We start from the raw sequence: 54,832 nt of genomic DNA on the forward strand, positions 1-54,832 counted from the left end.
AGGAACCGGAATGCCGATCGATCAAGTCATCAAACCGAAATAAAGACGGTTGACACGCCCTGTCCCGCAGAAATGCGTCGAATTTCTTTTTGCGCGTTTCTTATCAATATCTTAGGTAGCAAGAACGCCGACACATTGCGGGAATCCGCGGATTTCCGCCATTTCCCAACGGGTTGATTCGACGGCGTTCACGGGAACCAAATTCGTCGCGTTCCGTACCGGACCGATACCACCCCGACCGGCATGGGGCAGACGCAACAAACCCCGCCGGCACGGTGGCCGACGGGGTATCCTGCATCCCGTCAGAGACGTCAGGCGATCAGGCGATCGCGCCGACGGCCTTGGTCAGACGTGCGAACTTGCGGCTCGCGGTATTCTTGTGCAGCACGCCCTTGGCAACGCCACGGGCCAGTTCCGGCTGCACGTTCGACAGCGCGGTGGTGGCCGCTTCGCGGTCGCCGGCGACGATCGCTGCTTCGACCTTCTTCACGAAGGTACGGATGCGGCCGACGCGCGCACCATTGATTTCCGCACGACGCGCATTGCGCCGGATACGCTTCTTCGCCTGTGGCGTATTCGCCATGCCGTCCTCGACTCTCGCAAATGATTGGTGCCGATCGAGCAGATCCCGACCGGAGAAGGTGCGCCCCTTAAACGCTCATCGCGCTCTGGTCAACTATCGCTGGCACGTCCGGCACCAGAAGGTGGAGCGGCCGCCATCGATCCGGCGCTCGACGACGCCGCCACAAGGGCACGCCTCGCCTTCCCGCCCATATACCCGGAATTGCTTGGAGAAATAGCCAAGCTCGCCATCGGGCCGGGCATAGTCGCGCAGCGTCGATCCGCCCGCCTCGATCGCCGACAGCAGCACCGCGCGAGTCGCGTCGACCAGCGCTGCGAGTCGTTCCGGCGCGATCTGTCCGGCGGGGCGGGTCGGCGCGATTCGCGCGACGTTCAGCGCCTCGCAGACATAGATGTTGCCGAGTCCCGCGACGATCCGCTGGTCGAGCAGCAACAGCTTTACCGGCGCGATCCGACCGGCGAAGCGACGCTCCAGATGCTCCGCCGTAAAGTCGGGGCCGAGCGGCTCCGGCCCCAGCGCCACGAACGGCGGCCAGGCGGCGACCTCCGCGGTCGGCAGCAGGTCGACCGACCCGAAGCGGCGCGGATCGTTCAGCACCACCTGCCGCCCCGCCGCCGTTTCCAGCACAAGGTGATCGTGCGTCCACGGCTCCAGCGGATCGACCCGCCAGCGGCCCGACATGCCGAGGTGGAAGACGAAGCTGTCGCCGCGGTCAGTATCGATCAGGCCGTATTTGGCGCGGCGCGACAGGCCGGTGACCGTTGCCCCGGTCAGCCGCTGCCCCAGATCGACCGGCATCGGCCGGCGCAGGTCGGCGCGGTTGGCGACGACGCGGGTCAGCCGCTGCCCATGCAGGACGGGAGTCAGGCCGCGGACGGTGGTTTCGACTTCGGGCAGTTCGGGCATGGGGTCCTACCGATGGGGACCGGTACGTCCCTTGTCGTAAAGAAAGCTAGGTTCGGTTTGCCCCCGCCACAAGGCGCGGCTAGGGCAGACACATGAACGACACGGTATCCTTCGGTTACGAAGATGTAGCCCCCGATGAGAAGACGCGGCGCGTCGGCGATGTGTTTGCGAGCGTCGCGGCCCGCTACGACCTGATGAACGACGCCATGTCGGGGGGGATGCACCGGTTGTGGAAGGATCGGTTCGTCGCGCGGGTGAAGCCGCAGAAAGGCGACTCGATCCTCGACATGGCCGGCGGCACCGGTGACATCGCGTTCCGTATGGCCAAGCACGGCGCGCAGATTACCGTGGCCGATATCAACCCCGCGATGCTGGGTGTCGGCATGGAACGCGCCGAGAAGCGCGGGATCGACGGCCTGATCTGGTCCGAACAGAATGCCGAGACGCTGGATTTCGCCGATCGAAGCTTTGATGGCTATACGATCGCGTTCGGCATCCGCAACGTGACCGACATCCCCAAGGCCCTGCGCGAGGCGCACCGCGTGCTGAAGCGTGGCGGGCGCTTCTTCTGCCTCGAATTCTCGACCGTCACCTGGCCGGGTTTTGCGGACGTGTACGACCAATATTCGCACAAGCTGGTGCCCAAGCTCGGCAAGCTGTTGGCGAATGACGAGGACAGCTATCGCTATCTGATCGAATCGATCCGGCGCTTTCCCGACATGCCGACGTTCGAGCGGATGATTGCCGACGCCGGCTTCATCCGCACCCGCGTCGAACCGATCATGGGCGGGCTGGTCGCGATCCATAGCGGGTGGAAGATTTGATGCCGAAGGCGTCAAACCCCCGCGCAGGCGGGGGTCCAGGGCAAAAGGCCGCATGACCTCGACGTTCACCCATGGCTGGCGCATCCTGAAATGGGGGCGCACGCTGGCGCGGCACGGCGCGCTGATCGACATCGAGCGCAACCCGCGCACGCCGCCGCGCCTGCGCCGCGTGGTGCGCATCGCCCGGATCGGCGCGCGCGTGCCGAAGACGCCGCGCTATGCCGAAGCGTTCGCGGCGCTGGGTCCGGCGGCGATCAAGCTCGGCCAGACGCTCGCTACCCGCCCCGACCTGGTCGGCGAGGCGGTCGCGCAGGACCTGCTCAGCCTGCAGGACGCGCTGCCGCCGCTGCCGTGGGACGTGGTGCGCCCGGCAATCGAATCGGGCCTCGGTCAGCCGATCGAAGCGCTGTTTTCGTCGATCGAAGAAACCCCCGTGGGCGCCGCATCGATCGCGCAGGTTCACCGCGCGATCACCACCGATGGCCGGCAGGTCGCGGTGAAGGTGCTGCGGCCGGGTGTCGAGGCGCAGTTCTTCGACGCGATCGACACCTATGAATGGGCCGCCGCCCGGCTGGAGACGATGGGCGGCGAGCTGAAGCGGCTGCGCCCGCGCCTCGTCATCGAAACGATGAAGCGCTGGACCGCGCGCGAGCTGGACCTGCGCCGCGAAGCTGCCTCCGCCTCCGAACTGGCCGACGGCATGGAGGCCGAGCCGGACTTCACCGTTCCCGACATCGACTGGCAGCGCACCACGTCGAAGGTGCTGACGACGCAGTGGATCGACGGCATCAAGCTGTCGAACCGCCCCGCGCTGATCGCCGCCGGGCACGACCTGAACGCGATGGCGACGCGGCTCGTCCGCGCGTTCCTGCGCCAGGCGATCGCCGACGGCTTCTTCCATGCCGACATGCATCAGGGCAATTTGTTCGCCCTGCCCGACGGGCGCATTGCCGCGATCGACTTCGGCATCATGGGCCGGATCGACCGCCGCGCGCGGGTGTGGCTGGCGGAAATCCTCTACGGCCTCATCACCGGCGACTATAAGCGCGTCGCGGAAATCCATTTCGAGGCGGGCTATGTCCCCGCGCACCACAATGTCGCCGAATTCGCGACGGCGCTCCGTGCGGTGGGCGAGCCAATGCGCGGCCTGGCGGTCAAGGACATGTCGGTCGGCATGATGCTCGATTCGCTGTTCAACATCACCCGCGACTTCGACATGCAGACCCAGCCGCACCTGCTGCTGCTGCAAAAGACCATGGTGATGGTGGAGGGCGTGGCGACCGCGCTCGATCCCGACATCAACCTGTGGGAAACGGCGGCGCCGTTCGTGCGCGGCTGGATCCGCGACGAATTGGGGCCGGAAGCGATGGTCGCCGACCGGATCATCACCGACCTGCGCACCTTTGCCCGCCTGCCCGACCTGCTACGCAATATCGAGGCGCGCTATCCCGCGCCCGGCGGCGCTCCGCCCTCCCCGCCCCTGCCCGATATCGCGGTGGTCAGGGTCGGTGGCGGCTGGCGCTATGGCCTGGTCGCGCTGGCAAGCGGTGCGGCGGGCGCCGCGCTGGTGCAGCTGCTGGGATGATCCGGCCACGGCCGCCGCTGTGGCTGTCGTCGCCCAGCCGGTTCGCGGGACTGCGGCCGGTATCGGCGCTCGTCCTGCTGCTCCTTGCGCTGGCATTGCTGCTGAGCGCATGGATACGCCCGGTCGACGATGCCGGTGCGCGGGGACAGGGCGATCTGGGCCTGTACGGCGCGGTGGTCGACGGCGTGCGACGCGGCGACGATTATTATGGCGTGGTCGCGACCGAATTTCGCGCGGCAGGCTATCCGCTGCGCCCCTTCACCGCCGTCCGCCTGCCGACGCTGAGCGTGGTGCAGGCGGCGCTGCCCGACAGCGTTTCGGTCGTTCTGCTGGTGCTGATCGCCGCCGCCGCCGGCCTCGTCTGGACCCGGCGGATCGGCGAGTGGTTCGATCGCGGACCGCCGCGCATCGCCGCACTGTTCCTGCTGGCGGGCGGGATGGTCGCGTTCGTTCAGCCGTCGCTGGTGCAGTTTCACGAGCTATGGGCCGGGCTGCTGGTCGCATGGTCGCTGGGCGTCCGCCGCACCGATCGCTGGGTGGAGGCGGTAGCACTCGCGCTATGCGCGATGCTGATCCGCGAGACCGCCGCGCTCTATGCGATCGTCATGCTGGTCGCGGCGCTGGTCGAGCGGCAACGGCGCGAGGCGCTGGCGTGGGGCGCGATCCTGTTGCTGTTCGTCGCCATCCTGTCGCTCCACGCCCGCGCGATCGCGATGGTCGCCGGGCCGCTCGATACGACCGCCGCCGCGTGGGGCGGCTGGCACGGCCCGGCGCTGTTCGCGTCCGGCATGGCGCGATCGACTGCCCTCACGCTGCTGCCATGGTGGCTGGGCGCGCCGCTGGCGATGGTCGCGCTGATCGGATGGGCGGCGGCGCCAGGGGCGCTGGGCGCACGCACCGCTGCCGTCTTCGGCGCCTTCGCGCTGATGATCGCGATCTTCGCCCGGACCGACGGCTTCCACTGGGTACTGGTCGTCGCCCCTGCCTATCTGGTCGGCATGGCCTTTTTACCCGATGCTTCGCGCGATCTGGTGCGCACCTTGCTCGACAGGCGGCGCGTTCGGGTGCAGAGGATCACGCGATGACACGCATATTGCTGATCGTCGGTGGGGGCATCGCCGCGTACAAGGCGTGCGAGCTGATCCGCCTGCTGCGCGGTGCCGGGCACAGCGTGCGCTGTGTCCTGACCGACGGTGGCGCGCAGTTCGTGACGCCGATGACGCTGGCCGCCCTGTCCGAACAACCGGTCCATACCAGCCTTTGGGACCTGAAGGACGAGGCGGAGATGGGCCATATCCAGCTCAGCCGCCAGGCCGACCTGATCGTCGTCGCGCCGGCCACCGCCGACCTGATGGCGCGGATGGCCGCCGGGGTCGCCGACGACCTCGCCACCACCCTGCTGCTTGCCACCGACAAGCCGGTGCTGGCGGTCCCCGCGATGAACGTGCGGATGTGGCAGCATCCGGCGACCGTCCGCAATATCGCCACGCTGCGTAGCGACGGCATCACCGTGCTGGACCCCGACGAAGGCGCGATGGCGTGCGGCGAGTTCGGCCCCGGCCGCCTGCCCGAACCCGCCGCCATCGTCGCGGCGATAACCGGCATGACCGCGCCGCCCGCGCCGCAGACCATGACCGGGCGGCATGTGCTGGTCACCGCCGGCCCGACGCATGAGGCGATCGATCCGGTGCGCTACCTCGCCAACCGGTCGTCGGGCAAACAGGGATTCGCCATTGCCGCTGCCTGTGCCGCGCGTGGGAGCCGGGTCACGCTGATCGCCGGTCCGGTGACGCTACCGACCCCGGCGGGCGTCGATCGGGTCGATGTCGAATCGGCCCGTGACATGGCCAATGCGGTGGCGCAGGCGCTGCCGGCCGACGCCGCGGTCATGGTCGCCGCCGTCGCCGACTGGCAGGTGGAGGCCGCGCCGTCGAAGCTAAAGAAGGGCGACGGCGCGCCTACGCTGACGCTGCTGCCCAATCCCGACATCCTCGCGTTGCTGGGCAACAGCCCGCGCCGCCCGCGCCTGCTGGTCGGATTCGCGGCGGAAACCGACGACGTGCTGGCCCATGCCACCGCCAAGCGGACCGCGAAGAATGCCGACTGGATCGTCGCCAACGACGTGTCGGGCGATGTGATGGGCGGCGACCGCAACACCATCCACCTCGTCACCGCCGATGGGGTCGAACATTGGGCCGATGCGCCTAAGCACGACGTGGCCGGTCGACTAGCCGATCGGATTGCCGATGCGCTGGCTTAGCCCCCTGCTCCTGCTCGCCGTCGCCGGTTGCGCGACGCATGGCGCGCGACCGTCCGCCGCAACGCTGGCCGGGCAGGATTTTGGCCCCGGCGCCCCGCGCGACGTCCGCACGCTCGTCCTGCTGCTGCACGGTGACGGCGACAGCGCGGTGCCGGCATCGTTTGGCGGCGCGGCGCGGCATCTGGCCGATGCCATTCCCCATACCCGCGCGGTCGCCTTGCTCCGGCCGGGCTATCACGACGATGCCGGCAACCATTCGCCCGGTTCGCGCGGCGGGGTCAGCGGCGATGCCTATACCGCCGACCGGATCGCGGCAGTGGCCGATACGATCCGAAGCTGGCGCGCGCGCTACCCCCAGGCCCGGACCATCCTGGTCGGGCAATCGGGCGGCGCGGCGATGGCGGCGGCGCTTGCCGGCCTGCATCCCGGACTGGTCGATGGCGTCGTCCTGGCCGGGTGCCCGTGCATGTTGCCCGAATGGCGCAGCTTTCGTGCGAAGCAGGGGCATGTCGGCTTCGGCATCCCGGTCACCAGTTTCGACCCGCTGATGACGGTCGGCGGGGTCGCACCGGTCACGCGCGTCGCGCTGCTGGTGGGCGCGGACGATAGCGAGACGCCGCAGCGTTTCTCGCGCGCCTATGCCGAGGCGCTGGCGCTGCGCGGCATCGCCACCGACTATCGCGTGCTGCCGGGGCGCGGCCATGACCTGCTGGACGATGCCGACCTGATCGATGCCGTGCGCCGCATGTCGGCCGATCCGGCGCCCGTACCGACGACGAACGCCATGGTGGCCCCATGATCGCACTCCGCCTGCTCCGCCTGTCGCATGGCGCCGGCCTGCCGCTGCCCGCCTATGCCACGGCCGGTGCGGCGGGGATGGATGTCGTCGCGGCCGAGGATGTCGAACTGGCCCCCGGCGCACGCCATGCCGTCGCCACCGGCTTCGCCATGGCGATCCCGGAGGGGTATGAGGTACAGGTGCGCCCACGCTCCGGCCTGGCGCTCAAGCACGGCATCACCTGCCTCAACACGCCCGGCACGATCGACAGCGACTATCGGGGCGAGGTGAAGGTGATCCTCGCCAATCTGGGCCGCGAACCGTTCCGCGTGGTACGCGGCGAACGCATCGCGCAGCTGGTGCCGGCGGTCGTCACCCGCGCCACGCCGTGCGAGGTCGATACGCTCGACGATACCGCGCGCGGGTCGGGCGGGTTCGGATCGACCGGCCGATGATGCCGCTCGCCCTGCTCGGCCTGACCGCGCAGCTGGTGCAGGCACTCCCCTTGGCACCGCCCGCACCGGCGGTACCCGTGCCGGCGGCACGCTCGCCGATCGACTGGCAGGCGCTGCCGCCGCTGCCCTATCGCCGCACGCCGCGCCCGACCGCGCAGATGACCGCGTTCGTCCTGTCGGAATTGCGTCGCACCGGGTGCCCCCGCCCCGTTCCGGTCGCCGGGCGTGCGCAGTTGCAGGTCGATGTCGCGGTGCTGATCGGCGAGGATCACGTCGTCCGCGCGACCATCCCGCGTGCGATCGACTGCCCGACGGTCGAACAATATGCCGCCGGACTGGTGGTGAGTTACGCGCGCGGCAACCTTGCCCCACGCTTCGTCAATGCCGGCAACTGGTATCGCGCGGTGCTGCTGTTCGACTGGGCCGAATGAACTTTTCCGACGCCGAACTCGATCGCTATGCTCGCCACCTCGTCCTGCGCGAAGTCGGCGGCGCGGGACAGGCCGCGCTGAAGGCCGCGCGCGTCGTCGTGGTCGGCGCCGGCGGCATCGGCTCGCCCGCGCTGCAATATTTAGCGGCAGCCGGGGTGGGTACGCTGGCCGTGATCGACGACGACCGGGTCGATGCCAGCAACCTGCAACGCCAGACGCTGTTCAGCGATGCCGATATCGGGCGTGGCAAGGTCGATGCGGCGGCGGCGGCGATCACGCGGATCAATCCGTTCGTTACCGTCGAATGCCATGCGGTGCGGATCGACGACGCCAACGCCGCCGCGCTGCTTGCCGGGGCGCAGGTCGTGCTGGATGGCTGCGACAATTTCGCCACCCGCCTGACCGTCGCCGACACCGCACTCGCGGCGCGCGTGCCACTGGTATCGGCGGCGGTCGGGCAGTTCGAAGGGCAGCTGGGCGTGTTCCGCGGCTGGGAACCACATCTCCCCTGTTATCGCTGCTTCGTCGGCGACGACCCCGCCCGTGCCGATGCCAGCTGCGCCGATCAGGGCGTGCTGGGCGCGCTCACCGGGATCATGGGCAGCATGGCCGCGCTGGAGGTGATGCGCGCCATCGTGGGCTTTGGCGACGATCCGGCGGGCAAGCTGCTGGTCGCCGACCTGCTCGCCTTCCGCTTCCGCACGCTGACCCTGCCCAAGGACCCCGGCTGTCGATGCGCGGGCTGACGATCATCGTCACGGGGCCCGACCCGGACCGGTACCGCGCCGTCCTTACCATGGCCTGCGCCGCCGCCGCACTGGGCGGGCGTACGCGCGTCTATCTGCACGAAGCGGCCGTGACGCTGTTGACTGCGCCCGATCTTGCACCCGAAGGCCTGCCGGACCTGCCCGCGTTGCGCGCGATTGCCGACGACAGCGGCGTCGCGTTGATTGCGTGCCAGACCGGCCTTGCGCTCGCCGGGCTATCGGCGGACATGCAAAGGGTCGCGGCAGGCGGTCTGATCGACCTGCTCGCGACCCTGGAGGACGACCGGCTGGTCACCCTGTAGCGGCGGAGGCCGAAGCCCCCGCCCCCTCGTTACTGCGCAAGCGCTTCCTCGGCGAACGCGCGCACTGCCGGACCGATGTCCGCGCGCGCCAATGCCAGCGCGATGTTCGCCTGCACCCACCCGGCCTTGTCGCCGCAGTCATAGCGCTTGCCGTCGAAGGTGAAGCCATGGAACGGCTGGTTGCCGATCAGCTTGGCCATCGCATCGGTCAGCTGGATTTCGCCGCCGGCACCCGGTTGCTGCGAATCGAGGATCTGCATGACCTCGGGCTGCAGGATGTAGCGGCCCGGAATCATCAGGTTCGACGGCGCCTTGCCCTTGGGCTTTTCGACCAGCGCGGTGACTTCGGTCAGGCGACCATCGGTCTTGCCCGGCGAGATGATGCCGTATTTGTCGGTTTCGCTGTCGGGCACTCCCAACGCACCGATGACGTTGCCGCCGACCTGGTTATATGCCTCGACCATCTGGCGCAGGAAACCGCCGACCATCAGTTCGTCGGGCAGCAGCACCGCGAACGGCTCGTCACCGACGATCTCGCGCGCGCACCATACCGCATGGCCAAGGCCCAGCGGCTCCTGCTGGCGGACATAGACCGGGCTGCCCGGCTTCTGGCGGATGCCCTCGATCAGCGCCATCGACTTGCCGCGGGCCTTCATCGTCGCTTCCAGTTCGTAGGAAACGTCGAAATGATCCTCCAGCGCGCCCTTGCCGCGACCGGTGACGAAGATGATCTGTTCGATGCCGGCTTCCAGCGCCTCTTCGACGGCGTATTGGATCAGCGGCTTGTCGACGACGGTCAGCATTTCCTTCGGCATCGATTTCGTCGCGGGAAGAAACCGCGTGCCGAGGCCGGCGACCGGAAAGACTGCCTTGCGTACCTTCTTGATCGTCATTGCTTCCATCCCAAATTGCTGCGCTGCAATATAGCGCCTTTCGCCAATTGGCAAACTCTGCCGTTCGCAGCGGCAGCCCGGTTCATTGATCGTGCAGCCCCTTTGCCATAGAGGCGTTCGAATATCATGGTCTTCTCCAAGCTATTTCGCCGAACCGCCGCACCTGCGCCCCATATCGCCGCTGGCCGCATCGTCTATGCGATCGGCGACATCCATGGCCGGCTCGACTGCCTTGAGGATCTGCTGGCACGGATCGATGCCGATCCCGATCGCGGCGACCGCCACGTCACCCTCGTCTTCCTCGGCGATCTGATCGATCGTGGTCCTGATTCGTGCGGTGTCGTCGAACGGATCATGGCGCTGTGCGCGGCCAGTGCCGACGTCCATTGCCTGTGCGGGAACCATGAGGAGCTGTTGCTGGAGGCCGCGGCCGGCGCACGGCAGGCGCTCGGCATCTTCAACCGTGCCGGCGGTCGCGAAACCCTGCTCAGCTACGGCGTCGACGACGCGACCTATGAGCGGGAGGACCTGAAGGGCGTGCAGCGCCTGATCCTCGACCATGTGCCTGCCGGACATCTCGATTTCCTGCGCGCGTTGCCGGACAAGGTCGTGATCGACGACTATGTCATGGTCCATGCCGGCATCCGCCCCGGCGTTGCGCTGGACGAACAAAAGGCATCCGACCTACGCTGGATTCGGGCGCCGTTCCTCGATCACAGCGGTCGCCATGAACGGTTTGTTGTTCACGGACATACCGTCACCGACGAACCTGACATCCGCCCCAACCGCATCGGGATCGATACCGGCGCCTATCGCACCGGGCGGCTGACCGCGCTGGTCCTGGAAGGCGATTCGCGCCGGTTCCTGACCACCGCCTGCCCGGAGGGAACCGGGGCCAGCGTCGATTGACGCCGGGACGGCGGGTTTCCTGCCTATCAGACGAGGGGCGGCCGCGGCGCGGCACGATGCGATACGCCAGGCGACCAAGGTCGGCGCGCGCCAAGCCTACCGCCGTACGCGATCCGTCCGCAGAAAATGTGTCGGGGCGGCACCCGCTCGACCGGGCAGGACCGATGTTCGATCATCGGCCAGCATCTTGCCGCACCGGGAAGGAGCAACGGAGAACGGCCAAGCCTGTCCGCAAGGCGTCACCCCCCGCCGCCGCGCATGGCAATGCCGTACCACCCAACGAAAAAGGGCGCCCCATGAGGGACGCCCTTTCCGCAGATCGTAGCGCGGTTTCCCGCGCGAACAATCAGTTGCTGTCCGAGTCGCTGTCCGAGTCAGCGACGACAACGATGCCGGCGACGACGGCGGCCGCTGCCAGGATCGCGACGATGACGCCACCGCCTGCCAGCTTTTCACCCTTGGCGGCCGGAGCCGACGCGCGGGCAACCGACAGCTTCGAAGCGTTGGCGGCATTGGCGATCGTCGGAGCCACGGTCATCGACACGGCCGAGGCCGCGATCAGCATCTTCTTGGCAAAACCCATTTCTACACTCCCTTGCAAAACTCTACGTCGGATCGCCTTTTGCATAGCAGCACGCCACCTGCAAGTCCTATCGTTCCATTCGCGATCAGCCGTTTGGCCGTGAAGACCAATAGTGATCGCGCGGGTGACTGGCCCGGAACAGGTTAAATTCGACTTAGTTCCGATCCGAAAAACACGATGATTCGCCAATAGTGGCAGATCGACCGACTTTGCCTACAATAGCGGCTGGTCGCGGGTGGCCAAAACTGGCGGACGGTACGGTATGGGCGCACCGTTCGGCAACGCCGCCAGCTCCGCCGCGATCAGTTCGGCGCGCTTGGATGCCGACGAATGCGTTCTGCTGTGGAATATCCCGCCATCGATTCGCGCGCCCGGTCCATGCCAGAAACGCACCGCTTCCTGCGGATCCCATCCCGCGTTGCGCAGCAGATGGACGCCCAGCCGGTCCGCATCATCCTCGGTCATGCGGTGGATACGACCGTTGCGGCCCAGCTCGCGCAGCAGGCCGCGACTGACCTTCGCCGCATCCAGCCGGGCATGATGTCGCAGGATATTATGCGACAGCTCGTGCGCGACGACGACGGCCAGTTGCGGGTCGGCAAGGCGGTCGAGAAACGCGCTGGAAATCTGCACCAGCCGTCCATCGGCCACCGCGTCCATCGCCGTTCCGATCCGCAGTTCGAACAGCGTCCGGCATCCGGCCGATGGGGCGATCGCAACCGTGCGCTCCGCCTTGTCGCGGCGCAGCACCAGGGTCAGCGGCCGATTGACCGGTTGCGCATCGAACAACGCGACCGTCGCATCGCGGGTCCTGGTATGGCCGCCACCGCTCGCAACCGGAACCGCCTGCCCATTGACGCTGACGATCGAATCGTCGGCACGGACCCCGGCGCGGGCGGCAGGACTGTCCGGCACGACGCCCTCGACCGCGACGCCGGTGGCAAAGTCGAACGCCGCCTTCGCCATCGGCTGTTCCGATTCGGCATATTGATCGATGGCGTGGACGACGATGCCCGGCACCGGCGCGATATCGGCGCAGAGCGGGGCATTGGCCGTCGCCAGGCGGTACCCGATTGCGCCGAGCCGCATATCCGCCGCGCGCAGCGTCTCCAGCGTCTGCACATCCACCGGCGCCGGTGCCGGCGCAGAAGCAGCACCCAGCGTGAGCAACGCCGCCAGCGCCCCCGCCGCGGGCTGAAGGCGGAACCGGCGCGCGACACGGGAGGGGATGCGATAAGCCATAGGCGGCAACTAGCATGAAATCGCCGGATCAGGCGATTGGGCGACAACGTTGTTTGCAGACGGCGGCCAGGGCAATGGGATGATCCGCCGCCTGCCACACGCGGCGGGCAGACCGGGCGTCGGAGCGCCTTCGGGGGTGAAAGCATATCTGGTCCGTGCTGCGCCCGACATCGCCGGGCAAAGCGCATCGATGCACGAGCCACCCCGGACCCATCCCCTCTCTTCCGTGCCGATCGCCTCGCCGCCAGGACGGCCTTTCCTGCGCGGCAAGCCTGCGCGTGTCGAACCGCGAGCCCGCATCAACGAAAACGGCGCCGGAAACACCGGCGCCGTCTACGATCGATTCAAGGCGTTTCAGCGCCCGGTCGGCGGTGCCATCCCGCCCGGCGGCGGCGTAGCACTACCTTGTTGCTGCTGCTGCATCATCTGCTGCTGGAGGACGGTTTCGGGAATGAAGTCGATCATCTCGACATCGAACACCAACACCTGCTTTGCCAGCTTCTCGACTTCGGGTGACATCGGGGGCGCGCCTTCGGGGCGCGGCGCGGCATAGCCGAGTTCCGGCTTCAGCCAGAAACGGTACTTCGACCCCTTCGGCATCAGCTTCAGCGCTTCGCCAAACCCCGGAACGACGCCCTTGGGCGACATCGGCATCGGCTGGCGGCTCTGGTCGAAGACCGTGCCATCGGTGAACTTGCCGACATAGTTGACCAGCGCGACATCGGCATCGGTCGGGGTCGGACCGCTGCCCTTGGTCAGCACTTCATATTGCAGGCCGCTGGCGGTGGTCATCACACCGGGGCGCGATGCGTTGCCCGACAGGAACGAATCGACGTCGCTGCGCGTGCCGGCCCATGCGAATCCGGCCGCAAGCAACAGGGCCAAGGCGATTCCCACCCATATCCAGACGATATGACGCTGCTTTACGGGATGCAGCGGAACGGCAGTGACCGACATCGAAACCCCTTATCGCGCGGCACGGCGGCCGCATCGCATGATCAGCGGGGCCGCCGGTCCTGGACCAGCGACCCATATCCGATTCTTACCGGGCGCTGTCGCGTTCCATCCGCTTGCGCTCCAGCTTGCGGGCGCGACGGACGGCGGCGGCACGCTCACGGGCGCGCTTTTCCGATGGCTTTTCGTAATGACGACGCAGCTTCATCTCGCGATACACGCCTTCGCGCTGCAGCTTCTTCTTCAGCGCACGAAGGGCCTGATCGACATTGTTATCACGGACGATGATCTGCATGGGGTCGTAAAGCTCCGGGTCTTTATCGCAATAGAATAGGGTTCGCCGAAGCATGGCTGCGGCGCGACGAATCCCCCTAACAGGACTGTCCGCGCCCGGCAAGTCAAACCGCCATGATTCAGAAGATCAGGTCGCCCCCCGCGCGACCGGCGAGGATTCGCCCGATCGCGTCGAACAGTGCGTCCATCGCCACCGGCTTGAACAACACCTCGTCCGCACCGGCGGCAATACAGCGTTCGGTCAGGTCGACGGCGGCATCGGCGGTGACGACGATGATCGGCAGCGTACGCTTGGCATCGTCGCGCGCCCGCACCCGCCGGATCACCTCGAACCCGTCCATGCCGGGCATCCGCAGGTCGAGCAGGACCAGGTCGTAATCCTGCTCGTCGATCCGCTGCAATCCGGCTTCGGCGCAATCGGCCTCGGCCATGGACGCGCCGGCCACGTCGAGCATGTCGCGGACGACCCGACGGTTCATCGCATCATCCTCGACGAACAGGATTTTCATGCCTGGTTCGCCGTTCGGGCGGGACGTGTTTCAACGCTGTTCATATTGCAACCCGCTATCGCGCTATGCGGCGTCCGGGACAAGGGAAACCGCCGGTGCCCCTTCTTCCGATTCGACAAACAATGCGTCGATTAATTGCGTAGCCGAAACGGGTTTGCGGAGCAACGTGATCGCCTGCCCCTCTGACGCGACAAGCTCCTGCGCGCGCGCCATGACCGCCATCCGCACGCCGCGCCGCGCGGCCAGTTCGGCAAGCGCGGCCATGTCACGCACCGGATCACTCGAGCCGGCGGACAACGACGCGGTATCGACCAGCACCGCCCGGACGCCATCCTGCGCCAGCCGCTCGCGCAGCGTATCGGCATCGTCGACGAACACGGTATCGGCAACATGGCCGGCGAACAGGGTGCGCATCATCGCGCGGGCGATCGGATTACGCTCGAGGACCAGCAGCATGTCAGCGGGCGGCGTGTCGTCGGAAACGGGTGCCGCATCCGCGTCCGGCATGACCGGTACCAGCGGCAGGTCGAGGAGGAAGGTCGTCCCCGCGCCCGGCGCGCTGCTGACCGTAATGTCCCCGCCCATCGCCCGCGCCAGATTGCGGCAGATGGTCAACCCCAGACCGGTTCCGCCGAATCGGCGGGTGGTGCTGTTGTCTGCCTGCTGGAACGATTCGAACACATCCTCCAGCCGATCGGGTGCGATGCCGATGCCGGTATCTACCACCGCGATCACCAGTCGATCGCCGGTCGCCGCCACCCGCAGCGCGATCTGGCCCGTGGGCGTGAACTTCAGCGCGTTCGACAGCAGGTTGAACAATATCTGCCGCAGCCGCACCGGATCCCCCTCCACCCACCGCGGAACCGGTCCCAGGTCGAGGACGAAGCCCAGGCCACGATCCTCTGCCTGCCGCCGCCACAGCCGGGCCAGGTCCTCGATAGTGGCGATCAGGTCGGTCGGCATCCGCTCCACGGTCAGCTTGCCCGACTCCATCTTGGCCACGTCCAGAATATCATCGACCAGCGACCGCATGGTGACGCCGGCATCGTGGATGATGTCCAGCCGGTCGCGCATGTCCGGCGCGAGCCGGTCGTCGCGCAGCATGACCTGCGCCATCCCGAGAATGCCGTTCAGCGGCGTGCGGATTTCATGGCTGGTCGTCGCCAGAAAATCGCCTTTCGCCTTCAGCGCCTTTTCGAGCGCGGCGTTGGTCGCGGCGAGATCGACGTTGGCCCGGCGGATCATGTCGCGGCTGCGGCGCAGCGTCAGCACGCCGAAGGCCAGCAGCGCGACCAGTACCGCGACCGCCGCCGCGATGCTGCCGAATAGGATGCGCTGGAACCGGGCACTCTCCCGTTCGAACGCGACGTTGCGCCGCAACTCCTCCTGCTTCAGCCGTGCGATGCGCAGTTCCTGGTTCTGGAAATCGAACCGTGCCGACATCAGCGCCGTCTTGGTCGAGGTCGTGAGTTGCGTCGCCTGTTCGTTCAGCCGGTCGAGCGCCTCGAGATGGGCCAGCGCCTTGGCGGTTTCGCCGGCCGCCGCATAGACAATATAGGCGTTGCGATGATTGTCGCGCGCGGCGAGCGGCGTTGTCTTCAGATCGATGCCGGCGAACGCACGGTCGAGCAGCTGCAGGGCCACGCCGGGCTGCCCTCGGTCGATCGCAATCCGCCCCGCCAGCGTTTCCAGCTGCTTCAGGACGGCGTCTGCCTGCGACTCACGCGCCAGCTGCAGGCCGGACGAGATCGATCGCCATGCGGCATCCTCCAGACCGGCCGCCCGCTGCGCTCGGGCAATATTGCCCAAAATTCGCGCTTCGAAGGCGGGATTCTTCAGTCCGGACACGAGGTCGAGCGCCCGACGCTGATCGACCAGCGCCGGGCGATACCGACCCATTTCGGTCAGCACATTTCCCCGGTTGTTCAGTAGCGAGACCAGCAGAAGGGGGTCGGCGGCATAGGCCTCGATCGCCTGATCGTGATAGCGAAGCGCTGCTTCGTAATCGGCACCCTGTCGATACAGCGCACCGATGCTCAACAAGGCCATGGCCTGTCCACGGGCATCGCCGGAACCTTGATAAATTCGATATGCCGCCTGATAGTCCGCCAGCGCGGATGCGACCGCGCTTTCGTCGGAGGCAAGGTCGCCGCGGGTTCGCAATATGTCGCCTTCAAGTGCGATGCGAGGGCGCATCGTTTGCACGATCTTCAGCGCCCGATTGATTTCCGCACGCGCCTTCTCGATATTGCCCAAGCGGGAATAGGCTTCCGCCTGCAGCCAGATACTGGCTGCGGCGATTCGCGATCTTGCCCCATCCCGCGATGTCGCGGCCCGCTCCAGCTGGACGCTTTGTCGCAGCCCCTCTTCCGGTTCCGCCACCAGCCCCGCGCGAACCGCATCGTACCGCTGCTCCAGCGTGGCATTTGCCCTCTGGCCCAGCGCAGGCGTCGCGCTACACGTCACCAGCAGGGCGAGAAGAGCGGGACGAATAGCGTGCGGGATCATGGTCCTATCATGCGCTGATCGGGGTTAATGCTGCGTAAGCCCTAGCCGGCCTTCCACTGCCCTTCGTTACGGCGGAATGAGAATCGCGGCCCGGCCATCGCCGCGACATGCCGCTCCTCGGACAGAAAGGTCAGGAAGGCGGGAAACTCGATTGGACGGCTGATCAGGAAGCCCTGCACCATGTCGCAGCCCATCACCCCCAACAGCGCCAGCGCCGCCGGCGTCTCCACGCCTTCGGCCGTCACTTCCATGTCGAGGGCATGAGCAAGGTCGATGGTCGATCGCACGATCAGCGGATCACGGTTGCTGCTGGTCAGCTGGGTCACGAACAGCTTGTCGATCTTCAGTTCCGATGCAGGCAGGCGCTTGAGATAGGCGAGCGAAGACAGCCCAGCGCCATAGTCGTCGATGGCGAGCGGCACCCCGATGTCGGCAAAGATGCGCAGATTGGCGATCGCGCTTTCCGGATCGCGGATGACTGCCGTCTCGGTGATCTCGAACCCGATCTTCGCAGCCCCGGCGCTGACCAGCGCACAGGCATCCCGAACGAAGGCGGCGTCCGACAACAGGATGCCGGAAATGTTGATGAAGACCGGGATGTCATGCCCGTGTTCGGCCATGGCACGCTGATCGGCGATCGCGCGCGCAATGATCCACAGCGTCAGGGGACCGATCGTGTCGGACCGCTCGGCCGCTTCGATGAACATGCCCGGCAGGATCAATCCGCGCACCGGATGGCGCCAGCGGACCAGCGCCTCGGCACTGACCACCTGCTGCTGACGCACTCGCACCTTGGGCTGATATTGCAGGAAGATCTGCCCGCTTGCGATCGCATCGGGCAGTTCGCGCATCAATTGGATCGGATCGTCGCCGGCCGACGGGTTGGCCAAGTCGCGGATCACGTCGCTGCGGATCTCGCGCGCATCGACCAGCGCCTGTTCGGCAGCCTCTGCCAGCTGGATGTCGTCCGCGTCGAGCATCGGGGCACCGACCCCGCCGACTCGCAGCGACAGGCGATAGGATTCGCCGTCCAGATTGAACGATTCGGCCATGATCGAACGGATCTGCCCGACGACCGCGACCCCTTCGGCGGACGAACCGCACTCGAACGACAGTTCCAGCACTGTCTGCCCCGACGGCACGGCTCGCACCAGCGGCAGCGCCTGCGCGAGGCGCGCCATCACATCCTCGATCACCCGCCGGGCGCGCGCCACGCCGACGCTCCGGCGCAGCGCAACGAAGTCCTGCAACTCGGCCAGCAGGACGAAGCGATACAGCGGCAGGTCGCGCAGCACGGTGCCCATGTCGATCGTCGGTCCAGCCGCATCGCGAATCAGCGCAGCGCGACGGGATCGCGGGCGATTCCTGGTCCCGACAAGCGGGAAATGATCCGATTTGGCGCGGCGCATGGCCGCTTCTCGCTACCCGCCAAACTGCAAAGCTTCGGTTAACGACGATGGCCCGCACTTTACGCGGGACCGCTGCGATTCCGATTTGGCTTTGGGTTAATTTTGCGTTAATAGTTGGAAGCGCTTCGGCGTAACTGGGAGAAAGAAAATGCAGGCGTTTTTCGCTCTGTTCCGTGACAGCTACGGCGACGATCTGCGTCCGATCTGAACGGAACTGCGCCTGGGTCGGTCCGGTCCGCCGGGCAGGTCCAGGCGCTTCTGCTACCCTCGACTGCCATCGACCTGCCGGTCAGCCCATCACGCCCCGGCCCCGCACGATAGCTGAACTGCCGCGCGCTGCAGGAATCGTTGTTTTGGTGGCTGCACCCGGATCGCTACCTGCGATCCATAATGACTGACACCAGCACCGATCGCCTGACCCATCTCCAGCGGCTGGAGGCGGAGAGCATCCACATCCTGCGCGAAGTCGTGGCCGAGGCCGAACGCCCGGTCATGCTCTATTTGGTCGGCAAGGATTCGGCGGTGATGCTGCACCTCGCCAAGAAGGCCTTCTATCCCGCGCCGCCGCCCTTTCCGCTGCTGCATGTCGATACGACGTGGAAATTCCGCGCGATGTACGCGCTGCGCGACAAGGCTGCCCGCGATGCCGGCATGGAATTGCTGGTCCACCAGAACCCGGAGGCCAAGGCACGCGGGATCAACCCGTTCGACCATGGCAGCCTGCACACCGACCTGTGGAAGACCGAGGGGCTGAAGCAGGCGCTCGACCATTATGGGTTCGACGCGGCGTTCGGCGGCGCGCGGCGCGACGAGGAGAAGAGCCGGGCGAAGGAACGCGTCTTCTCGTTCCGCTCGGCCAACCATCGCTGGGACCCGAAGGCGCAGCGGCCCGAACTCTGGCACCTGTACAACGCACGCAAGGCGAAGGGCGAATCGATCCGCGTCTTTCCGCTGTCGAACTGGACCGAGCTGGACATCTGGCAATATATCCTGGCCGAGCAGATTGAGATCGTGCCGCTGTATTTTGCCGCCCCCCGCCCAACCGTGGAGCGCGACGGCATGTTGCTGATGGTCGATGACGACCGGTTCCCGCTCAACCCCGGCGAAGTCCCGGTCGACCGCTCGATCCGCTTCCGCACGCTCGGCTGCTATCCGCTGACCGGCGCGGTGGAGAGCGAGGCGGCGACGTTGAGCGAGGTCATTCAGGAAATGCTGCTGACCACCACGTCCGAGCGGCAGGGCCGCGCGATCGATCGCGATGCCGGATCGGCCAGCATGGAAAAGAAGAAGCAGGAGGGTTATTTCTGATGGCGACCGCCCCCGCCTATACCCCCGATGCGCTGATCGCCGACGACATCGACGCCTATCTGGCGCAGCATCAGAACAAGTCGCTGCTGCGGTTCATCACCTGCGGGTCGGTGGACGACGGCAAGTCGACGCTGATCGGGCGGCTGCTATATGATTCGAAGATGATCTTCGAGGATCAGCTGGCGGCGCTGGAGAGCGATTCGAAGCGGGTCGGAACGCAAGGAGGCGAGATCGACTTCGCGCTGCTGGTCGACGGCCTTGCCGCCGAGCGCGAGCAGGGCATCACGATCGATGTCGCCTATCGCTTCTTCGCGACCGAAAAGCGCAAGTTCATCGTGGCGGACACCCCCGGTCACGAACAATATACCCGCAACATGGTGACCGGGGCGTCGACCGCCGACCTGGCCGTGATCCTGATCGATGCACGCAAGGGCGTGCTGACCCAGACGCGGCGGCACAGCTATCTCGCGCACCTGATCGGTATCCGCCACATCGTGCTGGCGGTGAACAAGATGGATCTGGTCGGTTACGACCAGGCGACTTTCGACCGCATCGTTGCCGACTATGCCGCGTTCGCCGAATCGATCGGCATCGCCGGCTTCACCGCGATCCCGCTGTCGGGGTTCAAGGGCGACAATATCGCCGCCGCCCCGTCGGCCAACACGCCATGGTATCCCGGCCCGGCGTTGATCGAGCATCTTGAAGCAGTCGAACTCGACAGCGAAGCAGCCGCGGCGCGCGCATTTCGCCTGCCGGTGCAGTGGGTCAACCGCCCGACGCTCGACTTTCGCGGGTTCGCCGGGCTGATCGCCGGCGGCACGGTCCGACCGGGCGATGCGGTGCGGGTTCTGCCGTCGGGCAAGACCAGTACGGTCGCGCGCATCGTCACGATGGACGGCGACCTGCCCCTGGCGGTGGCGGGCCAGTCGGTGACGATTACCCTTACCGACGAGATCGATTGTTCGCGCGGCGACGTGATCGCCGCCGCCGATGCGCCGCCGCAGGTCGCCGACCAGTTCCGCACGACGATCGTGTGGATGGATGGCGAACCGCTGCTGCCCGGTCGCGCCTATTGGCTGAAGACCGGGTCGGGCACCGTATCGGCAACGGTGCAGCCCCCGCGCCACGCGATCGACGTCAACACGCTGGCCGAACTGTCGGTCAAGACGCTGCAGCTGAACGACATCGGCGTGGCCGACGTGTTCACCGATCGCGGCATCGCGTTCGAACCCTATGCCGACAATCGCGATCTCGGCGGGTTCATCCTGATCGACAAGATCAGCAACGCCACCGTCGCCGCCGGCATGATCGATTATTGCCTGCGCCGCAGCCAGAACGTGCATTGGCAGTCGATCGACATCACGCGGGAGGCGCACGCCGCCCAGAAGAACCAGGCGCCGCGCGTGCTGTGGTTCACCGGGCTGTCGGGTTCGGGAAAATCGACTATCGCCAATCTGGTCGAAAAGAAGCTGCACGCGCTCGGCAAGCACAGCTTCCTGCTCGACGGCGACAATATCCGCCACGGCCTCAACCGCGACCTGGGCTTCACCGATGCCGACCGGGTGGAGAATGTCCGCCGCGTCGGTGAGGTCGCCCGGCTGATGGCCGATGCCGGGTTGATCGTGCTGACCGCGTTCATTTCCCCGTTCCGCGCCGAACGCGATCTCGCGCGCTCGATGCTGCGCGATGGCGAGTTCGTCGAGGTGTTCGTCGACACGCCGCTGGCCGTGGCGGAGGCGCGCGACGTGAAGGGGCTGTATGCCAAGGCGCGGGCCGGTACGCTCGCCAACTTCACCGGCATCGACAGCCCGTACGAACCGCCGGTTCGCCCCGACATCCATGTCGACACCACGCGCGAAACGCCGGAGGCGGCCGCCGAACGCATCGTCGAACATGTGCTGGGCATCTGGGCACCGACGCTGTGACCGACGACGCGCTGCTGGCGACCGCCATCGCCGCCGAGGCGGGCAAGTTGTTGCTCGCGATTCGCGCCGAGGGGCGGGAAACCGGCAAGGCACTGGGCGACCGTGCCGATGCGGAGGCCAATGCGCTGATCCTCGACCGGCTGCGCGCGGCCCGGCCCGATGCGTTCGTGCTGTCGGAGGAGTCGGCCGACGACAAGCTGCGCTGTGCCGCGTCGCAGACATGGATCATCGATCCGCTGGACGGCACCCGCGAATATGCCGAAGGGCGCGACGACTGGGCAGTGCATGTCGCGCTGGCGGTCGGCGGGCGCGCCGCGGCGGGCGCGGTCGCGCTGCCCGCGCTGGGCATTACCCTGTCGAGCAGCCCCGCCCCGATCGTGCCCCTCGCCCCCACCCGGCCGCGCATGGTCGTCAGCCGCACCCGCCCCGCGCCGCAGGCGCTGGCGGTCGCGGAGGCGATCGGTGCCGAGCTGATCCCGATGGGGTCGGCCGGGGCGAAGGCGATGGCGGTGGTGCGTGGCGAGGCCGACATCTACCTCCACGCCGGCGGGCAATATGAATGGGATAGCTGCGCACCGGTCGCGGTGGCGCTGGCCGCCGGGCTGCACGCGTCTCGGATCGACGGGACGCCGCTCTACTATAACTGTCAGGATACGTGGCTGCCCGACCTGCTGATCTGTCGTCCTGCCGATGCCGCGCGGGTCCTGCCGCTGATCGTCTGAGTCCTACCCCGCCGGCAGCGTCAGGATCGCGCGGGCGCCGAGGCCCGGTCCGTCACTGTCGAGCCGCAGCCTGCCGCCCATCGCCGCCATCCAGTTCGCACACCAGTGCAGGCCCAGCCCTCCGGCCTTCGCCTTGCGGGTGGAATAGCCGTGCTGGAACAGCATCGGCGCGTCGGCGGGATCGAACCCGTCGCCATCATCGGCGATCACCACCGTCACTTCCGGCCCGTCGGTCACGGTGACGATGACCTGCCCGTCGCCGTCGCCCCGTGCCGCGATCGCCTCCACCGCGTTGCGGAACAAGTTGCCGATGACCTGGCTGAGGATCACCCGGTCGGCCCGCACCCAGCAGGATGTGGCAGGAAAGGACACCGCGATCGAGCGCCCGTCACCATAGCGGGCAATGGCGCCGTTGCGCGCGATCAGGTCGGTCACGTCGCAACGGTCCAGCACCGGCCCCTCGTCCGCCACGTCCTGCGGCCCGCCGATGATGTCGAGGATGTTGGCCAGCGCCGCCCGGCCGGTTTCGAACTGGGCCAGCCGCTCCATCCGCGCCCGCGCCACGGCATCGATCGCGGTCATCAGAAAGGCGGCCAGCTTTTCGCGCCGGGCGGGTGGCAAATCGTGCCGTGCCAGTTCGGCGACGACGCGTTCGATCATGTCCCGTTCGGCGACGGGCGGCTGGGCAAGGCCATGCGACAGGATCGTGCTGATCGGCGACAAGGCGTTGCGGGCGTTGTGGACCAGCGCCGCCCGGCTTTCGGTACGCCCCAACCGGAACGAGCGCAGTTCGCGTTGCCCTGCCTGCTCCTGCACCTGCTGTCGCATCAGCGCCAGCCGCAGCAGCAATGCGCGGATTTCGGCCGGAGCGTCGGGCATGGGATGCGAAGCGGGTTCGCCGGGCGCGGCCATTGCCGTCATCGCCTGCGCGACCACCCGGAGCGGGTTGGTCACGTACCGCGCGATGGTGATCCGCAAGGTCGCCAACAAGATCAGCAGCAAGACGCCGCCCGCCACCGCACTCCAAAGCGCGGCGTTCCGCCCCGCCACGATCGCCAGCACGGTGGTAGTCAGCGCGATACCCACCCCACCTGCCAGCGCCAGCCACCCAAGCAGCAGGCGACCCAGCGGGCGGGGACCGGGCGCAGTCATTCGGTCGCCGTCCGCTCCCGACCCACGCCGTGTCGCGCCATTCGCGTTGCCGCCGCGCCATCGACCGGCCGCGCGAAATAATAGCCCTGCAGGTGCGAACAGCCGGCAAGGCGCAGCGCCTGCAACTGCTGTTCGGTTTCCACCCCTTCGGCGACGACCTCCAGCCGCAGCGCGCGGGCGAGGTGGATGATCGAATGGACGATCGCCGCGCTCTCGCGCTCGCGCCCCATCCCGTCGATGAAGCTGCGATCGATCTTCAGGCAATCGAGCGCGAACTTGCGGATATTGTAGAGCGACGAATAGCCAGTTCCGAAATCGTCGAGCGCGATGCGGAATCCCATCTGGCGCAGCCGGTACAGCGTGTCGGCGGCGCGTTCGGCATCGTCGAAGATCGCGGTTTCGGTAATCTCGATTTGCAACCGGTCGGGTGCGACGCCGGCACGCTGCACCTTTTCGACCAGATGGCCGACGAAATTCTGTCGCCGGAACTGGCGCGGAGAGAAATTGACCGAGACATACTGCCCCGGCCATTCGCCCAGCATCGCCAGCGCGGCATCGAGGACCCACTCGCCCAGCTTATGGATCAGGTTCGATTCCTCGGCGATCGGCATGAAGGTCGTCGGGCCGATCGCGCCGTGATCGGGACTGTTCCAGCGCAGCAGCCCTTCGAACCCGACGACCGCCAGCGTGTCCTGCGCCACGATCGGTTGGAACAGCAGCGCCAGTTCGCGATTCGCGATCGCCTGGGTCAGCCCCTGTTCGACACGACGGCGAAATCGGATCGATTCGTCCATGCTGTCGTCGAACAGCCGCACCACGCCCCTGCCCGATCGCTTCGCTTCGTTGAGCGCCAAGTCGGCGCGGCGCATCACGTCGACCGGGTCACGCCCACCCTCGCCACCGACCATCACCACGCCGATCGACGCCGCACCATGGATGGGGTGGCCGAACACCTGCAGGTCGGCCGAGCAGGCACGCACCAGCCGTTCGCAGCGCATCACCGCTTCATCGGCATGATCGGCACGCAGCAGCACGCCGAATTCATCCCCGCCCAGCCGCGCGACGAAACCGTCCTCACCCACCTGCTCGATCAGGATCGCACAGATCGTGCGGATCAGTTCGTCGCCGACCAGATGACCGAGGGTGTCGTTGATCAGCTTGAACCGGTCGAGATCGATCATCGCCATGGCGAAATTGCCCGGCCGCCGCGCCTGTTCGGACAGGATGCGCAGGAACGCCAGCCGGTTGGGCGCCCCGGTCAGCGGATCGCGATTGGCCAGGCGGATCGCCTTGCTCTCGTTCGCGGCCAGTTCGCGCGCCTGTTCCTCCAGTTCCTCGACCTTCGCCGCCAGCGCGGCACGGGCATCGGCAAGCGCCCGGTCCGAACGCCAGCGATGCGACAGCGCCGTGGCGGTCTGGACCACTTCGTCGGCGGTAAAGGGCTTGGCGATATAGAACAGCCGGTCGGGCGGCCCGGCGACCTGCGCGATCTGTGCCGGGGAAAAATCGGAATATCCGGTGACGATGACGATCTGCACCTCCGGGTCGATCGCCCGGATGCGCCGCGCCGTTTCGCGCCCATCGATTCCCGGCGGCATCCGTACGTCGATGAAGACTACGGCAAAGCGGCAGTCGTCGCGCGTCGCCCGTTCGACCGCCGCAACCGCTTCGTCCCCCTGATGCACATGGTCCAACGACAGCCGCAGCGGCCGGGCAGGTTCCGGCGCCACATCGTCGAACAGTTGCGCCGCCAGCCCGGCCAGCGCCGCCGCATCGTCCGATGGGGCGAACGACATGCGATATGAATCATGCACGGCGGGATCGTCGTCGACGATCAGGATGCGTACCGCGGGATCATCGGGGTTCATAACCTGTGCAAACTTACCCGGCTGGCGACCAACGTCGCTGGAATTGCCGGATCAGCGCGTGACGGGCCGTTTCGATCCCGTTTCGGACGATCCGCGGCCAAGTTTCGGCGGACCGTCGCATCTGGTCAGCGCATCGCCATGGTGCCAGAAGGCGGCCCATGGGCGAACATCATCATGGCCACGGCCACAGCCATCGTGGACAAGACGCCGGCCACGGGCACAGCCATGGCCATGGCGGTCACGGGCATCACCACATGCCGACCGATTTCGGCCGGGCCTTCGCCATCGGCACGCTGCTGAACATCGCCTTCGTCGTCATCGAGGGCGGCGCCGGTTTCTGGTTCGATTCGGTCGCGCTGCTGGCCGATGCCGGGCACAATTTGTCCGACGTGCTGGGTCTGCTGATCGCATGGGGCGGGATGGAACTGGCCAAGCGGCCCGCCACGCGGCGCTTCACCTATGGGCTGGGCGCGTCGACCATCCTCGCCGCGCTGGCCAACGCGCTGGTGCTGCTGCTGGCGGTCGGGGCGATCCTGCTGGAAACGATCCAGCGGCTGGGCAGCCCACGCCCGATCGACGGCTGGCCGGTGGTGTGGGTCGCGCTGGCCGGGATCGTCGTCAACCTGGCCACCGCGATGTTGTTCGCAGGTGGGCGCCATGGCGACGTCAATATTCGCGGTGCCTATCTGCACATGGCCTATGATGCGGCGGTGTCGGCGGGGGTGGTCGTCGCCGGGCTTGTGATCCTGTGGACCGGGGCGACGTGGATCGACCCGCTGGTCAGCCTGATCGTGGTTGCGATCATCCTGATCGGGACCTGGGGGCTGCTCAGCGAATCGCTGCTGCTGGCGTTACAGGCGGTGCCGCGCGGGATCGATGCGCACGCCGTCGAGGCGCTGCTGGCCGCGCAACCTGGGGTCATCCGGGTCCATGACCTGCATATCTGGCCGATGAGCACGACCGAAACCGCGCTGACCGCGCATCTGGTGGTGCCGGGCGGCCATCCGGGCGATGCGTTTCTGGCCACGGTACGGGATCGGCTGGAGCATGACTTCGCCATTGGCCATGCGACGATCCAGATCGAAACCGGCGACGACTGCGCGATGGCGCACGCGCATTAGGGGTTAAGGCGAATCACCCCTTGTCGCCATCTCCGCGCAGGCGGGAATGACGATGAAGGCTGGCCCGCTCAGCGCGCCACCGAAACGCGGTACACCATGCGGTGATGATACGGCTTGCCCGGCTCGACCCGCGCCGATCCGAACGCCGGCTGGTTGGGCGTGTCGGGGAATTTCTGCGGTTCGAGGGCAATGCCGTCGCCCATGCGGTACACATGGCCCTTCTTCCCGACGAGCGTACCGTCGAGGAAATTGCCCGAGTAGAACTGCACCCCCGGCTCGGTGGTCAGCACTTCCAGCACCCGGCCTGACGCAGGGTCCTCCAGCCGCGCCGCCAGCTTCGGCTCCTTTGTGATCCCGGCGTCGAGGACGAAATTATGGTCATAGCCGCGCCCGGCGACGATCTGCGCATCGCGGCCATCGCGGACATCCTGTCCGACGATGCGGCCGCGGGTGAAGTCGAACACCGTGCCCTTGACCGCGCGACGCTCGCCGGTCGGGATCAGCGCGTCGTTGACCGGCGTGTAGCGGATGGCAGGCATCGTCAGCCGATGGTGCATCGTGCCGATCGCGCTCCCCTCCCCACCCATGTCGAACAGCGCGTGGTTGGTCAGGTTGACGATGGTCGGCGCATCGCTCTTCGCGTCGAAATCGATCGTCAGCGCGCCCCTGTCGTCGAGTGCATAGGTGACGGTGACGTCGAGCGTACCCGGATAGCCCTGATCCCCCGCCGGGCTGTTGAGCGTCATCGTGACCGAGGCGGTCGGGCCATCCTTCACCGACACGATCCGCCACACGCGCTTGTCGAAGCCGACCGTGCCGCCGTGGAGCGAATTGGCCTTGTCGTTCTGGGTCAGTTGATAGCGTTTGCCGTCGAGGGTAAACGCGCCGCCGGCGATGCGGTTGGCATAGCGGCCGATCGTCTGGCCCCAGTAATTGGGCGCGGTGATGTAGCTGGCGGCATCGTCATAGCCGAGCGTGACGTCGGCGACCTTGCCGGTGCGGTCGGGTGCGTTGAACGCCTGCAGCGTGGCGCCCAGCGTCATGATCCGCGCGCTGACGCCGTTGCTGCCGGTCAGGGTCACCGCCTCCACCGCAGTCCCGTCGGGCAGCTTGCCGAAGCTCGAACGCTTGGCCGTCGCCGCTTCCGCCTGCGCGCCGCCGAATATGATGGCGGCCAGTGCGGCCTGGCAAAGAAACGCTCGCTTCATCGTCACCCCTCCCGTGGTGACCGGCGGGCTGTTCACGCCACGTCCGGTCCGTTGGGGGACGATATAGTCCGACAATAAGCGTCAGTTCAAGCGCGGTGCGTCAGCCGTCGCCCAGCCGTTCGATGTCGGCACCGACCGCCTGCAGCTTTTCCTCCAGCCGCTCATAGCCGCGATCGAGGTGATAGACGCGGCTGACCGACGTCTCGCCCTGTGCCGCCAGACCCGCGATGATCAGGCTCATCGACGCGCGCAGGTCGGTCGCCATGACCGGCGCGCCGATCAAACCGGCAACGCCGCGCACCACCGCCGACCGTCCGGTGACGGTGATGTCCGCACCCATCCGTGCCAGTTCCGGCACGTGCATGTAGCGGTTTTCGAAGATCGTCTCGGTCAGGACACTGGCGCCATCGGCACGGGTCAGCAGCGCCATAAACTGCGCCTGCATATCGGTGGCGAAGCCCGGATAGGGCGCGGTCGACAGATTGACCGGGCGGATATCGCCGCTCGCCTCTACGAATAACGAGGTCGCTTCCTCGCGTACCGCGACGCCCGCTTCGACCAGCGCGTCGATCGTCGCGCGCATGTCGCCCGGCACGACGTTGGCCAGTTCGACCGCGCCGCCGGTGATCGCGGCGGCACAGGCATAGCTGCCCGCTTCGATCCGGTCGGGCATGACGGCATAGGTCGCCCCGTGCAGCCGGTCGCGGCCCTCGATGGTCAGCGTGTCGCTGCCGATGCCGTCGATGACCGCGCCCATCGCGACGAGGCAACGGCACAGGTCGACGATCTCCGGCTCGCGCGCGGCGTTTTCGAGGACGCTGGTACCCTTGGCCAGCACGGCGGCCATCACCGCATTCTCGGTCGCGCCGACCGACACCACCGGGAAACGATAGCGCCCGCCTGGCAGGCGTCCGCCTGGTGCCGTCGCCTTCACATAACCCGCCGCCAGTTCGATCTCGGCACCTAGCGCCTCCAGCGCCTTCAGGTGCAGGTCGATCGGGCGGTTGCCGATCGCGCAGCCGCCGGGCAGCGACACCGTCGCCTCGCCCGCGCGCGCGACCAGCGGCCCCAGCACGAGGATCGACGCGCGCATCTTGCGCACGATGTCATAGGGGGCGACGGTCGAGGTCAGCCGCTGGCCGCGCATCGTCATCACGCGGCCGAACTCGCTGGGATGCGATCCCTCGATCGTGGTCGACACGCCGAACTGGTTGAGCAGGTGGCCGAAGCTGTCGACGTCCGCGAGGCGCGGCAGGTTGCGCAGCGTCAGCGGCTCCTCGGTCAGCAGCGCACACGGCAGCAGCGTGAGTGCGGCGTTCTTGGCCCCGGAAATGACGATGCGGCCGGACAGGCGATTGCCGCCGCGAATGACGATACGATCCATGCTCCAGCTTCTAGTGGGTACGCGAGGGGGCGCAAGAGGCGTGGCGGATCAGGCCGCTGCCGCCGGCCCCGCAACGAACGGCGCGATTACGCCGAGCGCGCGGTCGACCGACGCCGCCTTTTCACCGACCGGCGCGACATAATGGATCGCCGCCTCTGCATCAGCCAGCGAGCCGCCGCGCGCGATCATCCATGCCGCCAGATATTGCGACGCCATGCAGCCGCCGGCAGTGGCGACATTGCCGTGTGCGACAAACGGCGCATCGATGACCTCGACGCCAGCCTCCACGACCCATGGCTTCGTCGTCAGGTCGGTGCAGGCAGGCAGGTCGCCGATCCGGCCCAGCTTCGCCAGCAGCAGCGTACCCGAACATTGCGCCCCGATCAGCTGGCGCGCGGGGTCGAGCGCGAGCTGGGCCAGCAGATCGGCATCGGCGGCAATCTCGCGTGTGCGGATGCCGCTGCCGATCAGCACTGCGTCCGCATCGCGGGCGAAGGCGAGCGGACGCTGGCGGTGGATGGTGACGCCATTCATCGACGTCACCTCCTCGGTGGGCGAGGTGATGTACGCGGTCCAGCCCTGTGGCCGCATCCGGTTGAGGATGCCCGCCGCGATGAACGAATCGAGTTCGTTGAACCCGTCAAAGGTCAGGACCGCGATCTGCATTCGGCCAGTCCTATCGGGTGGAATCGAATGTGCAACCGGTCGCGGCGTGCTCCCGGCGACTGTTCCAGTTATCGCCGGCCCCCGGCCACGTGACAAAGGTTCAGCGAGGCCCGCGCCTCAAGCCTTTTCCAGCGTGCATTGCAGCGGATGCTGGTTCTGGCGGGCGAAGTCCATCACCTGCGCGACCTTCGTCTCCGCGACCTCGTAGGTAAAGACGCCGCAGACGCCGACGCCGCGCTGGTGGACGTGCAACATTACCCGCGTCGCTTCCTCCATGCTCATGCGGAAGAAACGTTGCAGGCACAGGACGACGAATTCCATCGGGGTATAATCGTCGTTCAGCATCAGGACGCGGTACGGCGTCGGTTTCTTGACGCGGGTCTGGGTCGCGACGCCAATTCCGGTCGCGTGATCGTCGTCATGGTCGCGGTCGTCACCGGCCATCGGGATGCTGTGCTGTCGAGACATGTCGCCGCAAAATATGGCATTGCCGGGGGACAGGGCAAGGGGGTGCGGCACCGGACGATACCGCCCATCATGCAAAAAGGGCGACCGCTCGCGCGATCGCCCCTTCCGTCCGTGTCGGTGAACCGACCGCTTACGCGGCGGTCTTCACCTTGTCGGCGGCAACCGCGACGCGGTTGCTGATCGGCTGCGCGGCGTCGCCGGCCAGCTTGATCATCATTTCGGTGGTCTTCGACGCTTCGGCGACGAACGAGTCGAACGACTGGCGCACGAAGTCCGACTGGAGCTTCATGAACTCGGTCGGCGACTTGACCGACGCCAGCGTCTTGGCGGTCGAGGTCGCGTGCTCGAACGACTTGCGGCCATATTCGGCCATTTCCTGGCCCAGCGATTCGAGGCCCTTGGCGGCGATGCGGCTGGCTTCGACCATCGCTTCGATGTTGCCCTTGGCCATTTCGTTCATTTCCTCGAAGCCCTTGGCGCCCTTTTCCATGGCGGCCTTGGCCTTCTCGTTCATGTCGGCCATCATCGCCTGCGCCTTGTTGGCGGCGTTCTGGGTGGTGGCGGTCGCTTCGTTGGTGACGTCCATGGTCTTTTCCTCGACTTGCGCGGTCACGGTCTCGACCGCCGCGGTGGTTTCCTCGACCGCGTTGTGCGCGGTTTCGACAACGGCTTCCGCCGCCTTGGCCACCGGTTCCGCGACGGGCGCGGGATCGATGGCGGGTAGTTCAACCTTCAGAGGCAATTCGGTCGGCGCGGCCTTCGGCTCGGCGACGAACGGTACCGGCGGGACGTCCGCCTTTACCGGTTCGGCAACCGGCGCGGCCGGCATCGGTGCGGCAGCCTCGACCGGGGCGGTCGCGACTGGGCGGGTGGAACGGGAACTGGCGGGCTTGCGCGCGCCGGTCTTCGGACCTCTCGTGGCCACTCGGACTTCCTCCATCTAGTGCTGCTGCGATGCACCAAATAGCGAATATCCATGACCGTTTCAAGACGGAATTTGTGCAGCGCAACATAAATATGCTGCACGTTTTCACCGGCACTTAGCGCGTTCGCACATACTCGCCGGGTGCATCGCACAGTGCCGGTGCAGTGCCGCCGCCGGGCACACGCAGGCCCTTGGCTGGAACGGTCTTCCCATCGGCCGCCGCGATCCATGCCCGCCAGTCCGGCCACCAGCTACCCTTCGTCTCCGACGCACCCGCGATGAACGCCGCCAGCGATTCGGCGGGCGCATCGTTGGTCCAGTACTGATATTTCCCGGCCGAGGGCGGGTTTACCACACCCGCGATATGCCCCGACCCGGCCAGCACGAAGCGCAACGGGCCGGTGAAATGCTCGGTCACCTTCCACACGCTTTCGGGCGGCGCGATATGATCCTCGCGTCCGGCCTGAATATAGGCGGGGGTCTTCACCGTGGTCAGGTCGATCGGCACGCCATCGACTATCATCGATCCGGGCTGCGCCAGCCGGTTGTCGCGGTAGAGATCGGTCAGATAGCCTAGATGCCAGTTCGCCGGCAGGTTGGTGACGTCGGCGTTCCAGTGAAGCAGGTCGAACGGCGCGTAATCGTTGCCGAGCAGATAGTTGTTGGTGACATAGTTCCAGATCAGGTCGCGGCCGCGCAGCAGGTTGAACGTCGCCGCCATGTAGCGCCCGTCGAGATACCCGTCCTTGCCCACCTGCCGGATCAGGCCCAGCTGTTCATCGTCGACGAACAGCGACAATTCGCCGGCATCGGCAAAATCGACCTGCGCGGTGAAGAACGTGGCGGTGGCGACCTTCGCCGCCTCGCCGCGCGCCGTCAGCAGCGCCAGCGTCGCGGCCAGCGTCGTGCCCGCGACGCAATAGCCGATGGTATGGACCGACTCGACGCCCAGCAGGTCGCGCACCGTGTCGATCGCGTCGACCTGTCCGCGCACGACATAATCGTCCCACGTCACGTCCTTCATCGACGCATCGGCCGATTTCCACGACACGACGAAGACGCTCAACCCCTGTTCCACCGCCCAGCGGATAAAGCTCTTCTCGGGCGTCAGGTCGAGGATGTAGAAGCGGTTGATCCACGGCGGAAAGATCAGCAGCGGGATCGCCCCGACCTTTTCGGTGGTCGGCGCATAGTGGATCAGTTCGTAGAGCGGCGTGCGTTTCACGACCTTGCCCGGTGTCGTCGCGACGTTGCGGCCCAGTTCGAACGCGCTGGTGTCGCTCTGCGTCATCTGGCCCTTGGCCATGTCGGCCAGCATATTCTGCAGGCCCTTCAGCAGGTTCTCGCCGCGGGTCTCGATGATTTTTTCGACGACTAGCGGGTTGGTTGCGGGAAAATTGGTCGGGCTCATCGCATCGATCAGCCCGCGCGTCGCGAAACGAAGCTGTTCCTTCTGCTTGCCCTCCACGCCGTCCAGCGCATCGACGCTTTTCAGCATATGGTCAGCGACCAGGAAATAGCTCTGCCGGATGAAGGCAAAGAGCGGGTCGTCATGCCATTGCTTGGCCTTGAAGCGCCGGTCGCGGGCGCGCTCGGGCGATTCCTCGACCGGGGTGGCATTGGCGGGGTCGAGGAATCGCTGCCACAGCTTCATCGTATCGGCCCAGAAATCGCTCTGCGCCTTCAGCATACCGGTAGGATCGGGGATCGCCGGGGTCCGCTCCAGCAGGTCGATGCCCTGTTCGAGCATCATCTGCTGCGCCCGGCCCAGCATCTGGGTCCAGTGCTGCAAATCCTCCAGCGACATGGACGGGGCCGGCGGCGTATTCGACTCGGCGGTCATTTTCTTCTCCTGAAGGCAGGCGGGCCTACCCGTTAGTTGCTTCCTAGCGTAAGGACCGCCGGGAAAGGAACGAGAATGTCCGACGAATTCTACCGCATGAAGCGCCTGCCCCCCTATGTCATCGCCGAAGTGAACGCGATGCGGGCGGCCGCGCGTGCCGGTGGCGAGGACATTATCGACCTCGGCATGGGCAATCCCGACCTGCCGCCGCCCGACCACGTCATCGAAAAGCTGGTCGAGGTCGCGCGCAAGCCCTCGGCGCATGGCTATTCGCAGTCGCGGGGCATTCCGGGCCTGCGCAAGGCACAGGCGAATTATTACGGTCGCCGCTTTGGCGTCGATATCGATCCCGACAGCGAGGTCGTGGTGACGATGGGGTCGAAGGAGGGGCTGGCCAGCCTCGCCACCGCGATCACCGCGCCCGGCGACGTCATCCTCGCCCCCAATCCCAGCTACCCGATCCATATGTTCGGCTTCATCATCGCCGGCGCCACGATCCGCGCGGTGCCGACGACCCCTGACGAGCATTATTTCGAAAGCCTCGAACGCGCGATGGCGTTCACCGTGCCCAAGCCCAGCGTGCTGGTGATGGGATATCCGTCGAATCCGACCGCCGAGGTCGTCGACCTCGCCTTTTACGAACGAGTGGTGGCGTTCGCGAAGGAACATGGGCTGTGGGTCATTTCCGACCTCGCCTATTCCGAACTCTACTATGACGGTTGCCCCACCCCTTCCATCCTGCAGGTGCCGGGCGCGAAGGACGTCGCGATCGAGTTCACTTCCCTTTCCAAGACCTATTCGATGGCCGGCTGGCGGATGGGCTTCGGCGTCGGCAACAAGAAGCTGATCGCGGCGATGACGCGGGTGAAGTCGTATCTCGACTATGGCGCGTTCACCCCGATCCAGGCGGCGGCGTGCGCCGCGCTCAACGGCCCGCAGGATATCGTCGAGAAGAACCGCCAGCTATACCACAAGCGCCGCGACGTGCTGGTCGAGAGTTTCGGGCGGGCCGGATGGGACATCCCCTCGCCGCGCGCGTCGATGTTCGCCTGGGCGCCGCTGCCGCCGGCGCTCGCCCATCTTGGGAGCCTCGAATTCGCCAAGCAGTTGCTGACCGAGGCCAAGGTCGCGGTCGCACCGGGCGTCGGCTATGGCGAGAATGGCGAAGGCTATGTGCGGATCGCGATGGTCGAAAACGAACAGCGGCTGCGCCAGGCGGCGCGCAACGTGAAGAAATATCTCCAGTCGATGGGGGTCAATACGCCGGCGGGGCGGAACGCGGGGTAGGGCCTGCCCGGCACCATCCTACCCCCGCGCAGGCGGGGTCCCAGCAGGATGTGCCAGGTGCCTTGCTTCGTCGCTGCCGAACCCCCGCGCAGGCGGGGGTCCAGGGTTGGAAGACGCGGCGGCTGGTCCGTGCGGCTCTGGATCCCCGCCTGTGCGGGGATACGGCATGAGCGGCTCGGCGGCTGGAACCCCGGCCGCTTCCCGACGCTATATGCGGCAACGCAAACCGGAGCGCATCCATGACCAGCCTGCCCCTCGAACTCACCCTGCTCGGGTGGTCGGTCGTACTGCTGGTGATCGCGATCATGCTGCAAGGGCAACTAGCCACGCGCGAACTGGGTGTCGGGTGGAACGCCGGCCCGCGCGACGGCGACCAGCATCCCAAGGGCGCGCTGGCCGGTCGGGCGCAACGGGCGCTCGACAATTTCAAGGAAAGCTACCCCGCCTTCATCGCGCTTGCGCTGGCACTCGCCATCAGCGGGCGGACCGGCGGGTTGGGTGCGATCGGCGCGATGCTGTGGTTCGGCGCGCGGATCGTCTATCACCCGCTCTACCTGTTCGGGGTGCCCTATGTCCGCAGCCTGGTGTGGGTCGCCTCGATGTTCGGGTTGCTGCTGATGCTGATCCGCCTGCTGTGACAAGCATGGCTTGATCGGCCCCATATTTTCCTCGCTACGCACCGCCGCGCGGCTGTCGCACGCCATGGCGCCCGGCATTCCGCCTGGGCGGAGTCGTCGGCATGTTCGTGTTCAAGGGTCTTGAGAGCCACCCGCGCAGCTTCGTGAAGGCGGTATCGTGGCGCACCGTGGGATCGATCGATACCTTCGTGCTGGGGCTGTTCTTCTCCGGATCGGCCAAGCTCGCCGGGGCGATCGCCGGGACCGAGGTCATCACCAAGATCCTGCTGTTCTATTTTCACGAACGCGCCTGGTCGCTGGTGCGGTGGGGCCATCGCACCGATGCGACAGCGGAAGCCGCGCCGGACGACGAAGCGGCTCCCGAAGCCCTGCCCACCACCGGCTGATCCGGGGTCAGTCGCGCAAGACGTCCGCTTCGAGCGCCCAGAGCAGGTCGCTCTTGTCCAGCACCCGGCCGTCATGGCTGTGGACCGCGACCGTCGCGATCGGTCGACGGTCGCGCGCATCGACCAGGATCGGCGTCGCCGCCACGCCGGTTTCCCATCGTTCGCCCCATTGGCGCAGCGCGACCATCGTCGGCAGCAGCGCCCGTCCCTTTTCGGTCAGGCGATATTCGATCTTGCGCCGGTCCGCCGCGACCGCACGCCGTTCGAGGATCCCATGCCCGACCAGCCGCGACAGCCGGTTGGCCAGGATGTTGCGCGCGATGCCCAGTTCCGACTGGAACTCCTCGAAATGACACAGGCCGTTGAACGACCCGCGCAGGATCAGGAACGACCAGCGTTCGCCCATCGCCTCCAGCGCGGCGGGCAGGCTGCACCGGTTGGCCAGTTCGCGCAGCGGTTCTCTGAGGGTCGTCGTCATTCGAAACAGCCTAGCCCAATGTGACAGCAAGGGAAATAGCACCGATTTCGCGGCTGCAGCAAAGATAGTCATTTGCAACTTACATCGATGTATATTAGCTGCGGCATCGACGAATCGACCGCTGGAGACGCGCCATGAAGACTTTCGCCCTGCTCGCCGCCGCCGCCATGACCCTGCCCCTCGCCGCCACGGCGCAGCCGGTCCGCGGCTATGCGGCGGTGCCCGCCGTTGCCCCCACGATCGCCGCGATGATGACGCGCAGCACGCCGTGGAAGTGCGCGGGCGATCGCTGCGTCACCAACCGGACCGAGGGCAGCCCGCTGACCATGTGCCAGCTCGCGGCGAAGGAACTGGGCACCCTGACCACCTTCACCGCCAATGGCGAGGCGTTCGCCGCCGAACAGCTCGCCAAATGCAACACCCGCGCCAAGAGTGCGTGAGGCGCATTAAAAACGGTTGCAATGCACGACCACCCCGCTCCATCTAGATTCCATGCTGCGGCAGTATGAATTGGTGGAGCGGGTCAAGGCCTATGACCCGGATGCGAACGAGGCGCTGCTGAACCGCGCCTATGTCTTTTCGATGCACGCGCATGGCAGCCAGAAGCGCGCATCCGGCGATCCTTATTTCAGCCACCCGATCGAGGTGGCCGGCATCCTGACCGACCTGCACCTCGACGACGAGACGATCGCGACCGCGATCCTGCACGATACGGTCGAGGATACCGTCGCCACCCACGAGGAAATCCAGGCCAAGTTCGGCGAGAACGTCGCGCGGCTGGTAGAGGGCGTGACGAAGCTGTCGAAGATCGAGGCGCAGACCGAGAACGAGCGCGCCGCCGAGAACCTGCGCAAGTTCCTGCTGGCGATGTCCGACGATATCCGCGTGCTGCTGGTGAAGCTGGCCGACCGGCTGCACAACATGCGCACGCTCCATCACATCTCCAAGCCCGACAAGCGCAAGCGGATCGCGCGCGAGACGATGGACATCTATGCCCCGCTTGCCGAGCGGATCGGCATGTACGAGTTCATGAACGAAATGCAGACGCTGGCATTTCGCGAGATCGAACCCGAGGCGTATGAATCGATCACGCTGCGCCTCGAACAGCTCGAGGCCGGCGGCGGCGACCGGGTGGCCAAGATCGGCGGCGACCTGAAGGCGATGCTCGACCGCCACGGCATCGCCGCCGAAATTTCGGGTCGGCGCAAGCACCCCTATTCGATCTGGCGCAAGATGTCCGAACGGCACGTCACGCTGGAACAGCTGTCCGACATCATCGCCTTCCGTGCGATCGTCGACAGCGAGGAGGAATGCTACCGGGCGCTGGGCATCATCCATCGCCGCTGGCCGATGGTGCCCGGACGCTTCAAGGACTATATCTCGACGCCCAAGCGCAATGGATACCGTTCGCTCCACACCAGCGTCATCCATGCCGAGAACATGCGGATCGAGGTGCAGATCCGCACCCGCGAGATGCACGCCCAGGCCGAATTCGGGCTGGCGGCCCACTGGGCCTACAAGCAGGATGCGGTGCGCCCCGATACGCAGGTGCGCTGGATCCGCGACCTCGTCGAGATCCTAGACAATGCGGAGAGCCCGGAAGAGCTGCTCGAACATACCCGCATGGCGATGTATGCCGACCGCATCTTCGCCTTTACGCCGAAGGGCGAGCTGCACCAGTTGCCCAAGGGCGCCACGCCGATCGACTTCGCCTATGCCGTCCACACCGATCTGGGCGACCAGGCGGTGGGTGCAAAGGTCAATGGCGGTGTCGTGCCGCTGCGTACCGAGCTGAAGAACGGCGATCAGGTCCAGATCCTGCGGTCCAAGGCGCAGCGCCCGCAGGCGAACTGGCTGAACTTCGCGATCACCGGCAAGGCCCGCGCCGCGATACGCCGCTATATCCGCCTGCGCGAACGCGACGAGACGGTGGCGCTGGGCACCAAGCTCTATCTCGAACTGATCGCCCGCCTGCCGGTCCCGCCGGGCAGCGACGCGTTGGGCGAGGCGCTGAAGCGCCTGAAGCTGTCCGAGGAGGCGCAGCTGTTCGAAGGGCTGGCGCGCGGCAAGCTGAGCGAGGAAGCGGTGATGGAGGCGGTGATGCCGGGCGTCATCGCCAACCGGCTTGCCGAACCGATCCCGGCACAGCGCGCGCCAATCGAGATCAAGGGGCTGACCGCCGGTGTCGGTTACGACCTCGCCACCTGTTGCCACCCGGTGCCGGGCGACCGCATCATCGGCGTCCGGCGCGGCGCAGGCCGGTTCGAGGTGCATGAGATCGGATGCCGCGAGATCGAGGCGATCGATCCGCATCACTGGATCGACCTTACCTGGGGTGACAATGCCGAGGGGGCGACCGCGCGTATCGCGGTCACGCTGAAGAACGAGCCCGGCGCGCTGGGCGCTGTCGCGACCGTCATCGGCGGGCACAAGGCCAATATCCTGGGGCTGCGGCTCGACAACCGCGACACGACCTTCCACACCAACACCATCGACGTGGAGGTGCGCGACGCCGCGCATCTGATGAAGCTGCTGGCCGGGTTGCGCGCGGCGGATGCGGTGAACAAGGCGGAGCGGGTCTAGGCGGCGGACGATCGTCGCCGTCATCGTCGCGAACGGGCGATCGTGGCGTCCGCAGCCGGACACTGGTCTTGTCACACAGAAAAATCGAAACGCCACTGGCGCACCCGAAGGGATTCGAACCCCTGGCCTCTGCCTTCGGAGGGCAGCGCTCTATCCAGCTGAGCTACGGGTGCTTGGCCGTGGAGGCACGCGCCTAGCAAAGGTCGCGTGGCATTGCCAGCCGTTTCAGTCGGTCGCGACCGTCTTTTGCTTCGGCGCGGGTGTTTTCGGTTTGAACGCGCACAGGTCGGCGACCGGACAGCGCCAGCATTCCGGACGCCGCGCCTTGCAGATATAGCGGCCGTGCAGGATCAGCCAGTGATGCGCGTGCAGGCGGAAGGGTTGCGGCACCACCCGCTCCAGCACCGATTCGACTGCGTTGGGCGTCTTGCCTCGCGCAAGGCCGGTGCGGTTGCCGACGCGGAAGATATGGGTGTCGACCGCGAACGTCTCGGCGCCGAATGCAACATTCATCAAGACATTGGCGGTCTTGCGCCCGACACCGGGCAGTTTTTCCAGCGCGGCGCGGTCGTTCGGCACCTGTCCGCCATGGTCGGCGATCAGCGCTTCGGACAGGGCGATGACGTTCTTTGCCTTGGTATTGAACAGGCCGATGGTGCGGATGTGCTGCTTCAGCCCGTCGAGGCCCAGCGTCACCATCTTTTTCGGCGTGTCGACCGTGGCGAACAGCGCGCGCGTCGCCTTGTTCACGCCGGCATCGGTCGCCTGCGCCGACAGCACGACCGCGACCAGCAGCGTATAGTCGTTGACCGATTCGAGTTCTGTTTCGGGGTGCGGGTTATCCTCCGCCAGCCGTCGGAAGAATTCGAAGATGTCGGCCTTCTTCAAACGCCCAGCACCGCATCCATCGTGTAGCGGCCGGCCGGTGCGCTCGCCAGCCACAGCGCGGCGCGCACCGCGCCGCGGGCGAACAGGGCGCGGTCGTCGGCGCGGTGGCCGAGTTCGATCCGCTCCCCCTCGCCCGCGAACACGACCTGATGATCGCCGACGATCGTGCCGCCGCGCAGCGAGGCGAAGCCGATCGTGCCGCCAGCGCGCGCACCGACCAGCCCGGCGCGGCCGATCACGCCGCTGTCGGCAAGGGTCGTGCCCATCCCCTCTGCCGCCGCGTCGCCCAGCATGAGCGCGGTGCCTGATGGCGCATCGACCTTCAGCCGATGGTGGCTCTCGACGATTTCGATGTCCCAGTCGGGGCCGAGCCGCCGCGCGGCGTCGCGCACCAGCCGCGACAGGAGCGCGATGCCGAGCGAGGTATTGCCGGTCTGCAGCACGGCAACTTCGGCGGCGGCTTCGTCGATCATCGCGTGGTGGCGGTCGTTCAGGCCGGTCGTGCCAATGACGATCGGGGTGCCCGTTCCGCGCGCGGCGGCCAGATTGGCCGCCAGTGCTTTGGGTGAGGAAAAATCGACCAGCACATCGGCGCGCGACGCCAGATCGACCGGATCACCGCCCTGATCGACGCCGCCGGCCAGCGTTTCGCCGACCCGTTCGATCTCCTGCGCGATCGCGCGTCCCATTCGGCCCTGCCATCCGAAGATACCGATGCTGGTCACTGGTTCCCGTCCGCCTGCTTCGCGCGGTCGCCCGACGCGACCCCGGCTCCGCGCGGTCCATGGCCCCGGCGGCAGGGATGTGCAAGCGATTGTGCCAGTCGATGGCGACTGCCTTAGCGCTGGACCGACGCGACCGGTGCCTCGGCATATTTCGGATCGTTCGGATCGAAATCCGGCTGCGGATCGAAGGTGCGCGACGTCAGCGCGACATTGCCGAGGCCCAGCAGCTTGAACGTGCCGATCTTGAAGATTTTGGGCGGGCTGCCCGCGCGTTCGACGGTCACCGCATCGACATGCAGGTCGCCATGCCTGGTCCACAGCATATGGGGGGCCAGGATCATGTCCATGTTGTTGTAGCGCACCGACAGGCAGATCCGCTGCATCAGGGCGAAGCGGATGATGTCGCTGAGCGAGGCGCGCAGCTCTTCCGTGGCGGTGTCGGTCGCGGACTCAGGGGCGGCGTCGTTGTGCATCGCAGCAATAGGTAACGATTGCGACAGCCGCCAGCAAGGGGGGCGGTTTCATCCAAAAGCCCAAATCGCCATCACCCGCCCCGGCGAAAAGGCGAACAGGCCGGGGATGATCATCGCGCCGAGGAACATGCCCACCAACCGGCGGCGATGGCTGGGGATGTCGCCCGCGCGTGCCGCGGCGATCGATGCCCATGCGGCCGCCAGCGTCACCGGCACGAAGATATGAATCCACGAAAAGCTGCCATGGTTGAGTTCGCGGATGAGCAGCGCGCTGAGCGCGGTCGACGCCATCAACGCCATCCAGATCCGACCGAGCAGCCGGTGCCGCCCCCCGCCCTTGCGCGTCAGCAGGATATATAGGCCAAGCGGGATGGCGGGTAGCACACTCATCAGATGGATGGCGACCGCCACGTCGTGCGCGGCCGGCGCGGTGGGTGCCATGCCGGTCGCGGCACGAACCAGCGCGAGCAGGCTGAGCAGGCTGAGCGCACTGCCACTCGCCACCATCGCCCCACGCAGCAGCGGCGAGACATCGGTCGGGCGAACGGCGGTCGGGGCGGTGGCGGACATGCTGGAGCTTCCTGTTGGTCGGTGTCGTCCCTGCCGTGCCGCCATGCCGCTCGCCGGCAAGGCGATGTTCGCGAAGTGCGGCCGTCGCATCGCGGATCGTCCGCCCTGCCCGTTCGCGATGCGCGAAATGGCAGCGTCTGACAGAGCGAACGTGCCAATCGTCGGCGAGCGCGCTATCGGAAGGACGCCCTCCGACCTGATTCCAACCCGAGCCGCTTATGCCCGATGCCCGCCGATTGCTGATCGACCTGACCATCATGTCGGTCGTCGGCATGGTGCTGGCGGTGCTGGGGCCGTTCGGCAGCTTCGCCATGCCGTTCGCGCTGCGCCTGGCCTATTGGCTCGGCATCGCGCTGGCCGGCTATGCCCTGTACCTGCCCGCGACGGTCGGCGCGACCCGACTGGCCGCGCGACTGGCCTTGTCGGAAGCGGGGCTGTGGATCGCGGCCTGTGTCGTCGCCACCGTGCCGATGACAATGGTCGTATGGGCCGTCGAAGGGCTGTGGCATCCGCTGCGCCCACCTTCGGCGCAGCAATGGCTGGCGAGCTATGCCAACGTCCTGATCCTTGGGTCGGCGATCACGTCGATCTTCTGGTTCGGGCGGGCGCGGCGGCTGCGGGCGGCGGTGCCGATGCCTATCGCCGCGCCGATCGTCCCAGCTCCAGCAGTTGCCTCCCCCGCGCCGCCGTTCCTCGACCGCCTGCCCCCGCATCTCGGCCGCGACCTGATCGCGCTGGAGATGGAGGACCATTATGTTCGTGCGCACACGCCCGCCGGATCGACGCTGATCCTGATGCGGATGCGCGACGCGGTGGGCGAGCTGTCCGGCGTCGAGGGCGCGCAGGTCCATCGCAGCTGGTGGGTCGCGCGCGGCCATGTGACGGGCACGGAGCGCGACGGGCGCAACCTTCGCCTGCTGCTGACCGGCGGGATCGCGGCGCCGGTCGCACGCGGCCAGACGGAGGCGTTGCAGGCGGCCGGCTGGCCCGTACGCAGCACGACGGTTTCATCGCGCGCCGCAATCGGCTAGGCGACAGCCGATCATGGGAAATCTCTTTATCGTCATGGCCGGCGGCGCGATCGGCGCCGGCCTGCGACATCTCTTCGGGCGCTGGACGCTCACGACCTTTGGCCCCGGCTACCCGTGGGGAACGCTGGGCGTCAACCTGATCGGCGGGCTGGCGATGGGATTGCTGGTGGGGCTGCTGGCCCGCCAGGGCGGCAACGAACAGGTCCGGCTGGCGCTGGGCGTCGGGGTGCTGGGGGGGTTCACGACCTTTTCGGCCTTTTCGCTCGACCTGGTGAACATGATCGAGCGCGGCGCGCTGGCAGAGGGGCTGGGTTATGCGTTGCTATCGGTAATCGGTGCGGCGACGGCGCTGTTCGCTGGCCTGTATATGACGCGGGGGGCGGCATGAGCGAGAACGACGTCCGGCAATTCACGGTCGGGACCGATGACGACGGCATCCGGCTCGACCGCTGGTTCAAGCGGCATCTGCCCGATACCAGCTTCAACACCGTGTCGCGCTGGGCGCGGACCGGGCAGTTGCGTATCGATGGCGGCCGCGCCCAGCCGGGCGCGCGCCTGTCCGCAGGCCAGGTGCTGCGCGTCCCGCCGCCCGAATCGGCGATCGTCGCCCAGCCGAAACCGAAGGCCGAGCGCCCGCCGCTGTCGGCCGAACAGACCGAGTTCGCGCAAGGCCTCGTCATCCACCGCGACAAGCAGGCGCTGGTGCTGAACAAGCCGCCGGGCCTCGCGACGCAGGGCGGGACCAAGACCCACGACCATGTCGACGGGCTGCTCGACGCGCTGCAGTTCGATGGCGAGAGCCGGCCGAAGCTGGTCCACCGGCTGGACAAGGATACGTCGGGCGCGCTGCTGATCGCGCGCACCGCGCGGGCGGCGGCGTTCTTTGCCAAGTCGTTTTCGGGGCGGACCGCGAAAAAGGTCTATTGGGCACTGGTCGTCGGCATTCCCGACATTTCCGACGGCATCGTCGACCTGCCGCTGGCCAAGCAGCCGGGCACCGGTGGCGAAAAGATGCATGTCGACGAAGCGGAAGGGCAGCCTGCCCGCTCGCGCTACCGCGTGATCGAACGCGTCGGCAATCGCGCGGCATGGGTCGAGCTGCAGCCCTTTACCGGGCGCACCCACCAGCTGCGCGTGCATATGTCGGCGATCGGCCACCCGATCGTCGGGGACGGCAAATATGGCGGGCAGGCGGCGTTCCTGACCGGTGGGGTCAGCCGCAAGATGCACCTGCACGCGCGCCGCATCCGCATCGATCATCCCGATGGCGGACAGGTCGACGTGACCGCCGAACTGCCGCCGCACTTTGCCGAGAGCATCGATCTGCTGGGCTTCGACCTGAGCCTTGGCAATGCGATGATCGACGATGCCCCGCCGCCGGTGACCAAGGCCGATCTGAAGGCCAAGGCGAAGGCGCACGCCAAGAACTATCGCAAGGAACGGCGCGGCGAGCGGCGGTCGCGGGGCCAGCGCGACTGATGCACCCGGACGCGACCTTTCGGATGGACGAGGATGCGGCGCGGGCGTTCGTCCGTGACGAGGGTTTCGGCATGTTGTTCGCCACCACCCCCGACGGCCCGCGCGTGGCACAGGTGCCGGTGGTGTCCGCGGCGGACGGCACGCTGCGTTTCCATCTGGGACGGCGCAATGCGATGACGCCGCATCTGGCGGGCGCGACCGCACTGTTCGTGGTGCAGGGGCCGCACGCCTACATCTCGCCGCGCTGGTACGACACCGGACCGGATGCGGTGCCGACGTGGAACTATGTGTCGGTCGAGGTGGAGGGCATCGTCCACCCGATCGACCGCATGGGCTTACGCGAACAGGTCGACGCGATGGCCGACAGATACGAAGCCGAACCGAAATGGTCGGTTGCCGGCATGGACCCGCGCAAGGCCGACGGATTGTTCGGCGCGATCACCGGATTCGAACTGGTGCCGACGGCATGGCGCGGCACCGTCAAGCTGGGTCAGAACAAGCCCGCCGTCGTGCGTGATCGCGTTGCCCGCGCGCTGGGCGACCATCCACTGGCGGCATGGACGCGTGGCGCATGATTCGCCTTGCCGTGTTCGATTGCGACGGGACGCTGGCCGATGGGCAGGCGAATATCTGCCTCGCCATGGCGCTGGCTTTTGCCGATGCCGGCCTGGCCGAACCCGATCCGCGCGCGGTGCGGCAGATCGTGGGATTGAGCCTGCCGCAAGCGGTCGCGATGCTGGTGCCCGACCGCGATGCCGAGCTGCACGATGCGGTGGCGGAGGGGTATAAGCGGCATTTCCGTGCGATGCGGACCGACGGGCGGCTGGCCGAGGAGCCGTTGTTCCCCGGCATCGCCGATGCGCTGACTGCGCTGCTCGACGGGGGATGGACGCTGGGCGTGGCGACCGGCAAGTCGGATCGGGGCCTTGCGCTGCTGCTGGCGCATCACGGCCTGACGCACCATTTCACGACCTTGCAGACCGCCGATCGCCACCCGTCAAAGCCACATCCGGCGATGCTCTATGCCGCGATGGCCGAAGCGGGGGCGATGTCCGAAGCGACGGTGATGATCGGTGATACCGGGTTCGACATGGCGATGGCGGTCGCGGCGGGAACGCGGGCGATCGGCGTCACCTGGGGCTATCACGACCGTGACACGTTGATCGCCGCCGGTGCGCACCAGATGTGCGACGATGCCGCTCTGCTCCCTGCCCTGCTGGACATGTCATGAACCCTGACCAAACCGCCCGCAACCGCTGGCTCGCGCTGGTCGCGATCCGCATCGTGACCGCGATGGGCGCGGTGTTCGGCCTGATCGTGCTGGCACGCGCGTCCGATACCGCGATGCGGGTACTGGGCGCGGCGATCGTGCTGTCGGCGCTGTATGCGATGGCGGTCGTGCCGCGTGGCTTCATCGCGAAGTGGCGTAGCAAGTGAAGCGCTTCTGGCAGGACGTTGCGGTCACGCCCGATGGCGGCATCGCGCTGGACGGCCGGCCGGTGCGTACGCCGGGGCGGCTGCCGCTGGTCGCGCCGTTTCCCGCGCTGGCCGAGGCGATCGCCGGGGAGTGGCGCGCGGTGGGAGAGACGATCGACCCGCGCGCGATGCCGCTGACCGGCCTCGCCAATGCCGCGATCGAGCGGATCGCACCCGACGCACCGGCCTTTGCCGGCGGGATTGCGGTGTACGGCGGCAGCGACCTGCTATGCTATCGCGCCGAAGTCGGACCGCTGGCGGAGCGGCAGGCGGCGGCATGGGACCCGGTGCTGGACTGGGCGCGCGGGCGGTACGGCGTCGACTTCATCGTCACCGATGGCGTGATGCCTGTCGAACAGCCGCCGCTGACTCTTGCCCGGCTGCGCGAGGCGGTGGTCGCGCTGTCGCCCTGGACGCTGGCGCCGCTGTCGCCGATCGTGTCGCTGACCGGATCGCTGCTGCTGGGGCTGGCCCTGGTCCAGGGCGCGATCGATGCCGACGCCGCCTGGGCCGCGACCCATGTCGACGAGGACTGGCAGATCGAACAATGGGGCGAGGACGCGCTGGCCGCCGAAACCCGTGCCGTGCGCGCGGCCGAATATCGCGCGGCGATCCGCTTCCTCGACCTTATCCGCGCCTGACCGGGCCGCACGACCCGCCGATCGACAGCGACAGCGTGGCCGATAGCGGCGTGTCGTCACCGCCCCCCTCGATTCCGTCGATCAGTCGCGTCGTAATCGCCGCCGCCATGTCGGCGATCGGCCGATGCACGGTGGTGAGTGCCGGGGTCAGCATCCGTGCAAGAATGCTGCCGTCGAACCCGACGACCGACAGGTCGCCTGGCACGTCGAGCGATCGTCCCGCCGCGACCTTCAGCACCGCCGCCGCCATCACGTCGTTGGCGGCAAAGATCGCGGTCGGCAGGGGATCGGTCGCCAGCAGCCGGACCGCCGCCGCCACGCCGCTGTCGAACCCGTAATCGCCCTCGGCCTCCTGCGTCAGGGTCAGGCCGTGGCTGGCCAGTCCGGCGACGAACCCGGCGCGCCGCTCCTGCGCGGAATGGGCGCTGGCGGGGCCGGACAGCAAGGCGATCCGGCGATGGCCGAGCGCCACCAGGTGATCGGCGACCGCCCGCGCGGCGCCCCGCTCGTCCGATACCAGCACTGCGCCATAACCCGACAGCGCGACCGAAGAGAGCGCGACCGCCAGCACGCCCGCGCGGCCCAGCGCCTCGGCGACCCCGGCAACGCCCGATACCGGCGGCACGACCACCACGCCGTCGACCCGCGACCGCCCGGCGAAATCGAGGACATCCGCCACCGGATCGCCGTCCCCCGACGCGACCGGATGCACCACCAGTTCATAGCCGCGCGCCACCGCCGCGCCGACGATACCGCGCTGCAGCGGGTCCAGCACCAGCGCATTGCGGTCGTTATGGACCAGTCCCAGCAGGAACGACCGCCCGGTTGCCAAGCCCCGCGCCCGTGCGCTGGGCCGGAAATGCAGCGCGGCGACCACCGCCTCGACCTGTTCGCGGGTCGCGGCATTGACCAGCGGCGAGCGGTTCAGCACGCGTGAGACGGTACGGATCGACACCCCCGCCCGCGCCGCGACATCGGCGATCGTCGTCATGCGGCACGTCCCGAACGGAAAACGACATGCGGGACGGAGACTGCCTCGGCCGTCTCCGCCCCGTCATGGTTCAGCGATGCGGCGGCCAAGGGAGCGAACCGCCGCATCGTCTGGATCGTCAGCAACCGGCATCTCCTCCTTGGCCCTACGTACGCAAGGCATAGGCGAAGCCGCTCGCTGCTGTCGAACGATCAGGCAAGGGTCAGGCCGACATCGACATTGCCGCGCGTCGCGTTCGAATAGGGGCAGATGCCGTGCGCGGTGTCGACCAACGCCTGTGCCTGCTGCGGATCGAGGCCGGGCACCGACACCTTAAGGTTTGCAGTGATGCCGAACCCGCCGAGCGAACGCGGACCGATGCCGACGGTCGCGGTCACCGCGACATCGTTCGGCACCTTGATGCCCAGCTGCTGCCCCGCGACCTTCATCGCGCCGATGAAGCAGGCGGCATAGCCCGCCGCGAACAGTTGTTCCGGGTTGCTGCCGTCACCGCCAGCGCCGCCCAGTTCGCGCGGCGTCGACAGCTTGACCTCGAACCGGCCGTCCTCGCTGCGCGCATGGCCCTCGCGGCCCCCGGTGGCGGTAGCAGTGGTGCTATATTTGACGTCGACCGACATGGCGGATGCTCCATTTATTTATCGCGATAACTATCTAGGACGTTGCGCGCCGCCTGTCCAGAATTATTTATCGCGACAATTATCCATGCTATGCGACGGGCATGACGACACCCCTGCCCCTCGATGAACAGCTCTGCTTCTCGCTCTACGCCGCCACGATCGCGATCAACCGGACGTACAAGCCGATGCTCGACCGGATGGGCATCACCTATCCGCAGTTCCTCGTCCTACTGACGCTAAGCGAATCGGACGATGGCCTGACGATCGGCGCGATCGCCGACCGGCTGTCGCTGGAACCGAGCACGATCACTCCGCTGGCCAAGCGGATGGAGGCGGCCGGGCTGGTCGACCGGCTGCGCAATCCGGAGGACGAACGACAGGTCCGGGTCCGCCTGACCGCTACCGGCCGCGCGCGCTGGGCGGAAACTGGCTGCCTTGCGCCGACCGTCGTCGCACGCAGCGGCATGACGCCCGAACGGCTGATCGCGCTCAATGCCGAAGTGACCGCGCTGCGTCGTGCATTGGACGCGGCGCTTGGCTGAAACCCCCTTGGCGTCCAACGTCTTGGAACATATATCGAACGCATGGCGCAGCTCGATACCCGTGCGAAACTGGCGATCCTTGCCGATGCGGCCAAGTACGATGCGTCGTGCGCGTCGTCGGGTACGGCCAAGCGCAATTCGCGCGACGGCAAGGGGATCGGATCGACCGAAGGCATGGGCATCTGCCATGCCTATGCGCCCGATGGCCGCTGCATCTCGCTGTTGAAGATCCTGCTCACCAACAGCTGCATCTTCGACTGTCATTACTGCATCAACCGCAAATCGTCGAACGTCCGCCGGGCGCGCTTCACCGCGCAGGAGGTCGTGGCGCTGACGCTCAGCTTCTATCGCCGCAATTATATCGAGGGGCTGTTCCTGTCGTCGGGGATCATCGGATCGTCGAACTACACGATGGAGCAGATCGTCGAGGTCGCGCGGTCGCTGCGCGAGGATCACGACTTTCGCGGCTATATCCACCTCAAGACCATTCCCGATGCCGATCCCGAACTGGTTCATCTGGCCGGGGTCTATGCCGATCGCGTGTCGATCAACGTCGAACTGCCGACGACCGGCGGCCTCAAGCGCCTCGCCCCGGAAAAGTCGGCAACCCAGATCGAAGGGGCGATGGGCAAGGTTGCCCATGACATCGCCGACGGCCGCGACGCACGGAAACGGTACAAGGCTGCGCCCAAATTCGCGCCGGCCGGTCAGTCGACGCAGATGATCGTCGGCGCCGATGCGGCGACCGATCGCGACATCGTGGGCAAAGCGTCGACGCTGTACGACCGCTACGGCCTGCGCCGCGTCTATTATTCGGCGTTCAGCCCGATCCCGGAAGCGTCCGCCGTCCTCCCCCTCCAGCGCCCGCCGTTGATGCGCGAACATCGGCTGTACCAGTCGGACTGGCTGATGCGCTTCTACGAGTATCGTCCGGACGAGGTGCGCGCGGCGGCGGACGATGCGACGGGAATGCTTCCGCTCGACATCGATCCCAAACTCGCTTGGGCATTGAAGTTCCGCGATCGCTTTCCGGTCGATGTGAACCGCGCCCCGCGCGAGATGCTGCTGCGGGTGCCGGGGCTGGGGGTAAAGGCGGTGAACGCGATTCTGACCGCGCGGCGCTGGCGGCGATTGGCGCTGGCCGATGTCGCGCGGTTGACGGTATCGATCGCGAAGCTGCGGCCGTTCCTGATCGCCGACGACTGGCGACCGGTGGTACTGGCGGACCGGGCGGAGTTGCGACCGGTGGTGGCGCTGAAGAAGGCGGACCAGATGGAGCTGTTCGGCTGACGGTGAAAACCGCTCGCAAGAGAAACCTCCGCCCTCCGCCGCCGTTGCTGGTGTCGAACCACGCAAAGGAATCCCCCATGGCCGACGCCCGCATCTATGCCGATCTGAAGGCCGATCACGATCGCCACCGCGACCTGTTGAAGCGCATCGACGCGGCCAAGGGCGACGAGCGCGTCGAACTGTTCGAGACGTTCCGCGTCGAAGTCTCCGCCCATGCCGCGGCGGAAGAAGAGGCGCTCTACGCCACGATGCTCGCCAATCCCGACCTGCGCGACGATGCCCGCCATTCGGTGTCCGAGCATAAAGAAATCGACGATTATCTGGGCGAGATCGCCAAGCTCGACGCCGGCAGCAACGAATGGAACGAGCGCTTCGCCGAGATGCGCCACCGTTACGAACACCATATCGACGAGGAGGAGGAAGAGATGTTCCCCGCCGCTGCCGAGGAACTGAGCGATGCCGAGGAAGCACGCATCGCCAAGGTGTTCGAGGAGCGCAAGCCGAAGGAACTGGCGATCGCCGAAACGTCCGAAGCGGGCGACGATCGCGACTGATGCGCGTCGCGGCGCTGGCGGGGGCGGATGATTTCGACGGGTGGCGCGATGCCGCTCGCAGCCTCGCCGCGCAGCGCGTGCCCCCGGCGGAGGTGGTGTGGCAGGTCGGCGACCTGCCCACCGACCTGTTCGGTGACGAGGCGATCGTCGCCAGCGATGCCCCCGCCCCCCGCGTGCCGCGCCCGTTCATCGATCTGGCCCGGACCGTGGCGATGCACGCCGATCCCGAGCGGTTCGCGCTGCTCTATGCAATGCTCACTCGCCTGATCGACCAGCCGCGCCTGATCGACGACAAGGCCGATCCGGCGCTGCGGCGGTTGGAAGAGATGGCCAAGGCGGTCCGCCGCGACATCCACAAGATGCGCGCGTTCCTGCGGTTCCGCGAGGTCGAGGAGGATGGCGGCACCCGCTTCGTTGCGTGGTTCGAGCCGGAGCATCACATCGTCCGCCACAATGGCCGGTTCTTCGTCGACCGGTTCGCGGCGATGCGCTGGTCGATCCTGACGCCCGAGGTTTCGCTGCACTGGGACGGCGAGACGCTGACCGAAGGGCCGGCAGCGACCAAGGCCGATGCGCCCGACGGCGACCCTGTCGAGGAGGTGTGGAAGACCTATTACGCATCGATCTTCAATCCCGCCCGACTGAAAAAGGGTGCGATGCTGAAGGAGATGCCGCGCAAATATTGGAAGAACATGCCCGAAACCGCGCTGGTCCCGGCGCTGATCGCAGGGGCACAGGCACGCGAGGCGGCGATGATCGAGACGGCACGGGCGGCACCCGGCGGCAATAGCGCGGGGGCCTGGGAAGCGCTGCGCGACGAGGCGACGGGATGCCAGCGCTGCCCGCTGTGGAAACCGGCGACGCAGACGGTGTTCGGCGAAGGGCCGGTCGACGCCGCCATGATGGTGGTCGGCGAACAGCCGGGCGACCAGGAGGATCTGGCCGGGCGGCCGTTCGTCGGGCCGGCGGGACAGGTGTTCGACCGGGCGATGGCCGAGGCCGGGATCGACCGGTCGCGGGTCTATGTCACCAACGCGGTCAAGCATTTCAAGTTCGAGCCGCGTGGCAAGCGGCGCATCCATGCCAAGCCGGGCGTAGGGGAGATTGACGCCTGTCGCTGGTGGATCGAACAGGAGCGCGGCATCCTGCGCCCGCGCATGACGGTGGCGCTGGGCGCGACGGCGGCGCGGTCGCTGACCGGCAAGACGGTGACGATCTCGCGCGAGCGCGGGCGCGTAGTGACGCTGGCCGATGGCGGTGCGGCGTGGATCACGGTGCATCCGAGCTTTCTGTTGCGCCTGCCCGATAAAACCCAGGCGGATGAAGAGTTTGCCCGCTTCGTCGAGGATTTGAAGGGCGCGCACGCGGCGATGGCGTGAGGCCAAAGTTCACTAAGTTCACACTCGCCGCGTTTTCGCGGCGATGCGCTGTGTCATTCGAACAGGACGTCATGCCAGCGAAGGCTGGCATCTCCCCGTTATGGCGCGGGGCAGGAGCCGCTGGAGGCCCCAGCCTTCGCTGGGGCGACGTATGGGCCGGACAATAGAAAGATCGTTTTCACGCGAAGGCGCGGAGGACGCTGAGAGGTCGTGGACCGGGCGATCGCAGCCTGTCTGGCGAAGCCCCTCTCCTTTTTCGGCCTCTGAGAAGGAGTGCCGCTGTCGCGGCGAACGCTACATCTCTGCGCCCTCTGCGCCTCTGCGCGATCACATCCTTCTTTCTTCTCCGCGCCTCCGCGCCTTCGCGCCTCCGCGTGAACCAATTCCCGTGAGCCTACCCGACCCGCCCCCTGTAGGAAAATCATTCCGGCCGGGGGTGCCACCATGGTTCAGGGCGCGGCAGGGTGATCGCGTCATGCTGTTCCGGCGCCTCCGCGATGGCGCGCAGGCGGTCGAGATCTTCTGGCGTGTCGATGTCGATCAGTTCGGCGGGGGCGGTCACGACATGGCGGCCGGCGCGGACGAGGTCGCGGGCGCCGGCGTCCCCTTCAAGCGATTCAAGAAAGTCGAAGCGGCCGGCGCCAAACACTGCCGGAGGGCACGGTTTGGTCCCGTCGCTCGACGCGACCACCGCATCCGGGTCGTCGCGGGCGGTATCGAGCAGGCGATAGACATGGGCGGCGGTGATGCGTGGCATGTCGGCCAGCGCGATCACCACGCCCTTCGCGCCCTTTGCCCGCGCCGCGCGCAGGCCCAGCTGGACCGAACGCGACATGCCGTCCGCCGGAGCGTCGTTGACGATCACATCGAACCCGCGTGCGGCGAAGTCGAGCTTCGTCCCGTCGATCACCGCGACGCGGCCGAGGAACGGGATCGCCTCCAAGGCGGTCACGACATGATAGGCGACCGGCTTGTGCAGGAATTCCTGCGCCAGCTTGTCCGCATCGCCGAAGCGCTGCGAGCGCCCCGCCGCCAGCAGGATCAGGACGGTATCTTCAGCGCGCATGGAAGCTCCTCACCATTGCCGCTGCGATCGACAGCGCGATTTCGGACGGGCCGATCGCCCCGATGTCCAACCCGACCGGACCGTCGATCCGCTCCAGCCCCTGCGCCCCGGCGGCGGACAGCCGTTCGAGCCGCGCGGCATGGCTGCGCCTGGACCCCAGCGCACCGATATAGGCGGCGGGGGATTTCAGCGCCTCGACCAGCGCGGGGTCGTCGATCTTGATATCGTGGCTCAAGGTCACGACGGCGGTGGCGGCGTCGGGTTTGAGCGCCTGCAACGCCTCGTCCGGCCAGCGATCGTCGAGGGTCACGCCGGGAAAGCGTTCCTCGGTCAGGAAACGGGCGCGCGGATCGATGACGGTGGTGGCGATGCCCAGTTCGCGCGCCATGCCCGCCAGCCCCTGCGCGATCTGCACCGCACCGACGATCAACAACCGGCGCGGCGGATCGTAGCGATTGGCGAAGGCGCCTTCGACCTCGCCAATAGTGGTACGGCCGGTGGTACGGTCGGTCGACAGCGTGATCGCCTGCCCCTGCCCCCGTGCCGCATCGATCGCGTCGAACAGCGCCGGATCGAAGCCTTGCGGGTCGACGCGCTGGACCATTACCTCGATCTCGCCGCCGCAGGGCAGGCCGACTTCCCATGCGGCGGCGTCCGCGACGCCGTAGCGCTTGATGGCGAAAGGCGCGCCGGCGATCACCTCGGCCGCGGTGGCAAGGATGTCGCTTTCGACGCAGCCGCCCGACACCGATCCTTCGAACCGGCCGTCCTGATGCACCAGCATGTGGCTGCCGCGCGGGCGCGGTGCCGATCCCCAGGTCGAGGTGACGGTCGCCAGCGCAAGAGTTGCGCCAGCCCAGTCGCGAGCGGCGGTCAGGATGGTGTCGTTATCGGCCATGATGTTCCGATGATGGGGGAAATTCGGGGCGGTGGCCAGTGGATGTTGGTCTTGCCCACGGGCCGTACCCCCGCCTGCGCGGGGGTACGGACGTGTCGCGGACAGACGTCAGATGACGTCCAGCACAAGTCCGCGCGCCTTGGCTTCCTCCGCGCCGATATACCAGTTGGCCGGGGCCTTCTGCACCAGTTCGTCGAACGGCACCTGCGACCCGGCGACGATGGCGCGGAAGCCTTCCTCCTCGATCTCGACCGAGGTTTCAATCTCGTGCAGCTTCGCCTTCAACGTCGCGACCAGCATTTTCAGCGGGCCGGACAGTTCGATCGTGCTGGTCATCTGCCGCTCGTGCAGCATCAGGCGCGTACCCCTGGTCAGGAAGCGCTTGTCGACCGGAAAGGCCGACATGAAGGTCGAGCCGGCGGAATAGACCGCGACCTTGCCGAGGAACAGCACCTCGCGGCCGGTATAATCGCGTAGCAGGCGGATGTCGTCGCCCATCGCGCGGGCAACCTCCGGATCGCCGCCCAGCGTCGAGATCGAGACGACCAGCGGGCCATCGGCGGGAGCGCCCAAGACCTGGTTGCGGAAACTCTCGTACATCGCATGGTCGACCGGACCGGCGAGATGGACGTGCGGGCGGGCAAGCAACGGATAGTCGTTGACGTTGGTGTCGGGCATGGCGGGCGTTCCCTCTGGCGTGGTCGGCGGCGGTACCCGGGCGGAACGGGGTTATGTTCCGGGAATTGGTCGTCGGAGGAAGAAGAAAGTCCAAGGGTTCGCGCGGAGGCGCGGAGACGCGGAGGAGTCGCGGTTCGGGCGGGGGGTGGGTGCCATGGTCGGCGAGGCCGCGTGCGCGCCGTTGCGCTGGTCTCCCGGCCGCATATGTCACCCCAGCGGAGGCTGGAGTCTTTGTCGATCCGGCGGGGCAGGCGCCGCGGGAGACCCCAGCCTTCGCTGGGGTGACGATTGGACGGATTGCGTCGATCGAAGCGGTGCCGCTGGCGCTTCCTCTCCGCGCCTCCGCGCGAACCACTCTTCGTCGTGCCTTTGCGAAAAAAAACAAAAAGGGCGACCGGTTCGCACCGATCGCCCTTCGTCATTCCTTTCGAAGCAGGATCAGTACACCCGCTTCTTGGGCTTGATATATTCGATCTCGTCGGTGAGCGTATAGTCATGCACCGGGCGATAATCGATCGCCGTCGTGCCGCCCTGACCGCCCCAGCCGTCGAAGGTCGAGATGGTGTGCTTCATCCAGTTGGCGTCGTCGCGATCGGGGAAATCCTCGTTCACGTGCGCGCCGCGGCTTTCCTTGCGGTTCTGCGCCGACTTGATCGTCACCATCGCCTGCGCCAGCAGGTTGTCGAGTTCCAGCGTCTCAACGAGGTCGGTGTTCCAGATCAGCGAGCGGTCGGTGACGTTCACGTCGGCGAACGAACGATAGATGTCGTCCATCATCGTCACGCCTTCGTTCAGCAGCGCATCGTCGCGGAACACGGCGCAATGCTTCTGCATCGTCTTCTGCATGGCGAGGCGGATCTGCGCGGTCGGCGTGCTGCCGCTGGCGTTGCGGAACTTGTCGAGCCGGGCGAGCGCGAGGTCGGCCGAATCGGCGGGCAACGGCTTGTGCGGGGTGTTGGGCTTCAGCGTTTCCTTGAGGCGCAGGCCCGTCGCGCGGCCGAACACGACCAGATCGATCAGTGAGTTTGAGCCGAGGCGGTTGGCGCCATGGACCGACACGCAGGCCGCTTCGCCGACCGCGAACAGGCCGGGTACGACCGCATCGGGGTTGCCGTCCTTGATGGTGACGACTTCGCCGTGATAATTACAGGGAATGCCGCCCATATTGTAATGGACGGTCGGGGTGACCGGCAGCGGCTGGCGGGTCAGGTCGACGCCGGCGAAGATCTTGCCGGTTTCGGTGATGCCCGGCAGGCGTTCGGCCAGCACCTTCGGATCGATATGGTCGAGGTGCAGGAAGATATGGTCGCCGTCCTTGCCGACGCCGCGCCCTTCGCGCATTTCCATCGCCATCGACCGCGACACGACGTCGCGCGACGC

The 54,832-nt window shown here is 67.0% G+C and carries 59 protein-coding genes and 1 tRNA gene (1 of these 60 cut by a window edge); 30 read left to right on the forward strand and 30 right to left on the reverse strand.

Annotated features, from left to right (window positions below; translation table 11 throughout):
• Window positions 1-319: 319 nt before the first annotated feature.
• Both rpsT and mutM read right to left on the reverse strand, forming a co-directional pair.
• Window positions 320-583, reverse strand: a complete 264-nt coding sequence (gene rpsT / locus QZ755_RS05685) for a 30S ribosomal protein S20 (protein WP_055762140.1) — start codon at window positions 581-583, stop codon at window positions 320-322.
• Window positions 584-676: 93 nt separating this feature from the next.
• A complete protein-coding gene (mutM, locus tag QZ755_RS05690) occupies window positions 677-1,489 on the reverse strand; it encodes a bifunctional DNA-formamidopyrimidine glycosylase/DNA-(apurinic or apyrimidinic site) lyase (RefSeq protein WP_294320609.1) in 813 nt (270 codons plus the stop codon).
• A 92-nt stretch (window positions 1,490-1,581) separates the two neighbouring features.
• On the opposite strand from mutM, the gene QZ755_RS05695 reads away from it, so the two are divergent.
• From QZ755_RS05695 to QZ755_RS05735, 9 genes are read left to right on the forward strand one after another with little or no spacing between them, the layout of a single operon-like run.
• Complete coding sequence (locus tag QZ755_RS05695; RefSeq protein WP_294320611.1) at window positions 1,582-2,313, forward strand: class I SAM-dependent methyltransferase; 732 nt, start codon at window positions 1,582-1,584, stop codon at window positions 2,311-2,313.
• Window positions 2,314-2,365: 52 nt separating this feature from the next.
• Window positions 2,366-3,898, forward strand: coding sequence for a 2-polyprenylphenol 6-hydroxylase (gene ubiB, locus QZ755_RS05700; protein WP_294320613.1), 1,533 nt, complete (start codon window positions 2,366-2,368; stop codon window positions 3,896-3,898).
• A complete protein-coding gene (locus QZ755_RS05705) occupies window positions 3,895-4,983 on the forward strand; it encodes a hypothetical protein (RefSeq protein WP_294320616.1) in 1,089 nt (362 codons plus the stop codon). The genes ubiB and QZ755_RS05705 overlap by 4 nt, the downstream gene beginning before the upstream one ends.
• The gene (coaBC, locus tag QZ755_RS05710) at window positions 4,980-6,158 is read left to right on the forward strand and encodes a bifunctional phosphopantothenoylcysteine decarboxylase/phosphopantothenate--cysteine ligase CoaBC (RefSeq protein ID WP_294320618.1); all 1,179 of its coding nucleotides are present in this window, start codon (window positions 4,980-4,982) and stop codon (window positions 6,156-6,158) included. Before QZ755_RS05705 ends, coaBC begins: the two co-directional genes overlap by 4 nt.
• Window positions 6,145-6,957 carry an alpha/beta fold hydrolase gene (locus QZ755_RS05715; RefSeq protein WP_294320620.1) on the forward strand — a complete coding sequence of 271 codons (813 nt, stop codon included), beginning with the start codon at window positions 6,145-6,147 and terminating at the stop codon, window positions 6,955-6,957. Before coaBC ends, QZ755_RS05715 begins: the two co-directional genes overlap by 14 nt.
• Window positions 6,954-7,391 carry a dUTP diphosphatase gene (gene dut / locus QZ755_RS05720; RefSeq protein WP_294320621.1) on the forward strand — a complete coding sequence of 146 codons (438 nt, stop codon included), beginning with the start codon at window positions 6,954-6,956 and terminating at the stop codon, window positions 7,389-7,391. The genes QZ755_RS05715 and dut overlap by 4 nt, the downstream gene beginning before the upstream one ends.
• Window positions 7,388-7,822, forward strand: coding sequence for a hypothetical protein (locus QZ755_RS05725; protein WP_294320623.1), 435 nt, complete (start codon window positions 7,388-7,390; stop codon window positions 7,820-7,822). Before dut ends, QZ755_RS05725 begins: the two co-directional genes overlap by 4 nt.
• Window positions 7,819-8,568 (forward strand): molybdopterin-synthase adenylyltransferase MoeB, encoded by a 750-nt coding sequence (moeB, locus tag QZ755_RS05730; protein ID WP_294320625.1) that lies wholly within the window; start codon window positions 7,819-7,821, stop codon window positions 8,566-8,568. The genes QZ755_RS05725 and moeB overlap by 4 nt, the downstream gene beginning before the upstream one ends.
• A complete protein-coding gene (locus QZ755_RS05735; protein ID WP_294320627.1) occupies window positions 8,556-8,891 on the forward strand; it encodes a DsrE family protein in 336 nt (111 codons plus the stop codon). The genes moeB and QZ755_RS05735 overlap by 13 nt, the downstream gene beginning before the upstream one ends.
• Before the next feature lie 29 nt (window positions 8,892-8,920).
• Here the strand turns inward: QZ755_RS05735 and galU are convergent, their stop codons facing one another.
• Complete coding sequence (galU, locus tag QZ755_RS05740; RefSeq protein ID WP_294320629.1) at window positions 8,921-9,784, reverse strand: UTP--glucose-1-phosphate uridylyltransferase GalU; 864 nt, start codon at window positions 9,782-9,784, stop codon at window positions 8,921-8,923.
• 126 nt (window positions 9,785-9,910) lie between these two features.
• Here galU and QZ755_RS05745 point away from each other — a divergent pair, with 126 nt between their 5' ends.
• Entirely contained in the window at window positions 9,911-10,693 is a 783-nt protein-coding gene (locus tag QZ755_RS05745) for a metallophosphoesterase family protein (protein WP_294320633.1), read from the forward strand.
• A 346-nt stretch (window positions 10,694-11,039) separates the two neighbouring features.
• Here QZ755_RS05745 and QZ755_RS05750 read toward each other — a convergent pair whose 3' ends face one another.
• From QZ755_RS05750 to QZ755_RS05780, 7 genes are all read right to left on the reverse strand, one after another.
• Window positions 11,040-11,276, reverse strand: coding sequence for a hypothetical protein (locus QZ755_RS05750; protein WP_198158490.1), 237 nt, complete (start codon window positions 11,274-11,276; stop codon window positions 11,040-11,042).
• A 213-nt stretch (window positions 11,277-11,489) separates the two neighbouring features.
• Window positions 11,490-12,518 carry a M48 family metallopeptidase gene (locus tag QZ755_RS05755; RefSeq protein WP_294320635.1) on the reverse strand — a complete coding sequence of 343 codons (1,029 nt, stop codon included), beginning with the start codon at window positions 12,516-12,518 and terminating at the stop codon, window positions 11,490-11,492.
• A gap of 354 nt (window positions 12,519-12,872) precedes the next feature.
• A complete protein-coding gene (locus QZ755_RS05760; protein ID WP_366509162.1) occupies window positions 12,873-13,403 on the reverse strand; it encodes an FKBP-type peptidyl-prolyl cis-trans isomerase in 531 nt (176 codons plus the stop codon).
• A gap of 157 nt (window positions 13,404-13,560) precedes the next feature.
• Window positions 13,561-13,767 carry a 30S ribosomal protein S21 gene (gene rpsU / locus QZ755_RS05765; protein WP_010545388.1) on the reverse strand — a complete coding sequence of 69 codons (207 nt, stop codon included), beginning with the start codon at window positions 13,765-13,767 and terminating at the stop codon, window positions 13,561-13,563.
• 118 nt (window positions 13,768-13,885) lie between these two features.
• Window positions 13,886-14,275: a response regulator gene (locus tag QZ755_RS05770; RefSeq protein ID WP_294320639.1), complete on the reverse strand. Its 390-nt coding sequence runs from the start codon at window positions 14,273-14,275 to the stop codon at window positions 13,886-13,888.
• Between the two features lie 63 nt (window positions 14,276-14,338).
• The gene (locus QZ755_RS05775; RefSeq protein ID WP_294320641.1) at window positions 14,339-16,783 is read right to left on the reverse strand and encodes an ATP-binding protein; all 2,445 of its coding nucleotides are present in this window, start codon (window positions 16,781-16,783) and stop codon (window positions 14,339-14,341) included.
• Between the two features lie 41 nt (window positions 16,784-16,824).
• Entirely contained in the window at window positions 16,825-18,087 is a 1,263-nt protein-coding gene (locus QZ755_RS05780) for an EAL domain-containing protein (RefSeq protein ID WP_294320643.1), read from the reverse strand.
• A gap of 495 nt (window positions 18,088-18,582) precedes the next feature.
• On the opposite strand from QZ755_RS05780, the gene cysD reads away from it, so the two are divergent.
• Genes cysD through QZ755_RS05795 form a run of 3 tightly spaced genes read left to right on the forward strand, consistent with a single transcriptional unit; the run spans window position 18,583 to window position 22,147 of the window.
• Window positions 18,583-19,500 (forward strand): sulfate adenylyltransferase subunit CysD, encoded by a 918-nt coding sequence (cysD, locus tag QZ755_RS05785; RefSeq protein ID WP_294320645.1) that lies wholly within the window; start codon window positions 18,583-18,585, stop codon window positions 19,498-19,500.
• The gene (gene cysN, locus QZ755_RS05790) at window positions 19,500-21,425 is read left to right on the forward strand and encodes a sulfate adenylyltransferase subunit CysN (protein WP_294320647.1); all 1,926 of its coding nucleotides are present in this window, start codon (window positions 19,500-19,502) and stop codon (window positions 21,423-21,425) included. Before cysD ends, cysN begins: the two co-directional genes overlap by 1 nt.
• Window positions 21,422-22,147, forward strand: coding sequence for a 3'(2'),5'-bisphosphate nucleotidase CysQ (locus QZ755_RS05795; protein WP_294320649.1), 726 nt, complete (start codon window positions 21,422-21,424; stop codon window positions 22,145-22,147). Before cysN ends, QZ755_RS05795 begins: the two co-directional genes overlap by 4 nt.
• A gap of 3 nt (window positions 22,148-22,150) precedes the next feature.
• Here the strand turns inward: QZ755_RS05795 and QZ755_RS05800 are convergent, their stop codons facing one another.
• Together QZ755_RS05800 and QZ755_RS05805 are read right to left on the reverse strand one after the other, a co-directional pair.
• Window positions 22,151-23,299: a HAMP domain-containing sensor histidine kinase gene (locus QZ755_RS05800; RefSeq protein WP_294320651.1), complete on the reverse strand. Its 1,149-nt coding sequence runs from the start codon at window positions 23,297-23,299 to the stop codon at window positions 22,151-22,153.
• Complete coding sequence (locus tag QZ755_RS05805) at window positions 23,296-25,167, reverse strand: EAL domain-containing protein (RefSeq protein ID WP_294320661.1); 1,872 nt, start codon at window positions 25,165-25,167, stop codon at window positions 23,296-23,298. The genes QZ755_RS05800 and QZ755_RS05805 overlap by 4 nt, the downstream gene beginning before the upstream one ends.
• A gap of 158 nt (window positions 25,168-25,325) precedes the next feature.
• Between QZ755_RS05805 and QZ755_RS05810 the strand changes: the two genes are divergently transcribed.
• On the forward strand, window positions 25,326-26,288 hold the full coding sequence (locus QZ755_RS05810) for a cation diffusion facilitator family transporter (protein ID WP_294320662.1): 963 nt from the start codon (window positions 25,326-25,328) through the stop codon (window positions 26,286-26,288).
• Window positions 26,289-26,356: 68 nt separating this feature from the next.
• Here QZ755_RS05810 and QZ755_RS05815 read toward each other — a convergent pair whose 3' ends face one another.
• From QZ755_RS05815 to phaC, 6 genes are all read right to left on the reverse strand, one after another.
• The gene (locus tag QZ755_RS05815; RefSeq protein ID WP_294320665.1) at window positions 26,357-27,496 is read right to left on the reverse strand and encodes an aldose epimerase family protein; all 1,140 of its coding nucleotides are present in this window, start codon (window positions 27,494-27,496) and stop codon (window positions 26,357-26,359) included.
• A gap of 100 nt (window positions 27,497-27,596) precedes the next feature.
• Window positions 27,597-28,880, reverse strand: coding sequence for a UDP-N-acetylglucosamine 1-carboxyvinyltransferase (murA, locus tag QZ755_RS05820; protein ID WP_294320667.1), 1,284 nt, complete (start codon window positions 28,878-28,880; stop codon window positions 27,597-27,599).
• A gap of 48 nt (window positions 28,881-28,928) precedes the next feature.
• Window positions 28,929-29,546 (reverse strand): DJ-1/PfpI family protein, encoded by a 618-nt coding sequence (locus tag QZ755_RS05825; protein ID WP_294320669.1) that lies wholly within the window; start codon window positions 29,544-29,546, stop codon window positions 28,929-28,931.
• A gap of 117 nt (window positions 29,547-29,663) precedes the next feature.
• A complete protein-coding gene (clpS, locus tag QZ755_RS05830) occupies window positions 29,664-29,990 on the reverse strand; it encodes an ATP-dependent Clp protease adapter ClpS (RefSeq protein ID WP_294320745.1) in 327 nt (108 codons plus the stop codon).
• A 154-nt stretch (window positions 29,991-30,144) separates the two neighbouring features.
• Complete coding sequence (gene phaP, locus QZ755_RS05835; RefSeq protein ID WP_294320672.1) at window positions 30,145-30,939, reverse strand: TIGR01841 family phasin; 795 nt, start codon at window positions 30,937-30,939, stop codon at window positions 30,145-30,147.
• A gap of 115 nt (window positions 30,940-31,054) precedes the next feature.
• Entirely contained in the window at window positions 31,055-32,782 is a 1,728-nt protein-coding gene (gene phaC / locus QZ755_RS05840; protein WP_294320674.1) for a class I poly(R)-hydroxyalkanoic acid synthase, read from the reverse strand.
• Window positions 32,783-32,857: 75 nt separating this feature from the next.
• Here phaC and QZ755_RS05845 point away from each other — a divergent pair, with 75 nt between their 5' ends.
• From QZ755_RS05845 to QZ755_RS05855, 3 genes are all read left to right on the forward strand, one after another.
• Complete coding sequence (locus QZ755_RS05845) at window positions 32,858-34,069, forward strand: LL-diaminopimelate aminotransferase (RefSeq protein WP_294320676.1); 1,212 nt, start codon at window positions 32,858-32,860, stop codon at window positions 34,067-34,069.
• A gap of 239 nt (window positions 34,070-34,308) precedes the next feature.
• Window positions 34,309-34,707, forward strand: coding sequence for an MAPEG family protein (locus QZ755_RS05850; protein WP_294320678.1), 399 nt, complete (start codon window positions 34,309-34,311; stop codon window positions 34,705-34,707).
• Between the two features lie 101 nt (window positions 34,708-34,808).
• Entirely contained in the window at window positions 34,809-35,093 is a 285-nt protein-coding gene (locus tag QZ755_RS05855; protein WP_294320680.1) for a DUF2061 domain-containing protein, read from the forward strand.
• A gap of 7 nt (window positions 35,094-35,100) precedes the next feature.
• Here QZ755_RS05855 and QZ755_RS05860 read toward each other — a convergent pair whose 3' ends face one another.
• The gene (locus tag QZ755_RS05860; RefSeq protein WP_294320681.1) at window positions 35,101-35,571 is read right to left on the reverse strand and encodes a helix-turn-helix domain-containing protein; all 471 of its coding nucleotides are present in this window, start codon (window positions 35,569-35,571) and stop codon (window positions 35,101-35,103) included.
• A gap of 134 nt (window positions 35,572-35,705) precedes the next feature.
• Between QZ755_RS05860 and QZ755_RS05865 the strand changes: the two genes are divergently transcribed.
• Both QZ755_RS05865 and QZ755_RS05870 read left to right on the forward strand, forming a co-directional pair.
• Window positions 35,706-36,011 (forward strand): hypothetical protein, encoded by a 306-nt coding sequence (locus tag QZ755_RS05865; protein WP_294320683.1) that lies wholly within the window; start codon window positions 35,706-35,708, stop codon window positions 36,009-36,011.
• Between the two features lie 52 nt (window positions 36,012-36,063).
• Window positions 36,064-38,154 (forward strand): bifunctional (p)ppGpp synthetase/guanosine-3',5'-bis(diphosphate) 3'-pyrophosphohydrolase, encoded by a 2,091-nt coding sequence (locus tag QZ755_RS05870; RefSeq protein WP_294320686.1) that lies wholly within the window; start codon window positions 36,064-36,066, stop codon window positions 38,152-38,154.
• A 96-nt stretch (window positions 38,155-38,250) separates the two neighbouring features.
• On the opposite strand, the gene QZ755_RS05875 is transcribed toward QZ755_RS05870, so the two are convergent.
• The 5 genes from QZ755_RS05875 to QZ755_RS05895 form a co-directional block, all read right to left on the reverse strand.
• A tRNA-Arg gene (locus QZ755_RS05875) sits at window positions 38,251-38,327 on the reverse strand.
• 52 nt (window positions 38,328-38,379) lie between these two features.
• The gene (gene nth, locus QZ755_RS05880; RefSeq protein ID WP_294320687.1) at window positions 38,380-39,042 is read right to left on the reverse strand and encodes an endonuclease III; all 663 of its coding nucleotides are present in this window, start codon (window positions 39,040-39,042) and stop codon (window positions 38,380-38,382) included.
• Window positions 39,039-39,767, reverse strand: a complete 729-nt coding sequence (gene dapB, locus QZ755_RS05885) for a 4-hydroxy-tetrahydrodipicolinate reductase (protein WP_294320689.1) — start codon at window positions 39,765-39,767, stop codon at window positions 39,039-39,041. Before dapB ends, nth begins: the two co-directional genes overlap by 4 nt.
• A gap of 113 nt (window positions 39,768-39,880) precedes the next feature.
• Entirely contained in the window at window positions 39,881-40,240 is a 360-nt protein-coding gene (locus QZ755_RS05890; protein WP_294320692.1) for a hypothetical protein, read from the reverse strand.
• A gap of 48 nt (window positions 40,241-40,288) precedes the next feature.
• Complete coding sequence (locus QZ755_RS05895) at window positions 40,289-40,810, reverse strand: DUF2306 domain-containing protein (protein ID WP_294320693.1); 522 nt, start codon at window positions 40,808-40,810, stop codon at window positions 40,289-40,291.
• A 218-nt stretch (window positions 40,811-41,028) separates the two neighbouring features.
• Between QZ755_RS05895 and QZ755_RS05900 the strand changes: the two genes are divergently transcribed.
• The 7 genes from QZ755_RS05900 to QZ755_RS05930 are packed head-to-tail and all read left to right on the forward strand — an operon-like array spanning window position 41,029 to window position 45,437.
• On the forward strand, window positions 41,029-41,841 hold the full coding sequence (locus QZ755_RS05900; protein WP_294320695.1) for a LytTR family DNA-binding domain-containing protein: 813 nt from the start codon (window positions 41,029-41,031) through the stop codon (window positions 41,839-41,841).
• Window positions 41,842-41,854: 13 nt separating this feature from the next.
• Complete coding sequence (locus QZ755_RS05905; RefSeq protein ID WP_294320697.1) at window positions 41,855-42,229, forward strand: CrcB family protein; 375 nt, start codon at window positions 41,855-41,857, stop codon at window positions 42,227-42,229.
• A complete protein-coding gene (locus QZ755_RS05910; RefSeq protein WP_294320699.1) occupies window positions 42,226-43,320 on the forward strand; it encodes an RluA family pseudouridine synthase in 1,095 nt (364 codons plus the stop codon). Before QZ755_RS05905 ends, QZ755_RS05910 begins: the two co-directional genes overlap by 4 nt.
• Window positions 43,320-43,895, forward strand: a complete 576-nt coding sequence (locus QZ755_RS05915; protein WP_294320701.1) for an FMN-binding negative transcriptional regulator — start codon at window positions 43,320-43,322, stop codon at window positions 43,893-43,895. The genes QZ755_RS05910 and QZ755_RS05915 overlap by 1 nt, the downstream gene beginning before the upstream one ends.
• Complete coding sequence (locus tag QZ755_RS05920; protein WP_294320703.1) at window positions 43,892-44,551, forward strand: HAD-IA family hydrolase; 660 nt, start codon at window positions 43,892-43,894, stop codon at window positions 44,549-44,551. Before QZ755_RS05915 ends, QZ755_RS05920 begins: the two co-directional genes overlap by 4 nt.
• Window positions 44,548-44,757: a hypothetical protein gene (locus QZ755_RS05925; RefSeq protein ID WP_294320705.1), complete on the forward strand. Its 210-nt coding sequence runs from the start codon at window positions 44,548-44,550 to the stop codon at window positions 44,755-44,757. The genes QZ755_RS05920 and QZ755_RS05925 overlap by 4 nt, the downstream gene beginning before the upstream one ends.
• Window positions 44,754-45,437: an ATP12 family protein gene (locus tag QZ755_RS05930; protein WP_294320707.1), complete on the forward strand. Its 684-nt coding sequence runs from the start codon at window positions 44,754-44,756 to the stop codon at window positions 45,435-45,437. The genes QZ755_RS05925 and QZ755_RS05930 overlap by 4 nt, the downstream gene beginning before the upstream one ends.
• Here QZ755_RS05930 and QZ755_RS05935 read toward each other — a convergent pair.
• Together QZ755_RS05935 and QZ755_RS05940 are read right to left on the reverse strand one after the other, a co-directional pair.
• Window positions 45,424-46,428, reverse strand: coding sequence for a LacI family DNA-binding transcriptional regulator (locus tag QZ755_RS05935; RefSeq protein ID WP_294320709.1), 1,005 nt, complete (start codon window positions 46,426-46,428; stop codon window positions 45,424-45,426). The two genes, QZ755_RS05930 and QZ755_RS05935, sit on opposite strands and share 14 nt — an antisense overlap.
• A 191-nt stretch (window positions 46,429-46,619) precedes the next feature.
• On the reverse strand, window positions 46,620-47,045 hold the full coding sequence (locus QZ755_RS05940; RefSeq protein WP_294320711.1) for an organic hydroperoxide resistance protein: 426 nt from the start codon (window positions 47,043-47,045) through the stop codon (window positions 46,620-46,622).
• Window positions 47,046-47,146: 101 nt separating this feature from the next.
• Here QZ755_RS05940 and QZ755_RS05945 point away from each other — a divergent pair, with 101 nt between their 5' ends.
• From QZ755_RS05945 to QZ755_RS05960, 4 genes are all read left to right on the forward strand, one after another.
• Window positions 47,147-47,587, forward strand: coding sequence for a MarR family transcriptional regulator (locus QZ755_RS05945; RefSeq protein WP_294320712.1), 441 nt, complete (start codon window positions 47,147-47,149; stop codon window positions 47,585-47,587).
• A gap of 42 nt (window positions 47,588-47,629) precedes the next feature.
• A complete protein-coding gene (locus tag QZ755_RS05950; RefSeq protein WP_294320714.1) occupies window positions 47,630-48,877 on the forward strand; it encodes a putative DNA modification/repair radical SAM protein in 1,248 nt (415 codons plus the stop codon).
• Between the two features lie 77 nt (window positions 48,878-48,954).
• A complete protein-coding gene (locus tag QZ755_RS05955) occupies window positions 48,955-49,431 on the forward strand; it encodes a hemerythrin domain-containing protein (protein ID WP_294320715.1) in 477 nt (158 codons plus the stop codon).
• Complete coding sequence (locus tag QZ755_RS05960) at window positions 49,431-50,810, forward strand: UdgX family uracil-DNA binding protein (RefSeq protein WP_294320717.1); 1,380 nt, start codon at window positions 49,431-49,433, stop codon at window positions 50,808-50,810. The genes QZ755_RS05955 and QZ755_RS05960 overlap by 1 nt, the downstream gene beginning before the upstream one ends.
• A 421-nt stretch (window positions 50,811-51,231) precedes the next feature.
• Here the strand turns inward: QZ755_RS05960 and QZ755_RS05965 are convergent, their stop codons facing one another.
• The 4 genes from QZ755_RS05965 to sdhA all read right to left on the reverse strand — a co-directional run.
• The gene (locus QZ755_RS05965; RefSeq protein ID WP_294320719.1) at window positions 51,232-51,876 is read right to left on the reverse strand and encodes a nucleotidyltransferase family protein; all 645 of its coding nucleotides are present in this window, start codon (window positions 51,874-51,876) and stop codon (window positions 51,232-51,234) included.
• Entirely contained in the window at window positions 51,866-52,774 is a 909-nt protein-coding gene (locus tag QZ755_RS05970; protein WP_294320720.1) for an XdhC family protein, read from the reverse strand. The genes QZ755_RS05965 and QZ755_RS05970 overlap by 11 nt, the downstream gene beginning before the upstream one ends.
• Before the next feature lie 108 nt (window positions 52,775-52,882).
• Window positions 52,883-53,452: an ATP-dependent Clp protease proteolytic subunit gene (locus QZ755_RS05975; protein ID WP_294320722.1), complete on the reverse strand. Its 570-nt coding sequence runs from the start codon at window positions 53,450-53,452 to the stop codon at window positions 52,883-52,885.
• A 438-nt stretch (window positions 53,453-53,890) separates the two neighbouring features.
• Window positions 53,891-54,832, reverse strand: partial view of a succinate dehydrogenase flavoprotein subunit gene (sdhA, locus tag QZ755_RS05980; protein ID WP_294320724.1) — the 3' portion only. Its footprint extends 864 nt past the window's final position; 942 of the gene's 1,806 nt are visible here — the last part of the coding sequence; its start codon lies beyond the right edge, outside the window; the stop codon is at window positions 53,891-53,893.

This window comes from uncultured Sphingomonas sp. (genome assembly GCF_913776855.1).
Classification (GTDB): domain Bacteria; phylum Pseudomonadota; class Alphaproteobacteria; order Sphingomonadales; family Sphingomonadaceae; genus Sphingomonas.

Coding starts and splice junctions, on each gene's coding strand:
- QZ755_RS05750 (WP_198158490.1), bottom strand. CDS start 11,276: ATGGGTTTTGCCAAGAAGATGCTGATCGCGGCCTCGGCCGTGTCGATG.
- dut (WP_294320621.1), top strand. CDS start 6,954: ATGATCGCACTCCGCCTGCTCCGCCTGTCGCATGGCGCCGGCCTGCCG.
- cysD (WP_294320645.1), top strand. CDS start 18,583: ATGACTGACACCAGCACCGATCGCCTGACCCATCTCCAGCGGCTGGAG.
- QZ755_RS05735 (WP_294320627.1), top strand. CDS start 8,556: ATGCGCGGGCTGACGATCATCGTCACGGGGCCCGACCCGGACCGGTAC.
- QZ755_RS05865 (WP_294320683.1), top strand. CDS start 35,706: ATGAAGACTTTCGCCCTGCTCGCCGCCGCCGCCATGACCCTGCCCCTC.
- QZ755_RS05845 (WP_294320676.1), top strand. CDS start 32,858: ATGTCCGACGAATTCTACCGCATGAAGCGCCTGCCCCCCTATGTCATC.
- QZ755_RS05810 (WP_294320662.1), top strand. CDS start 25,326: ATGGGCGAACATCATCATGGCCACGGCCACAGCCATCGTGGACAAGAC.
- QZ755_RS05905 (WP_294320697.1), top strand. CDS start 41,855: ATGGGAAATCTCTTTATCGTCATGGCCGGCGGCGCGATCGGCGCCGGC.
- QZ755_RS05925 (WP_294320705.1), top strand. CDS start 44,548: ATGAACCCTGACCAAACCGCCCGCAACCGCTGGCTCGCGCTGGTCGCG.
- coaBC (WP_294320618.1), top strand. CDS start 4,980: ATGACACGCATATTGCTGATCGTCGGTGGGGGCATCGCCGCGTACAAG.
- rpsU (WP_010545388.1), bottom strand. CDS start 13,767: ATGCAGATCATCGTCCGTGATAACAATGTCGATCAGGCCCTTCGTGCG.
- moeB (WP_294320625.1), top strand. CDS start 7,819: ATGAACTTTTCCGACGCCGAACTCGATCGCTATGCTCGCCACCTCGTC.
- QZ755_RS05755 (WP_294320635.1), bottom strand. CDS start 12,518: ATGGCTTATCGCATCCCCTCCCGTGTCGCGCGCCGGTTCCGCCTTCAG.
- ubiB (WP_294320613.1), top strand. CDS start 2,366: ATGACCTCGACGTTCACCCATGGCTGGCGCATCCTGAAATGGGGGCGC.
- QZ755_RS05975 (WP_294320722.1), bottom strand. CDS start 53,452: ATGCCCGACACCAACGTCAACGACTATCCGTTGCTTGCCCGCCCGCAC.
- QZ755_RS05970 (WP_294320720.1), bottom strand. CDS start 52,774: ATGGCCGATAACGACACCATCCTGACCGCCGCTCGCGACTGGGCTGGC.
- QZ755_RS05770 (WP_294320639.1), bottom strand. CDS start 14,275: ATGAAAATCCTGTTCGTCGAGGATGATGCGATGAACCGTCGGGTCGTC.
- rpsT (WP_055762140.1), bottom strand. CDS start 583: ATGGCGAATACGCCACAGGCGAAGAAGCGTATCCGGCGCAATGCGCGT.
- QZ755_RS05775 (WP_294320641.1), bottom strand. CDS start 16,783: ATGATCCCGCACGCTATTCGTCCCGCTCTTCTCGCCCTGCTGGTGACG.
- QZ755_RS05955 (WP_294320715.1), top strand. CDS start 48,955: ATGGCCGACGCCCGCATCTATGCCGATCTGAAGGCCGATCACGATCGC.
- cysN (WP_294320647.1), top strand. CDS start 19,500: ATGGCGACCGCCCCCGCCTATACCCCCGATGCGCTGATCGCCGACGAC.
- QZ755_RS05800 (WP_294320651.1), bottom strand. CDS start 23,299: ATGACTGCGCCCGGTCCCCGCCCGCTGGGTCGCCTGCTGCTTGGGTGG.
- QZ755_RS05965 (WP_294320719.1), bottom strand. CDS start 51,876: ATGCGCGCTGAAGATACCGTCCTGATCCTGCTGGCGGCGGGGCGCTCG.
- mutM (WP_294320609.1), bottom strand. CDS start 1,489: ATGCCCGAACTGCCCGAAGTCGAAACCACCGTCCGCGGCCTGACTCCC.
- QZ755_RS05745 (WP_294320633.1), top strand. CDS start 9,911: ATGGTCTTCTCCAAGCTATTTCGCCGAACCGCCGCACCTGCGCCCCAT.
- QZ755_RS05920 (WP_294320703.1), top strand. CDS start 43,892: ATGATTCGCCTTGCCGTGTTCGATTGCGACGGGACGCTGGCCGATGGG.
- QZ755_RS05860 (WP_294320681.1), bottom strand. CDS start 35,571: ATGACGACGACCCTCAGAGAACCGCTGCGCGAACTGGCCAACCGGTGC.
- QZ755_RS05695 (WP_294320611.1), top strand. CDS start 1,582: ATGAACGACACGGTATCCTTCGGTTACGAAGATGTAGCCCCCGATGAG.
- QZ755_RS05890 (WP_294320692.1), bottom strand. CDS start 40,240: ATGCACAACGACGCCGCCCCTGAGTCCGCGACCGACACCGCCACGGAA.
- QZ755_RS05935 (WP_294320709.1), bottom strand. CDS start 46,428: ATGACGACGATCGCCGATGTCGCGGCGCGGGCGGGGGTGTCGATCCGT.
- QZ755_RS05915 (WP_294320701.1), top strand. CDS start 43,320: ATGCACCCGGACGCGACCTTTCGGATGGACGAGGATGCGGCGCGGGCG.
- QZ755_RS05725 (WP_294320623.1), top strand. CDS start 7,388: ATGATGCCGCTCGCCCTGCTCGGCCTGACCGCGCAGCTGGTGCAGGCA.
- QZ755_RS05780 (WP_294320643.1), bottom strand. CDS start 18,087: ATGGGCACCGTGCTGCGCGACCTGCCGCTGTATCGCTTCGTCCTGCTG.
- murA (WP_294320667.1), bottom strand. CDS start 28,880: ATGGATCGTATCGTCATTCGCGGCGGCAATCGCCTGTCCGGCCGCATC.
- QZ755_RS05855 (WP_294320680.1), top strand. CDS start 34,809: ATGTTCGTGTTCAAGGGTCTTGAGAGCCACCCGCGCAGCTTCGTGAAG.
- QZ755_RS05900 (WP_294320695.1), top strand. CDS start 41,029: ATGCCCGATGCCCGCCGATTGCTGATCGACCTGACCATCATGTCGGTC.
- QZ755_RS05960 (WP_294320717.1), top strand. CDS start 49,431: ATGCGCGTCGCGGCGCTGGCGGGGGCGGATGATTTCGACGGGTGGCGC.
- phaC (WP_294320674.1), bottom strand. CDS start 32,782: ATGACCGCCGAGTCGAATACGCCGCCGGCCCCGTCCATGTCGCTGGAG.
- QZ755_RS05825 (WP_294320669.1), bottom strand. CDS start 29,546: ATGCAGATCGCGGTCCTGACCTTTGACGGGTTCAACGAACTCGATTCG.
- QZ755_RS05805 (WP_294320661.1), bottom strand. CDS start 25,167: ATGAACCCCGATGATCCCGCGGTACGCATCCTGATCGTCGACGACGAT.
- QZ755_RS05945 (WP_294320712.1), top strand. CDS start 47,147: ATGACGACACCCCTGCCCCTCGATGAACAGCTCTGCTTCTCGCTCTAC.
- QZ755_RS05895 (WP_294320693.1), bottom strand. CDS start 40,810: ATGTCCGCCACCGCCCCGACCGCCGTTCGCCCGACCGATGTCTCGCCG.
- QZ755_RS05870 (WP_294320686.1), top strand. CDS start 36,064: ATGCTGCGGCAGTATGAATTGGTGGAGCGGGTCAAGGCCTATGACCCG.
- QZ755_RS05815 (WP_294320665.1), bottom strand. CDS start 27,496: ATGAAGCGAGCGTTTCTTTGCCAGGCCGCACTGGCCGCCATCATATTC.
- galU (WP_294320629.1), bottom strand. CDS start 9,784: ATGACGATCAAGAAGGTACGCAAGGCAGTCTTTCCGGTCGCCGGCCTC.
- clpS (WP_294320745.1), bottom strand. CDS start 29,990: ATGGCCGGTGACGACCGCGACCATGACGACGATCACGCGACCGGAATT.
- QZ755_RS05910 (WP_294320699.1), top strand. CDS start 42,226: ATGAGCGAGAACGACGTCCGGCAATTCACGGTCGGGACCGATGACGAC.
- QZ755_RS05950 (WP_294320714.1), top strand. CDS start 47,630: ATGGCGCAGCTCGATACCCGTGCGAAACTGGCGATCCTTGCCGATGCG.
- QZ755_RS05940 (WP_294320711.1), bottom strand. CDS start 47,045: ATGTCGGTCGACGTCAAATATAGCACCACTGCTACCGCCACCGGGGGC.
- QZ755_RS05705 (WP_294320616.1), top strand. CDS start 3,895: ATGATCCGGCCACGGCCGCCGCTGTGGCTGTCGTCGCCCAGCCGGTTC.
- QZ755_RS05850 (WP_294320678.1), top strand. CDS start 34,309: ATGACCAGCCTGCCCCTCGAACTCACCCTGCTCGGGTGGTCGGTCGTA.
- QZ755_RS05715 (WP_294320620.1), top strand. CDS start 6,145: ATGCGCTGGCTTAGCCCCCTGCTCCTGCTCGCCGTCGCCGGTTGCGCG.